This window comes from Sphaerotilus natans (assembly GCF_900156335.1).
In the GTDB taxonomy this organism is placed as follows: Bacteria; Pseudomonadota; Gammaproteobacteria; order Burkholderiales; family Burkholderiaceae_C; genus Sphaerotilus; species Sphaerotilus natans.
Genome location: NZ_FTMZ01000001.1, coordinates 57,346 through 112,469, shown reverse-complemented (window position 1 = coordinate 112,469; position 55,124 = coordinate 57,346). Strand labels below are relative to the sequence as shown.

General features: G+C 71.4%; 56 protein-coding genes, 1 tRNA gene and 1 other RNA gene (2 of these 58 only partly in view). 21 read left to right on the top strand and 37 right to left on the bottom strand.

Annotated elements, in window-relative coordinates; translation table 11 throughout:
- On the top strand, positions 1–741 hold the 3' portion of the coding sequence (locus tag BW996_RS21965; RefSeq protein ID WP_241461858.1) for an NAD-dependent epimerase/dehydratase family protein. The gene continues 195 nt to the left of window position 1, outside the view; only the last 741 of its 936 coding nucleotides appear in the window; the start codon falls outside the window, past its left edge; its stop codon occupies positions 739–741.
- Positions 742–758: 17 nt separating this feature from the next.
- Here BW996_RS21965 and BW996_RS00520 read toward each other — a convergent pair whose 3' ends face one another.
- Positions 759–1,376, bottom strand: a complete 618-nt coding sequence (locus tag BW996_RS00520; protein ID WP_037479340.1) for a rhomboid family intramembrane serine protease — start codon at positions 1,374–1,376, stop codon at positions 759–761.
- Between the two features lie 33 nt (positions 1,377–1,409).
- Positions 1,410–1,496 (bottom strand) — tRNA-Leu (locus tag BW996_RS00515).
- A 116-nt stretch (positions 1,497–1,612) separates the two neighbouring features.
- On the opposite strand from BW996_RS00515, the gene cysM reads away from it, so the two are divergent.
- The 3 genes from cysM to BW996_RS21555 all read left to right on the top strand — a co-directional run bounded on the left by cysM (position 1,613) and on the right by BW996_RS21555 (position 4,849).
- A complete protein-coding gene (gene cysM, locus BW996_RS00510) occupies positions 1,613–2,518 on the top strand; it encodes a cysteine synthase CysM (RefSeq protein ID WP_037479341.1) in 906 nt (301 codons plus the stop codon).
- A 302-nt stretch (positions 2,519–2,820) separates the two neighbouring features.
- A complete protein-coding gene (locus BW996_RS00505; RefSeq protein WP_037479343.1) occupies positions 2,821–4,035 on the top strand; it encodes an ammonium transporter in 1,215 nt (404 codons plus the stop codon).
- A 4-nt stretch (positions 4,036–4,039) separates the two neighbouring features.
- Positions 4,040–4,849 (top strand): hypothetical protein, encoded by an 810-nt coding sequence (locus BW996_RS21555; protein WP_037479345.1) that lies wholly within the window; start codon positions 4,040–4,042, stop codon positions 4,847–4,849.
- A gap of 23 nt (positions 4,850–4,872) precedes the next feature.
- On the opposite strand, the gene BW996_RS00495 is transcribed toward BW996_RS21555, so the two are convergent.
- The 9 genes from BW996_RS00495 to BW996_RS00455 form a co-directional block, all read right to left on the bottom strand.
- Positions 4,873–6,033, bottom strand: coding sequence for a FimV/HubP family polar landmark protein (locus BW996_RS00495; protein WP_037479347.1), 1,161 nt, complete (start codon positions 6,031–6,033; stop codon positions 4,873–4,875).
- Positions 6,034–6,040: 7 nt separating this feature from the next.
- Entirely contained in the window at positions 6,041–6,811 is a 771-nt protein-coding gene (locus BW996_RS00490; RefSeq protein WP_241461865.1) for a phosphate/phosphite/phosphonate ABC transporter substrate-binding protein, read from the bottom strand.
- A complete protein-coding gene (locus BW996_RS00485) occupies positions 6,808–7,299 on the bottom strand; it encodes a PAS domain-containing protein (RefSeq protein ID WP_206539495.1) in 492 nt (163 codons plus the stop codon). The genes BW996_RS00490 and BW996_RS00485 overlap by 4 nt, the downstream gene beginning before the upstream one ends.
- Before the next feature lie 32 nt (positions 7,300–7,331).
- Positions 7,332–7,694: a roadblock/LC7 domain-containing protein gene (locus BW996_RS00480; protein ID WP_037479351.1), complete on the bottom strand. Its 363-nt coding sequence runs from the start codon at positions 7,692–7,694 to the stop codon at positions 7,332–7,334.
- Between the two features lie 135 nt (positions 7,695–7,829).
- Entirely contained in the window at positions 7,830–8,471 is a 642-nt protein-coding gene (locus BW996_RS00475) for a hypothetical protein (RefSeq protein ID WP_076458453.1), read from the bottom strand.
- A 17-nt stretch (positions 8,472–8,488) separates the two neighbouring features.
- Entirely contained in the window at positions 8,489–9,025 is a 537-nt protein-coding gene (locus tag BW996_RS00470) for a GTP-binding protein (protein WP_037484112.1), read from the bottom strand.
- A 51-nt stretch (positions 9,026–9,076) separates the two neighbouring features.
- A complete protein-coding gene (locus BW996_RS21550) occupies positions 9,077–10,705 on the bottom strand; it encodes a hypothetical protein (RefSeq protein WP_051632143.1) in 1,629 nt (542 codons plus the stop codon).
- Positions 10,706–10,796: 91 nt separating this feature from the next.
- Positions 10,797–11,474: a hypothetical protein gene (locus BW996_RS00460; RefSeq protein ID WP_037484111.1), complete on the bottom strand. Its 678-nt coding sequence runs from the start codon at positions 11,472–11,474 to the stop codon at positions 10,797–10,799.
- Complete coding sequence (locus tag BW996_RS00455; protein WP_051632142.1) at positions 11,471–11,869, bottom strand: bactofilin family protein; 399 nt, start codon at positions 11,867–11,869, stop codon at positions 11,471–11,473. Before BW996_RS00455 ends, BW996_RS00460 begins: the two co-directional genes overlap by 4 nt.
- Positions 11,870–12,279: 410 nt before the next feature.
- Between BW996_RS00455 and BW996_RS00450 the strand changes: the two genes are divergently transcribed.
- Positions 12,280–12,750: a hypothetical protein gene (locus BW996_RS00450; RefSeq protein ID WP_241462027.1), complete on the top strand. Its 471-nt coding sequence runs from the start codon at positions 12,280–12,282 to the stop codon at positions 12,748–12,750.
- Positions 12,751–12,843: 93 nt separating this feature from the next.
- The gene (gene miaB, locus BW996_RS00445) at positions 12,844–14,214 is read left to right on the top strand and encodes a tRNA (N6-isopentenyl adenosine(37)-C2)-methylthiotransferase MiaB (RefSeq protein WP_051632141.1); all 1,371 of its coding nucleotides are present in this window, start codon (positions 12,844–12,846) and stop codon (positions 14,212–14,214) included.
- Here the strand turns inward: miaB and BW996_RS21545 are convergent, their stop codons facing one another.
- Complete coding sequence (locus BW996_RS21545) at positions 14,215–14,604, bottom strand: DUF2628 domain-containing protein (protein ID WP_037484107.1); 390 nt, start codon at positions 14,602–14,604, stop codon at positions 14,215–14,217. It lies immediately after the preceding gene.
- A 175-nt stretch (positions 14,605–14,779) separates the two neighbouring features.
- Positions 14,780–15,397 (bottom strand): response regulator transcription factor, encoded by a 618-nt coding sequence (locus BW996_RS00435; protein WP_076458450.1) that lies wholly within the window; start codon positions 15,395–15,397, stop codon positions 14,780–14,782.
- Positions 15,398–15,712: 315 nt separating this feature from the next.
- On the opposite strand from BW996_RS00435, the gene BW996_RS00430 reads away from it, so the two are divergent.
- A complete protein-coding gene (locus tag BW996_RS00430) occupies positions 15,713–17,575 on the top strand; it encodes a sensor histidine kinase (protein ID WP_051632139.1) in 1,863 nt (620 codons plus the stop codon).
- Here BW996_RS00430 and BW996_RS00425 read toward each other — a convergent pair.
- Complete coding sequence (locus BW996_RS00425; protein ID WP_051632138.1) at positions 17,553–18,173, bottom strand: response regulator transcription factor; 621 nt, start codon at positions 18,171–18,173, stop codon at positions 17,553–17,555. The two genes, BW996_RS00430 and BW996_RS00425, sit on opposite strands and share 23 nt — an antisense overlap.
- A gap of 33 nt (positions 18,174–18,206) precedes the next feature.
- Between BW996_RS00425 and BW996_RS00420 the strand changes: the two genes are divergently transcribed.
- Together BW996_RS00420 and BW996_RS00415 are read left to right on the top strand one after the other, a co-directional pair.
- The gene (locus BW996_RS00420) at positions 18,207–19,163 is read left to right on the top strand and encodes an MBL fold metallo-hydrolase (RefSeq protein ID WP_037484155.1); all 957 of its coding nucleotides are present in this window, start codon (positions 18,207–18,209) and stop codon (positions 19,161–19,163) included.
- Between the two features lie 11 nt (positions 19,164–19,174).
- Positions 19,175–20,128 carry a LysR family transcriptional regulator gene (locus tag BW996_RS00415; RefSeq protein WP_051632137.1) on the top strand — a complete coding sequence of 318 codons (954 nt, stop codon included), beginning with the start codon at positions 19,175–19,177 and terminating at the stop codon, positions 20,126–20,128.
- A 19-nt stretch (positions 20,129–20,147) separates the two neighbouring features.
- Here the strand turns inward: BW996_RS00415 and BW996_RS00410 are convergent, their stop codons facing one another.
- Entirely contained in the window at positions 20,148–20,453 is a 306-nt protein-coding gene (locus BW996_RS00410; protein WP_037484104.1) for a hypothetical protein, read from the bottom strand.
- Between the two features lie 86 nt (positions 20,454–20,539).
- On the opposite strand from BW996_RS00410, the gene hemA reads away from it, so the two are divergent.
- The 5 genes from hemA (at position 20,540) to BW996_RS00385 (ending at position 24,761) form a co-directional block, all read left to right on the top strand.
- Positions 20,540–21,823: a glutamyl-tRNA reductase gene (gene hemA / locus BW996_RS00405; RefSeq protein ID WP_037484103.1), complete on the top strand. Its 1,284-nt coding sequence runs from the start codon at positions 20,540–20,542 to the stop codon at positions 21,821–21,823.
- The gene (prfA, locus tag BW996_RS00400) at positions 21,820–22,902 is read left to right on the top strand and encodes a peptide chain release factor 1 (protein ID WP_037484100.1); all 1,083 of its coding nucleotides are present in this window, start codon (positions 21,820–21,822) and stop codon (positions 22,900–22,902) included. The genes hemA and prfA overlap by 4 nt, the downstream gene beginning before the upstream one ends.
- Positions 22,899–23,720, top strand: a complete 822-nt coding sequence (gene prmC, locus BW996_RS00395) for a peptide chain release factor N(5)-glutamine methyltransferase (protein WP_037484097.1) — start codon at positions 22,899–22,901, stop codon at positions 23,718–23,720. Before prfA ends, prmC begins: the two co-directional genes overlap by 4 nt.
- A 103-nt stretch (positions 23,721–23,823) precedes the next feature.
- Positions 23,824–24,138 carry a Grx4 family monothiol glutaredoxin gene (gene grxD, locus BW996_RS00390; protein ID WP_037484095.1) on the top strand — a complete coding sequence of 105 codons (315 nt, stop codon included), beginning with the start codon at positions 23,824–23,826 and terminating at the stop codon, positions 24,136–24,138.
- A gap of 11 nt (positions 24,139–24,149) precedes the next feature.
- Positions 24,150–24,761, top strand: a complete 612-nt coding sequence (locus tag BW996_RS00385) for a UbiX family flavin prenyltransferase (RefSeq protein ID WP_037484150.1) — start codon at positions 24,150–24,152, stop codon at positions 24,759–24,761.
- Here the strand turns inward: BW996_RS00385 and BW996_RS00380 are convergent.
- The 12 genes from BW996_RS00380 to BW996_RS00325 form a co-directional block, all read right to left on the bottom strand.
- Positions 24,728–25,477, bottom strand: coding sequence for an SDR family NAD(P)-dependent oxidoreductase (locus tag BW996_RS00380; RefSeq protein ID WP_051632136.1), 750 nt, complete (start codon positions 25,475–25,477; stop codon positions 24,728–24,730). The genes BW996_RS00385 and BW996_RS00380 overlap by 34 nt on opposite strands.
- Positions 25,474–26,124, bottom strand: a complete 651-nt coding sequence (locus tag BW996_RS00375; protein WP_037484093.1) for a PIG-L deacetylase family protein — start codon at positions 26,122–26,124, stop codon at positions 25,474–25,476. Before BW996_RS00375 ends, BW996_RS00380 begins: the two co-directional genes overlap by 4 nt.
- Positions 26,124–26,924: a sugar phosphate nucleotidyltransferase gene (locus tag BW996_RS00370; RefSeq protein WP_037484091.1), complete on the bottom strand. Its 801-nt coding sequence runs from the start codon at positions 26,922–26,924 to the stop codon at positions 26,124–26,126. The genes BW996_RS00375 and BW996_RS00370 overlap by 1 nt, the downstream gene beginning before the upstream one ends.
- Positions 26,921–28,303 (bottom strand): DUF4910 domain-containing protein, encoded by a 1,383-nt coding sequence (locus BW996_RS00365; protein ID WP_076458447.1) that lies wholly within the window; start codon positions 28,301–28,303, stop codon positions 26,921–26,923. The genes BW996_RS00370 and BW996_RS00365 overlap by 4 nt, the downstream gene beginning before the upstream one ends.
- On the bottom strand, positions 28,303–28,893 hold the full coding sequence (locus BW996_RS00360) for a dTDP-4-dehydrorhamnose 3,5-epimerase family protein (RefSeq protein WP_051632135.1): 591 nt from the start codon (positions 28,891–28,893) through the stop codon (positions 28,303–28,305). Before BW996_RS00360 ends, BW996_RS00365 begins: the two co-directional genes overlap by 1 nt.
- On the bottom strand, positions 28,890–29,999 hold the full coding sequence (rfbG, locus tag BW996_RS00355) for a CDP-glucose 4,6-dehydratase (protein ID WP_037484090.1): 1,110 nt from the start codon (positions 29,997–29,999) through the stop codon (positions 28,890–28,892). The genes BW996_RS00360 and rfbG overlap by 4 nt, the downstream gene beginning before the upstream one ends.
- The gene (locus BW996_RS00350) at positions 29,996–31,291 is read right to left on the bottom strand and encodes a class I SAM-dependent methyltransferase (protein ID WP_081838232.1); all 1,296 of its coding nucleotides are present in this window, start codon (positions 31,289–31,291) and stop codon (positions 29,996–29,998) included. Before BW996_RS00350 ends, rfbG begins: the two co-directional genes overlap by 4 nt.
- A 25-nt stretch (positions 31,292–31,316) precedes the next feature.
- Positions 31,317–32,357, bottom strand: a complete 1,041-nt coding sequence (locus BW996_RS00345) for a glycosyltransferase family 2 protein (protein ID WP_051632134.1) — start codon at positions 32,355–32,357, stop codon at positions 31,317–31,319.
- Positions 32,358–32,604: 247 nt separating this feature from the next.
- A complete protein-coding gene (locus BW996_RS00340; RefSeq protein ID WP_037484088.1) occupies positions 32,605–33,300 on the bottom strand; it encodes a Bax inhibitor-1/YccA family protein in 696 nt (231 codons plus the stop codon).
- A gap of 144 nt (positions 33,301–33,444) precedes the next feature.
- On the bottom strand, positions 33,445–33,810 hold the full coding sequence (locus BW996_RS00335; RefSeq protein WP_037484086.1) for a hypothetical protein: 366 nt from the start codon (positions 33,808–33,810) through the stop codon (positions 33,445–33,447).
- 25 nt (positions 33,811–33,835) lie between these two features.
- Complete coding sequence (locus tag BW996_RS00330; RefSeq protein WP_051632133.1) at positions 33,836–34,507, bottom strand: lytic transglycosylase domain-containing protein; 672 nt, start codon at positions 34,505–34,507, stop codon at positions 33,836–33,838.
- Entirely contained in the window at positions 34,504–36,249 is a 1,746-nt protein-coding gene (locus tag BW996_RS00325; protein WP_037484084.1) for a proline--tRNA ligase, read from the bottom strand. The genes BW996_RS00330 and BW996_RS00325 overlap by 4 nt, the downstream gene beginning before the upstream one ends.
- Positions 36,250–36,392: 143 nt before the next feature.
- On the opposite strand from BW996_RS00325, the gene BW996_RS00320 reads away from it, so the two are divergent.
- Positions 36,393–37,016: an RNA pyrophosphohydrolase gene (locus tag BW996_RS00320; RefSeq protein ID WP_051632132.1), complete on the top strand. Its 624-nt coding sequence runs from the start codon at positions 36,393–36,395 to the stop codon at positions 37,014–37,016.
- On the opposite strand, the gene BW996_RS00315 is transcribed toward BW996_RS00320, so the two are convergent.
- The 8 genes from BW996_RS00315 to BW996_RS00280 form a co-directional block, all read right to left on the bottom strand.
- The gene (locus BW996_RS00315) at positions 36,997–37,908 is read right to left on the bottom strand and encodes a DMT family transporter (RefSeq protein WP_037484083.1); all 912 of its coding nucleotides are present in this window, start codon (positions 37,906–37,908) and stop codon (positions 36,997–36,999) included. The two genes, BW996_RS00320 and BW996_RS00315, sit on opposite strands and share 20 nt — an antisense overlap.
- A gap of 37 nt (positions 37,909–37,945) precedes the next feature.
- An RNA gene (gene rnpB / locus BW996_RS00310) (RNase P RNA component class A) lies at positions 37,946–38,262 on the bottom strand.
- Between the two features lie 48 nt (positions 38,263–38,310).
- Positions 38,311–38,607 carry an Rz1-like lysis system protein LysC gene (gene lysC / locus BW996_RS00305; protein ID WP_037484081.1) on the bottom strand — a complete coding sequence of 99 codons (297 nt, stop codon included), beginning with the start codon at positions 38,605–38,607 and terminating at the stop codon, positions 38,311–38,313.
- Between the two features lies 1 nt (position 38,608).
- A complete protein-coding gene (locus BW996_RS00300; protein WP_037484079.1) occupies positions 38,609–39,151 on the bottom strand; it encodes a hypothetical protein in 543 nt (180 codons plus the stop codon).
- Positions 39,152–39,282: 131 nt separating this feature from the next.
- Positions 39,283–40,266, bottom strand: a complete 984-nt coding sequence (locus BW996_RS00295; RefSeq protein WP_037484131.1) for an ABC transporter permease — start codon at positions 40,264–40,266, stop codon at positions 39,283–39,285.
- Positions 40,263–41,411, bottom strand: coding sequence for an ABC transporter permease (locus tag BW996_RS00290; RefSeq protein ID WP_037484077.1), 1,149 nt, complete (start codon positions 41,409–41,411; stop codon positions 40,263–40,265). Before BW996_RS00290 ends, BW996_RS00295 begins: the two co-directional genes overlap by 4 nt.
- Positions 41,408–42,940, bottom strand: a complete 1,533-nt coding sequence (locus tag BW996_RS00285) for an ABC transporter ATP-binding protein (protein WP_037484075.1) — start codon at positions 42,938–42,940, stop codon at positions 41,408–41,410. The genes BW996_RS00290 and BW996_RS00285 overlap by 4 nt, the downstream gene beginning before the upstream one ends.
- 32 nt (positions 42,941–42,972) lie before the next feature.
- Entirely contained in the window at positions 42,973–43,998 is a 1,026-nt protein-coding gene (locus BW996_RS00280) for a BMP family lipoprotein (RefSeq protein WP_051632131.1), read from the bottom strand.
- 240 nt (positions 43,999–44,238) lie between these two features.
- Between BW996_RS00280 and fabI the strand changes: the two genes are divergently transcribed.
- The 5 genes from fabI (at position 44,239) to BW996_RS00255 (ending at position 50,117) form a co-directional block, all read left to right on the top strand.
- A complete protein-coding gene (gene fabI / locus BW996_RS00275; RefSeq protein ID WP_037484127.1) occupies positions 44,239–45,030 on the top strand; it encodes an enoyl-ACP reductase FabI in 792 nt (263 codons plus the stop codon).
- Positions 45,031–45,073: 43 nt separating this feature from the next.
- Complete coding sequence (locus BW996_RS00270; RefSeq protein WP_037484125.1) at positions 45,074–46,495, top strand: bifunctional enoyl-CoA hydratase/phosphate acetyltransferase; 1,422 nt, start codon at positions 45,074–45,076, stop codon at positions 46,493–46,495.
- Positions 46,492–47,793 (top strand): acetate/propionate family kinase, encoded by a 1,302-nt coding sequence (locus BW996_RS00265; protein WP_076458441.1) that lies wholly within the window; start codon positions 46,492–46,494, stop codon positions 47,791–47,793. The genes BW996_RS00270 and BW996_RS00265 overlap by 4 nt, the downstream gene beginning before the upstream one ends.
- A gap of 18 nt (positions 47,794–47,811) precedes the next feature.
- Positions 47,812–49,581, top strand: coding sequence for a PHA/PHB synthase family protein (locus tag BW996_RS00260; RefSeq protein ID WP_037484073.1), 1,770 nt, complete (start codon positions 47,812–47,814; stop codon positions 49,579–49,581).
- 89 nt (positions 49,582–49,670) lie between these two features.
- A complete protein-coding gene (locus BW996_RS00255; protein WP_037484072.1) occupies positions 49,671–50,117 on the top strand; it encodes a hypothetical protein in 447 nt (148 codons plus the stop codon).
- Here the strand turns inward: BW996_RS00255 and BW996_RS00250 are convergent.
- Together BW996_RS00250 and BW996_RS00245 are read right to left on the bottom strand one after the other, a co-directional pair.
- Positions 50,104–51,750 (bottom strand): substrate-binding domain-containing protein, encoded by a 1,647-nt coding sequence (locus BW996_RS00250; RefSeq protein WP_139330674.1) that lies wholly within the window; start codon positions 51,748–51,750, stop codon positions 50,104–50,106. The two genes, BW996_RS00255 and BW996_RS00250, sit on opposite strands and share 14 nt — an antisense overlap.
- Positions 51,747–53,996, bottom strand: coding sequence for a hypothetical protein (locus BW996_RS00245; protein WP_139330673.1), 2,250 nt, complete (start codon positions 53,994–53,996; stop codon positions 51,747–51,749). Before BW996_RS00245 ends, BW996_RS00250 begins: the two co-directional genes overlap by 4 nt.
- A gap of 464 nt (positions 53,997–54,460) precedes the next feature.
- Between BW996_RS00245 and BW996_RS00240 the strand changes: the two genes are divergently transcribed.
- Positions 54,461–55,124 carry the 5' end (the start) of a carboxylate--amine ligase gene (locus BW996_RS00240; protein ID WP_037484068.1) on the top strand. Its footprint extends 665 nt past the window's final position, so 664 of the gene's 1,329 nt are visible here — the first part of the coding sequence; its start codon is at positions 54,461–54,463; the stop codon falls past the right edge of the window.

Genomic DNA, 55,124 nt, shown 5'->3' with positions numbered 1-55,124 from the left:
CGGCCGCTCGTCGGCAATCTTGACCGGCCCGACACGCTGCGCCGGCTGGGCGCGCTGGCGCCCCGGGTGCTGCACCTGGCGCCGCCGCCGGGCCAGGGCGCGGACGACCCGCGCACCGCCCACCTGCTGCAGGCGCTGGCCCGCCACGCGCCGCCGGGCGGGCACCGGCTGGTCTACGGCAGCACCACCGGCGTCTATGGCGACTGCGCCGGCGCCCGTTTCGACGAGACGCGCCCGGTCGCGCCCGCCAGCGACCGGGCCCATCGGCGCGTCGCCGCCGAGCGACGCGTGCGCGAAGCAGGCCGCGGCGGCCGGCTGAAGGCGACGATCCTGCGCATTCCCGGCATCTACGCCGGCGACCGCCCCGGCGGCCACCCGCGCGAGCGGCTGCAGCGCGGCACGCCGGTGCTGCGCGCCGAGGACGATGTGCACACCAACCACATCCACGCCGACGATCTGGCGCGCGCCTGCGTCGCCGCGCTGCTGCGCGGGCGGGCGCAGCGGGTGATCCACGCCTGCGACGGCACCGAGCTGAAAATGGGCGACTACTTCGATCTGGCCGCCGACCTGTGCGGGCTGCCGCGGCCGCCGCGCATCAGCCGCGCCGAGGCGCAGCAGCGGCTCTCGCCGATGCAGATGAGCTTCCTGTCGGAGTCGCGCCGGCTGATCAACCGGCGCCTGAAAGACGAGCTGCGGCTCGCCCTGCGCCACCCGAGCGTGGCGACCGGGCTGCTGGCCTGAGGCCCTGGGCGCTCAGCTCAGCGCCGACGCTGACGCGGCGGGAACGGCGGCAGGCCGCGCCAGTAGCGCATCATCAGCCAGCCGCCCAGCATGCCGCCGAGGTGGGCGAAGTGGGCCACGCCGTTGCTGCCCATCAGGCCGAACAGCAGCTCGATGCCGCCGAAGACCATCACGAAGATCTTGGCCTTCATCGGGATGGGCGGGAACAGCGGCATGATGGTGCGGTCCGGGAACATCATCCCGAAAGCCATCAGCAGGCCGAACAGCGCGCCCGAGGCGCCCAGCGTCGGGCCGCCGCCGCTCGCGCCCAGGCTGACCACGATCAGCTGGATCACGCCGCCAGCCAGCGCGCTGGCGCCCAGGAACTGCAGATAGCGCTGCCGGCCCCAGATCGACTCCAGCTCCGAGCCGAACATCCACAGGCCGAGCATGTTGAAGAACAGATGCCCCATGCTGCCGTGCAGGAAGGCATAGGTGATCAGCTGCCACGGCATGAAGGAGCCGCCGCCCAGGCCACCGCCAAGCGGCCAGAGCGCGAACAGCGCCTCGACCCAGAAACCGAACAGCAGCTGCACGCAGAACAGCGCGGTGCAGATCAGCATCAGGGCCTTGGTGACGGGCGGGATCTGGGGCATGTCGGCGGAGGTTGCGGGGATCCGCGAGGGATCTGGTGCCGGAGGCCGGACTCGAACCGGCACGCCTGTGAGGGCGGTGGATTTTGAATCCACTGCGTCTACCGATTTCGCCACTCCGGCAGGAGAAAGAGGATGCGTCGGTCGCGCGGCGGCGATTATGGCATGGCCCCACGCCGCGCCGCCCTTGCTGCCACAATCGCCCCGATCCGCGACCCCGAGGACCCCAAGGAGAGAAGATGCCTGACTACAAGACCGTCGAGGATGTCATCGGCGCGACCCCGCTGGTGCGGCTGCAGCGCCTGGCCGGCGAGGAGGCCGCGCGACACGGCAACGTGATCCTCGCCAAGCTCGAAGGCAACAACCCGGCCGGCTCGGTCAAGGACCGCCCGGCCATCAGCATGATCCGCCGCGCCGAGGAACGCGGCGACATCCGCCCCGGCGACACGCTGATCGAGGCCACCAGCGGCAACACCGGCATCGCGCTGGCGATGGCCGCGGCCGTGCGCGGCTACCGCATGGTGCTGATCATGCCGGAGGACCTGTCGATCGAGCGCGCGCAGACCATGAAGGCCTTCGGCGCCGAGCTGATCCTGACGCCGAAGGCCGGCGGCATGGAATACGCCCGCGACCTGGCCGAGCAGATGCAGCGCGACGGCAAGGGCCGCGTGCTCGACCAGTTCGCCAACCTCGACAATCCGCGCATCCACTACGAGACCACCGGCCCGGAGATCTGGAACGACACGCAAGGCCGCGTCACCCACTTCGTCAGCGCGATGGGCACCACCGGCACCATCACCGGCACCTCGCAGTACTTGAAGGAGATGAACCCGCAGGTGCGCATCGTCGGCGCGCAGCCCTCCGAGGGCTCGCGCATTCCCGGCATCCGCAAGTGGCCCGAGGCCTACCTGCCGAAGATCTACGATCCGACGCAGGTCGACGAGATGCTGCTGGTCTCGCAGGCCGACGCCGAGGACATGGCCCGGCGCCTGGCGCGCGAGGAAGGCCTGTTCGCCGGCATCTCGGCCGCCGGCGCCTGCTGGGCGGCGCTGCAGGTCTCGGCCCGGGTCGAGAACGCCACCATCGTCTTCATCGTCTGCGACCGCGGCGACCGCTATCTCTCCACCGGCGTCTTCCCGGCCTGAGTTCTTCGGGCTGCCAATCCATCATGGTGCGCAATGCACCATGATCCAACAATCGGCAGCAGGCTCGCCCCATAACAGGGAATCCATGCGCCAGCATGGCGCCCGGGCAACCGGCCCTGATTCAAAAAAACATTCGATGTGCCCTTGGAACCCTCCCGTTTCCAGGGGGCCATCGGTCGAAATCCCGACAAGAAAGGCTAGTGACCTGAGCCATGCTTGGCATCGCAATTGCGATCTGTCAGGTTCCGATCGTGCGCACCACCGAAGTGCGCACGCCCTCCTGACTGCGGGTGAACCTCGAAATGAACGAAATGATCAACATGACCTGGGTGGCGATCTGCACCGCCCTGGTCTTCTTCATGCAGGCCGGCTTCGCGCTGGTCGAGGGCGGCCTGTCGCGGGCCAAGAACTCGATCAACGTGATCATGAAGATCTACCTCGGCACCTGCCTGGTCGGGGTGGGCTTCTGGGCGGCGGGCTACGGCCTGGCCTTCGGCAGCAGCCAGGGCGGCCTGATCGGCACGAGCCTATTCGCGCCCGAGGGCCTGAAGGCCTTCGATGCGGTCGGCCTGCTCTACCAGATGATGTTCGCGACCACCGCGGTCAGCATCGTCTCCGGCGCGGTGGCCGAGCGCATGCGCTACGGCGCCTACCTGGCCTTCGCGCTGCTGATGTCGCTGCTGATCTACCCGGCCTACGCGCACTGGACCTGGAACCCGTCGGGCTGGCTGAAGACGATGGGCTTCGTCGATCTGGCCGGCGGCGGCGCGGTGCACGCGGTCGGCGCCTGGTGCGCGCTGGCGGGCCTGCTGGTGCTGGGCCCCCGCCTGGGCCGCTTCGGCCGCAACGGCGAGGTGCGCGACATTCCCGGCCACAACCTGCCGATGGTGGCGCTGGGCGGCTTCATCCTGTGGATGGGCTGGTTCGGCTTCAACGGCGGCTCGATCGGCAGCCTCGAAGGCGGCCAGCTCGGCACGGTGCTGCTGTCGACCTACCTGGGCGGCTGCGCGGGCGGCATCGGCGCGCTGACCTTCATGCGCCTGAGCAGCCGGCCGGTGCTGATGAGCGCCTCGGTCAACGGCAGCCTGTGCGGCCTGGCCTCGCTGACGGCCGGCGCCGCGACGATGAGCCCGGTCTTCGCGATCCTGACCGGCCTGATCGCCGGCGCGGCCTGCACCTGGGGCGCCGAGGCGCTGCGCCGGCTGCGCATCGATGACGCGGTCGACGCGATCGCGGTGCACGGCATCGGCGGCGTCTGGGGCCTGCTGGCCGCCGGCCTGTTCTACCAGGGCGACCTGTTCGACGGCGCCCGGGTGATGGTCCAGCTGCTGGGCGCGCTGGCCACCTTCGCCTGGGCCTTCCCGGTCGCCTGGCTGCTGTTCAAGCTCGTCGACCGTCTGATCGGCCTGCGCGCGCCCACGCTCAACGAGCAGCGCGGCCTCGACGCCACCGAGCATCACGAGATCGGCTACCCCGAGTTCCAGGATTCGCCGGGACAGCTGCACAAGGAAACCTGATTCGATGGCCACAGAAGCCCTGTCCCTGCGCCGCCGCGCCGCCTGCGCGGCGCTGTCTCCCGTGCTCGACGAGGAGGCGCTGCTCGATGCGCTGCGCCTGCAGCATCAGTCGATGCGCGGCGACGCGGTCGCGGACATCATCCGCTACATCGATCAGGTCGCGCAGCAGCATCACATCGAGGCGCCGCTGCGCAAGAAGCTCTACGAGACCTTCTACAAGGCGCTGCGCCTGCCCGAGGACCAGCTGCCGATGGACCCGTGGCCGATGATGTATCCGCAGGCGCCCGCGACATCGGCACCCGCTGCGCCCGCCACCACCGCGCCGGTCACGGCACCGCCGGTGGCGGCCGCCGCAGCGATCCATCCGGTGGCCTCGGCGATGCAGGCGGCCGGCATCGCGCCGGGGCCGGCACCGATGGCGACACCGACCGCACCGGCGCCGGCCACGGCCGCAGCGCTGCCGCCCGAGCAGGCGGTCTGCGCCGACCTGATGCGCAGCGCGCTGGCCGAAGTGCAGCGCTTCCATCCCGGCGCCCTGCAGGACCTGGGCGACAGCGCGCTCAATCTGATCGACACGCTGAAGGTGCCGCTGTCGCTGCGGCGCGCGCTGCGCGAGCTGTGGACACGGCCGCTGCAGGCGCACTGGGTGCTGGACCTGCCGGCGGCCGAGCTGTCGCAGGTGGTGCACCTGCTCTACATGGCGCTGTGCGAGGCGCTCGGCCCGGTCGAGGCCGACCAGGTGCTGACCCGCGCGGTACGCGCCGCCGAGCAGGGCCCGCTGGCGCGGCAGTTCTCGCCACGCCGGCTGCTCTGAGCGCAGGACCGGATCCCGCCGGATCAGGCCGCGGCCGACCCCATCCGGGCCAGCATGTCGGCGGCAGCCGCCTGATGGCGACCGCTGTCCTCGCGCAGCACCACCTCGAGCAGATCGCGCGCAGCCGCCTCGCGGCCGATCTCGAGACAGGTGCGCGCCATCTCGACACGCAGGGCGCCGCGCAGCTCCGGATCGATCGATCCCGCCAGCGGAGCCGCAGGCACGGACGCCGACGACGAGGCCTCCTCGCCTTCGGCGGCCACCGGGCGGACCAGCTCGGTCACCAGCGGCGCGGCCTCGACGGTGCGGGCCATGTCGGCCGCTGCGGTCGACACGTCGAAGTTGCGCGGCGCCGAGGCGCGCAGGGTCTCGACCGGCGAGGCGGACGGCAGCGCCGCCTCCTGCAGGCCGGGGCGACGGCGCCACAGGATCACGCCGCCGGCCAGAACGCCCGCACCCAGCAGCCAGGGCAGCCAGCGCAGCGCGGAAGCCGGGGCGGCCGCTTCATCGCCCTCTCGGGCGTCAGGACGGGCGACATCGGCCGCCGGACGGGCGGCCGGGCTCGCAGGGGAGATCGTCGCCGAGGCCGGCGCTTCGGCCGGCACTTCAGCGGAGGCGGACGCCGCCGCCTCAGGCGCGATCGATGCGGCCGGCGCAGGAGCCTGGACCCCCGAAGCAGCCGGGACCGGGGCTGGAGCGCTCGCTGGCGCTGGCGCTGGCGCCGGCACCGGCGCCGAAGCCGGCGCCTGCAGCGGCGGCACCACCGCAGCGACCGGCTCGCCCGCCGCCGGCAGCGCGGGCAGCGTTGCGCCCGACTTCAGCGCCGCGAGATGCGCCTCCACCAGCGCCAACGATGCCGCGCGATCCTCCGCCTTCAGCTCGCCCAGCGAGGGCAGCACCAGCGGCACGCCCTGGCGCAGCCGGTGGATGTTGCCCTTGACGAAGGCATCCGGATTGCGACGCAGCACGGCCACCATGACCTGCTGGCGCCCGACACCGGCCTGCCGGGCCACCTTGCCGGCGATGTCCCACAGATTGTCCTGCGCGACGGTCGTGCGGAAAGGCCGGGCCGTCTCGCCGACGATCGGCTCCGTCGCCGGCTGGGCCGACGCCACGGGCAGCAGCGCCAGCGGTGCACAGGCCAGCGCGAGATGGAGCAGTCGGCGCTTCAGAGGAGGCAGCATGGGGTGTTCACACCATCAAGGTGTCCATCAGGTCGATCATGAACTCGGTGTCCTCCTGGTCCTGCTTCTCCCAGCCGCTCAGGCCCAGCGCCTCGAGCGTGCGACGCCCGTCGGAGGCCGGATCGTCCATCGACAGCAGCAGCTGCTGCAGCGACTCGCGCAGATGCGCGGCGCGCGGGCCCACCAGCAGCACATGCCGCACCAGGCTGATCTCGCTGGTCATCAGCGGTCGCAGCTGGCGACGGATCGGCGCGCTCAGGTCGTCGAAGGCCTCCTTCAGGAAGAAGCCGCAGTCGGCCTTGCCCTGAAGCAGGGTTCGCGCCAGGACCACGTAAGTCGACACCGAGGCGGTGGACACGTTGTCACGGTTCAGGTCGGCCGACTCCAGCAGGATCATGCCGATCAGGTTGACGTCCGGGTCGCGGGTCACGGCCAGACGCGTGCCCGGCAGCAGGTCCTCGACCGACTGTGCCGGCGAGTCCGCAGGCACGGCGATGACCACCTCGTCCGGGCAGTCGCGCGGCGCGGCGATGGCGACGAAGCCCTTCTCGCGCACCAGCATGGCCGCGTCGTAGGGATTGGCGTAGATCAGGTCGACCTTGTCGGCGGCAATGGCCTGGCGCTGCGCGGCGAAGTCCTCGTACAGCTCCAGGTGGATGCGCTCGCCGAGCCGGCGCTGCAGCCAGGTGTTGAACACATACCAGCCGGCGATGTGCTCGGGCGAGAAGTCGGGGCTGACCGTCAGCTCCAGCGGCGTGGTCGCGGCGTTCTCGCTCACTTCAGTTCCTCCGCCCGCATCCGGGCATAGAGCGCGATGCACTCGTTGACCTTGCTGCGCGAAGGCTTGCGGCGCACCGAGGTGTAGCCCACGACCCGGCCGTCACGCACGTTCGGGATCGCGGTGGCGAACACCCAGTAGTGCGCGCCGTCCTTGCGCAGGTTCTTCACATAGCCCTGCCACTTCTCTCCGCGCCCGACGGTGTCCCACAGGTCCTTGAAGGCGGCCGCCGGCATGTCCGGGTGGCGCAGGATGCAGTGGTTCTCGCCGATCAGCTCGTCGCGCTCGTAGCCGGACATGTCGACGAAGGCCTGGTTGGCGTGGGTGATCACGCCGGCGGTGTCGGTGCGCGACACGATCAGCTTGCCGTCCGGATACGGCACCTCATGGTCCACGACCAGCACCCGACGGGTGCGCCCGTCGTGGTAGCTCATCGTCAGCTCGCGCCGTTCCCCCGGCACCAGATCGGACTCGTTCATGTCGGTCATCATCGGATTCCCTCGATCACGAAGCGGACCGATCAGATGACCTTGCTGATGGCGTCGGCCGCACGCTTGACGTCGAGGAAGATCAGGCCCAGGCGCGAGTTCGGCTTGCACAGCGCGGTCAGCACCGAGTCGGGGCCGGCGTGCGTCATCAGCACATAGCCCTTGGCGCCCTTGACCAGCACCTGCTCGAGCTCGCCGCGGGCCAGCTCGCGCGAGGTGCGATCGCCCAGCGACAGCATCGCGGCGCTCATCGCGCCGACGCGGTCCTCGTCCATGCCGGCCGGCAGCATCGAGGCCATCATCAGGCCGTCGGTGGACAGCACGGCCGAGGCCTCGATGTCGGCGGTCGAGCCGTTCAGTTCGCTCAGGATCGAGTTCAGCAGGTCTTCACGCATGGGCGTTTCCTTCGGGAAAAGTGGTGGTTGGGTGGTCGAGGGGAGAGGGAGGCCATCCGGGCGTCCGGCGCGGCCCCCCCGCCACGCCGGATCACCCGCAGATCAGTCGATCAATCGATCAGGCGATCATCGCGTTCAGATCGACGTGCGGCCATAGCGCACGCCCAGCGCCCACACCAGCGTGGTGAACGCCTCCTGGTTGAAGCGCGGCATGCCGCTGACGATCAGGATGAAGTAGTCGTCGCCGAAGTACAGCGGCCAGAAGCCGACCTCGCTGCAGCCGGCGGCATTGACCATGCCCCAGCCGTCGCTGCGCAGGCGCATGTTGCCGTGCAGCAGCCGCGAGTGGCGCTCGTGCACGCTGGCGATGTCGCCGCCCAGCGCGGCGAGCTCCTCCGAGGTCTCGTGCGCGAAGCCGGCGGTGCCCAGGTACAGGCCGCGCTTGTCGGCCAGGATGGCCTTGCCCTCGTCGGAGAGCTGGGTCAGCAGCGGCGGCAGCATCGCCTCGATCGAGTCGGGCGGCACCTCGACCTGCATCGGCAGGCCCTGCACGAAGCCGGAGGACTGCAGCCGGTAGACGAACTCGAGCGCATCCTGCTGGTTCATGCCCATCCAGTCCTGCACCAGATCGGCGCTCAGGCGCGGCGTCTCCGGCTCGCTGAGCAGGCGCTGCAGGAAGGTGCGCGCCGGCTCGCGGGTCGGCCGGCTCGCGGCGTAATAGGCGCCCGCCGGGGTCGGGTGCAGGTAGAACTCGCCGGTGAGCGTGTAGTGATCCATGGCGCGGGCGTTGGCAGTCAGAGGGTCGGATCGATCTGCAGCAGCAGCGCCTCGATCAGCACCGAGACATCGCCGCGCTGACGCGCATCGACCTCGAAGATCGGCGCGCTCACCTCCAGCTCGGCGAGCTGGCGGGCGTAGTCGTCGATCGTCGGGGTGGCGCGTGCGTCCATCTGCGTCACGCCGATGACCAGGCGCGTGCTGTCGATGAATTCCTTGAAGGACTTGATGTAGAAGCGCATGTCCTCGAAGGGCGTCGGCCGGGTGTTGTCGAGCAGCAGCACCAGCCCGATCCCGCCCTTGGTGAGGATGTCCCACATGAAGTCGAAGCGCTCCTGGCCGGGCGTGCCGTACAGGTGGACCTTCTCCTTCGGGCCGAGGCGAATCATGCCGTAGTCCATCGCCACCGTCGTGTTGGACTTGCGCTTCTGCGTCATGTCCGAGGCATGCTCGTCGGTGCGGATCGGCTCGATGTCGCTGATCGAGGCGATCGCCGTGGTCTTGCCGGCACCGACGGGGCCGGTGAAGATGATCTTGTGGTCGGTATGGGCCATGAGAATGTGTCCGGGGCGTCCTGGGGGCGTCGTGAGGAAGGACGTCTTCGATTACTTGTGCAGCCAGCCGAACAGGCGGGTCAGCAGACCACGGTTGTCCTTGGCCTTGCCGCGCTGCGACCTGCGGATCTGGCCGCCATCGTCGGTGATCAGGTCCAGCGCGAGCGCCGCGTTGTAGAACGCGAACACATGGCGCTGGGCGATCTTCAGGGACTGGGCTGTCTCCAGCAACGAGGCGCCGCGCGTGGCCCACAGCGCGGCGATGCGCAGCGCGTGCGGGGTGCGGTGCAGCCGGGTCAGGTTCGGCCAGCTCTTCAGGTAGACGGTTGCAGCCGGATCGACACCGGCCGGCAGCCGGCCCGCCGAGGTCTCCAGCGCCGCCTGCCAGAGCACCTGGTCGAGCCGGCGCACCAGCGCGGTCCGGGTCAGCGTGTCCTGCAGATCGGCGAACTCCTGACGGCTGAAGGCGCGGGTCTTCGGACGCTTGTCCACCGGCGCGCTCACCAGCTCGGCGAAGCGTTCGGCCGAGAACTCGCAGTAGATCAGGTTGGTGGTGCCGTCGACGGTGATGCGACCGGCCGCGCTCTCCAGATGCGCGGGCACCTGCCACTTGCCGCTGACCTGGAAAGCGTCCTTCAGCACCCCGACCAGATGCTGGGCCGGGTCGAAGCGCAGCGTGGTGTCGGCCGCCAGCGCCGCGGCGTCCAGATCGGAGCGGGTGCCGCAGTAGCGCGCCTCGTCGACCAGCTCCTCCGGGCGACAGCGGCGCAGCCCCTGGGCATCGAAGGCCGACGAGGCCAGCGCGGGCGCCACCTCGGCAGGCGCTGCGGCGCGGGGCGCCTCCTTGGGTGGGTCTTTCGGACGATCGTCACGAACGGGGGTGGCAGCGGGCGCACGGACAGCCTGCGGCGCAGCGGCCGGACGCACTGCAGACGCGGCCACGGCCGCCTCCAGCACCGGCTCGGCCGCCGGCGCGGTCACCACCGGAGCCGGCGCAGGCGCCGCCACCGGCACGGGTGCGGGCGCCGAGGCGGATGTCGCTGGCCGCACCGGGGCCGGCGCAGGCGTGCTCGGCCTGACAGGTGCCGGCGCCGGGGCCGGTGGGGTGTCACGGCCGAACAGCCGGCGCAGCAGCCCCCCGAAGCCGCCCGGACGCGCCGGCGCCGGTGCCACCACCGGCGCAGCAGCGACGGGCATCGGTTCAGGCGCAGGCGGGCTTTCAGGTGCGGGCGCTGCCACGGGCACGGGCTCCGGCGCGGGCTCAGGGGCTGGCGTGACGTCCTGCCACTGCGACGCCGGCCCGGTGTCGGCGACCGGCTGAGCCGCCGCTGGGGCGGCATCCGGCGCCTCGGCCGCCTCAGGGATCACCACCGGCGCACCCAGGCGACCGGCGCGCAGGTCGGCCGCCGCCGCCAGCAGCGAAGCGGGCGTCACTGGCTTGTGCACCCAGACGGCGCCCTCGACCTGCTGGGGCTGGGTCGACAGCGCGATGCCGGGCCGACCACTGCGAGCCCGGAAGGCCTCCCAGTGCAGGCGCGACTCGAGCGTGTCGAAGTCGAAGATGGCCACATCGGCCACCTCCTCGCCACTCGGCGCAAAACTGCTGCGTCCGGAGCTCGAGAAGAAGAAATCCAGCACCGCCTGCGTGCGCGGCGGCAGGGACAGAAGGGCAACCTTCAATCGGGTTTGCAGCTTGGAGGCTTCCACTGACTACAGGCTCAAGGTCGTAGGGAATCGATCGTGGATCTGGAGTCGTCGCGCCAACGGCGTCTCAGACCCAGCCCGCAGGCACTGCACCGTGGCGCGCGACCAGCCGCTCGGCCATCGCGGCCTTCGCGGCGTCGTCGCGGCTGTGGCGATAGATCGCCAGCAGCTCGCGCAGGACCTCGTCGTCCTGCGGCGCATCGAGAAGTGCTTCCTCAAGCATGCCACGGGCACCTTCCAGGTCACCGTATTCGAGTAACGACATCGCCTGCTGGAAAGGCGTCTCCCGCGCCACCTCGCGACGCTGCAGTTCCACCATCGCCGAGGCACCGAGCACCGCGCTGTCGAACAGCGACCAGTCCTGAGCGGGCAGACGGGTACCGCGCGGCAGACCGCTGTCCAGATGCACCCGCAGCAGATGCGCATCCTGCGGATCGAGCCAGGGCTCGGCCTGGTCGAGCAGCTGGCGGCGCAGGCCGCGCCCCCGGTCGCCCAGGGCCAGGAAAAGATCGACCAGCGCGCCGAAGACCCGCTCGGTCAGCGGCGGCTGGCAGGCCAGCAGCACCCGGCGCACATGCGCCTCGACATCCAGCGCATCGCGCGCCACCTGACCGGAGAGATGCCGCCATGCGGCCAGGGGATCGACCCCGGGCGGACAGTCGAGCCGACCGGCCCGCACATAGGCGAACACCGGATCGATCGACCCCTGGATCGACCCCTGGAAGATCTGCTCGACTGCGCTCATTGCCACCCGTTCGCCCGGCCAACACACCGGATCATGTGCCCTTCGATCACTGCACCCTGGTGCATCTCGATCGCCCCGTAATGGACATCGCCGCGAATGCGCGCACCGGCGCGCAGCTCGACGAGACCGCTGGCATGCACCGGCCCCTCGATGCAGCCGTAGACCACCAGATGCGACACCCGCACCTCGCCGGCCACCCGCCCCTGGTCGCCGATCGTCAGCGTGCCCGCGTCGGTGCACGACACCGTGACATCGCCGTCGACCTGCCCGTCGATGCGCAGCCCGCCGGAAAAGATCAGGTCGCCACGGACCTGCGTTCCGGCGCCGAGCAGGCAGTCGATGCGCTCGAGCTTCGGGTCATCCGTCATCTGCCGGGTCGTGCGGAGGAAAGGCATGGCGTGCGGCCCTCGCGGTCGATGGGAAGAGAGGTCGGGACGGTGGTGCATCGGCACATCATCCGCCATGGCTGCAACAGGGTCGAGTCAGCCGGCCGCCGGTGCGGCAGGCCGGCCCCCTGCCCGAGGGGAGCCCCGCAACGGCAAAGCCATGCATCCGCAGCACGGCATGAACCTGTGATAAATGCATCCAAACACCCCGCATATCCCCGATTTGAACACGCCAGGCTCAGACAATGACCTAGGCCGATCTCATCGAAGGAAGCCGGTGCCGATTTTGCTCAAGAACGTCAGTTTTTGGTACCAAAATGACCCCGGATCCAGAGCCACAGCCCATCGGCAACCCGTCGGCAGCAGGTCGGAGGCCGGTTAAGATCCGGCCTCCCTTGCGCAGCCCCTGGATCCACACCATGCCCCGCTGTGATCGCCGCTCCACCGCGATGCCCGAAGGCCATCGCCCCCCCGGCCACCGTCGCCGCCTGCTGCTGAGCCTGCCGCTGCTGACGCTGCTGGCGCAGGCCTCGCCTGACGCGCGCGCGCAGCACCAGGTGCGCCGCGCCTTTCCCGCCGATGCGCTGCGCGGCACGCTGCTGGTGCTCGATGCCCCGGAGGTGCGCCTGAACGGCGAGGCCACGCGCCTGGCCCCGGGCGCGCGCATCCGCGACGAGAACAACCTGCTGGCGATGAGCGCCGCGCTCGCCGGCCGCCGGCTGACGGTGAACTACACCGTCGAAGCCCTGTTCGACGGCTCGGTGCTGCTGCGCGATGTCTGGATCCTGCGCGCCGACGAGATCGCGAACTTCTGGCCGCGCTCGCGCGAGGAAGCCGCGCGCTACCAGCTCGACCCGGTCGCCCAGGTCTGGAGCCGGCGCAGCGCCTGAACCCGGCCGCTCGTCCGACAACCTTTTCCACCGCCCCAGACCGGCCGCGCCTGGCGCCGCGCCGGTTGCCTTTGTTTCGATTTGCTTGCAATCATGAACAACGAACCCTCCGTTCCCACCGATGCGCCGGCGCAGAAGAAGGTCTACATCCGCACCTTCGGCTGCCAGATGAACGAGTACGACTCGGACAAGATGTCCGATGTCATGAAGGCCGCCGAGGGCTACACGCCCACCGATGACCCGGAAGAGGCCGACCTGATCCTGTTCAACACCTGCTCGGTGCGCGAGAAGGCGCAGGAGAAGGTCTTCAGCGACCTCGGGCGCGTCAAGCACCTGAAGAAGAAGGGCGTGCTGATCGGCGTGGGCGGCTGCGTGGCCAGCCAGGAAGGCGCGGCGATCATCGAGCGTGCGCCCTATGTCGACGTGGTCTTCGGCCCGCAGACGCTGCACCGCCTGCCGCAGATGCTCGAAGCCCGCCAGCGCGCCGGCCGTCCGCAGGTCGACATCAGCTTTCCCGAGATCGAGAAGTTCGACCACCTGCCGCCGGCGCGGGTCGAGGGCTCGTCGGCCTTCGTCTCGATCATGGAGGGCTGTTCGAAGTACTGCTCCTACTGCGTCGTGCCCTACACCCGCGGCGAGGAGTTCAGCCGCCCCTTCGAGGAGGTGCTGACCGAGGTGGCGGGCCTGGCCGACCAGGGCGTCAAGGAGATCACGCTGCTGGGCCAGAACGTCAACGCCTACCGCGGCCGCATGGGCGGCACCGACGAGATCGCCGACTTCGCGATGCTGATCGAGTACGTCGCCGAGATCCCCGGCGTCGAGCGCATCCGCTACACCACCAGCCACCCCAACGAGTTCACGCAGCGCCTGATCGACGTCTACGCCCGCGTGCCGCAGCTGGTGAACCACCTGCACCTGCCGGTGCAGCACGGCGCCGACCGCATCCTCTCGGCGATGAAGCGCGGCTACACCACGCTCGAATACAAGAGCACGATCCGCAAGCTGCGCGCGGTGCGCCCGGACATCAGCCTGTCCACCGACTTCATCGTCGGCTTCCCCGGCGAGACGGCCGAGGACCACGCCCGCACCATGAAGCTGATCGAGGACATCGGCTTCGACGCCTCCTTCAGCTTCATCTACAGCGCCCGCCCCGGCACGCCGGCGGCCGCGCTGCCGGACGACACGCCGCAGGAGGTCAAGCTCGCGCGCCTGCAGGAACTGCAGGCGGCCATCGAGGAGAACGTGCGCCGCATCAGCGCCAGCCGTGTCGGCACGCGCCAGCGCATCCTGGTCGAGGGCCCGAGCCGCAAGGACCCGAGCGAGCTGATGGGCCGCACCGAGTGCAACCGCATCGTCAACTTCCCCGGCGGCCCCAACGCGACACGGCTGGTGGGGCAGATGATCGACGTGACCATCACCTCGGCGCTGCCGCACTCGCTGCGCGGCGAGGTGGTGGTGGCCTGATCAGCGCGGGCTGAGCGCGTCGTCCTCGGCCTCCTGCCAGCCGCGGTAGCGGGCGGCCAGCGCCATGGCGCGCTCGGCGTCGGCCGCGGTGACGGTGTCGGCATGGCGGTAGCCGCTGTCGAGCAGATGCTGCATGTGCCAGCGGTTGCCCAGCAGGCCGAAGGCCAGATGGATCAGCAGCAGCACGCCCGAGAAGATCAGCACGCCGACCAGCTCCAGCGGCACCAGCAGGCCTGCCAGCACCAGACTGGCCAGGCCGGCCAGACCGACGCCCCACATCTTCAGCGCCAGCGCCCAGAAGCAGCCCAGGCCGAAGGCAGCCCACGACCAGCCGGGGCGAATGCTCTCCAGCGCACCATCGGGATGCTTGAACACCTTGAACTGCCTCATTTCCAGCTCCTGAACATGGTTTGTGGCCGCCATCCTATGCAGCCCATGGCAGGCGCCCCCTCGTTCAAATGGAGGGGTTCGGACGCCAAGCGAGCACTTGTTCACGGGGCAACACCATGAAAATCCCTGACCCCCCTCATTCAGGGGGTCAAGCCCAACCCCAGCACGGAACGGTTCAGTCGGCCTGCAGCAACAGGCTGCTGCCCGGGTCATGCAGCCCGAGGTGGATCGCCGCCATGACCGCCTGGGTGCGGGTGTTGACCTCGAGCTTGCGGAAGATCGCCTGCACATGGGTCTTGACGGTGGCCTCCGACAGGTCAAGCTCGCGGCAGATGGCCTTGTTCGACTTGCCCTCGATCATGCGCTCGAGCACCTCGCGCTGCCGCGCCGACAGCGGCTCGCGATGATCGGCGGCGACCGCCTCGGGCAGCAGCAGCAAGCGCCGCAGCAGTGCGAGCAGATCCTCCGAGCCGACCTCCTTCGGCAGGAAGGCTCGGGCCCCCAGCCGACGCAGCTCCAGCGCCAGACCGGCCTCGGTCGCACCTGACACCACCACGACCGCGGTGCCCGGGCACACCCGGCGCAGCCGCTCGAGCGTCAGCACGCCACGGCTGTCGCGCAGCATCAGGTCGAGCACGATCAGGTCGATGTCGGGATGGCGCTCGCACTGGCGCAGGGCCAGGTGGAGCGAACCGGCTTCCAGCACCCGCAGGTCGGGCAGGCGCTGACGCAGCATCAGCGCCAGGCTCTCGCGAAACAGCACATGGTCATCGACCAGCAGCACGGTTCTCATGGTGAGGCTCCCCCTGGGCGCAGCCCTGCGGCCCGCCGGCGGATTCCGGCTGGCCGGAACTGCTCATCACGGCTTGATTGTGCAGACGCGCCGGATCAGGCCGGCTTGCGGGCCGTCAAGCTCAGGCCTCAACCCTATGGCTGATCCCCGAGCCGCAGCGGCGCGTGAGCATGCAAGATGGCGTCACCACCTCCCTCCCCGGCCTGTTGCGCCATGCTCAGCCTGCGTCTGCCGTCCGCCCGTGCCCTGTCCGGTCTGTGGAGGCTTCTCCGGTCCGCGCCCGGACACAGGCCGCTTGCGCCCCTGCTGCTGCCGGTGCTGGTACTGCTGATGCTGCTCGTCGGTCCTGCGCGATCCAACCCATCGCCGGAACCTTTTCCGCTGCTGCTGCAGCAGCAGCTTCAGGCCGAGTTCCGCAAGGAAGGCGAGGTGCGCTGGCGCCCGGTCACCCTGCCTGACAGCTGGAAGCGGCGCCAGGAGCCGACTCGCGGCACCGGGCTGTACAGGATCGCGCTGCCGCCGTCCACGGCACCGGCAGGCGCCGATGTGGCGCTCTGGATCGAGCACATTCCCTCACGTCACCGCATCCGGCTCAACGGTCATCTGCTGAGCGACCGGGCTGGACAGACGCGGCATCTGCTGAGCATCGGCACCACCCTGGTGCGGCTGCCGCCGCCTGCGCGGCTGCAAGGCGGCGTCGACCTGCTCGAGATCGAGGTGCAGGGCGACTTTCCGCGCGCCGGTCTGGGCCTGCTGCACATCGGGCCCGAGGACCTGCTGCTGCGCGGACCGGTGTGGGCCTGGCAGCAGCAGCGCCTGGCGGTGCAGCTGGTCAATGCGGCGGCCAGCGGCATCGCGCTGTTCATGCTGCTGCTGTGGGCGGTGCGCCGCCACGAGCGCGCCCTGGGCTGCTTCGGTCTGCTGGCCCTGCTGGCCACGCTGCGCAACCAAGCCTATTTCAGCACAGCCAGCCCGGTGCCCGGCGCGCTCAGCAGCCTGCTCTTCTATCTGCTGCAGCTGCTGACCGTGGTGCTGCTGGGGCATTTCGTGCGTGCCCATGTGCAGCAGGAGGCGCCACGTTTTCGCTGGCTGCTGCATGTGGGCGGCAGCGCGCTGGCGCTGGTCGGCACGATCGGCATCCTGGGCGGCCAGAGCGACGCGGTGCGCCTGCTGGCCTATCCGGTGCTGATCGTCATGGTGCTGTGGTCCCTGGCGCTGATGGTGCGGCATGCGCCCGGCGACCATCCGGCGCAGCGGGCGCTGATGCCCGCCGGCATGCTCGCGGTGCTGGTCGCCGGCGTGCATGACTATCTCTATCAGACCGGTCGCACCACGGTGAGCGATGACTACTGGGCGCCGTTTGCCGTCCCGCTGATCGTGGCCGTCTTCGCGGCGCAGCTGCTGTCTCGGCTGGCCGCGGGCCTGATGCGCGGCGATCGCGACCGCCTCGAGCTGGAGCGCCAGGTCGCGCTGCGCACCGCCGAGCTGAACGAGGCGGTGCAGGCGCGCAGCCGCTTCATCGCCTCGGCCAGCCATGACCTGCGCCAGCCGATGAGCGCCCTGCGCATGCTGGCCGAACTGCTGCACCAGACCCTGCGGGAGCCGCCGGTCGCGCCGGCCCGGACCGGCCAGCGCATCACCGAGCTGGCCAGCCAGATCGATCGCACCAGCCAGACGATGGCCAGCCTGCTCGACGGCCTGCTCGACCTGTCGCGCCTCGAGGGCCGCGGGCAGGCGCCGCGCCCGGCCGCCGTGCCGCTGCAGCCGCTGCTGCGCACCGTGGCGGCCGACTGCGACGCGCTGGCCATGGCGCGCGGCCTGCGGCTGATCGTGCGACCGACCGCGGCGGTGGTCATCGCCGATGCGCTGCTGCTCGAGCAGATCCTGCGCAACCTGGTCGGCAATGCGGTGCAGAACACCCTGCAGGGCGGTGTGCTGGTGGGCGTGCGTCCGCATGGCCGCACGCAGGTGCGGCTGGTGGTGATCGACACCGGCCCCGGCCTCGATCCGGCCCGGCTCGACGACGATGCCCCGGGCGGCGGCCTGGGCCTGGGCATCGTGCGCCGCTGCGCGCGGCTGATGCAGGCCCCGCTGAGCCTGCGCTCGACACCGGGCCGGGGCAGCAGCTTCAGCCTGGTGCTGCCCACCGCCGCACTCAGTCGGACGTCATCGTCCTGAATCGCTCGGCCTCATGCTCGTCGACCAGTCCGAGCCGCACCGCGGCCAGCACCGCCTGCGTGCGATTGCAGACATCGAGCTTGCGGAAGATCGCCTGCAGATGCGTCTTGACCGTCGCCTCGGACAGGTCGAGCTCGCGGCTGATCAGCTTGTTCGACTTGCCCTCGACCAGCAGGCCGAGCACCGCCCGCTGGCGTGGCGACAGCGGTTCGGGCTCGCACCGTGCGGCCGACTGCAGCAGCCGGCGCACCGGCTCGACCAGCGCGTCGACGCCGAGCGACTTCGGCACGAAGCCGGCGGCGCCGCGCTCGATCAGCTCGGCCGCCGGAATGTCATCGACCGATCCCGACAGCACCAGCACCGGCAGCTGCGGACAGGCCTGGCGCAGACGCTCGAAGGTGGCCAGCCCGCGGCTGTCGCGCAGCTCCAGGTCGAGCAGCACCAGATCGACCGGCCGGTCCTGCGCCGCCAGCAGCCTCATGCCCAGGTGCAGCGAACCCGCCTCCAGCAGGCGAATCGGGCCGAGCCGCTGGACCAGCAGCAGGCCCAGTCCCTCCCGGAACATGACATGGTCATCGATCAGCAGCACAGACTTCATGGTGCTTTCCTCCCCTCCGATGAATGTAGCGCCATGACCGACATCAACCCAGAGGCCCTCCCCTTGCCGCCATCGACCACGCCCGGCACGACGACCGTGCTCGAGCGCGGCTGGCTGTCGGCCAACAACATCGTGCTGCACGGCCTGCCCGGCGAGGGCGCGGTGCTGGTCGACACCGGTCACTGCAACCACGCCGGACAGACTCTGGCCCTGCTGCACCACGCCCTGCAGGGCGAGCCGCTGCGGCGGGTGGTCAACACCCATCTGCACTCGGACCACTGCGGCGGAAATGCAACAATCCAGGCCACATTCAGTTCACAGATCCTGGTACCGGCCGGATCGCTTGCGGCGGTCCTAGACTGGGATGAAGACAGGCTGGGCTATCGCCCGACCGGGCAGCGCTGCCCGCGCTTCGTGGCGGCGGGTGCACTGAGCGCCGGGCAGCGGCTGGCGGTCGGAACGCGGCACTGGGAGGTGCTGGCCGCGCCCGGACACGACCCGGACGCGCTGATGCTGCTTGACGCCACCGACGGCGTGCTGATCTCGGCCGATGCGCTGTGGCAGAACGGCTTCGGCGTGGTGTTTCCCGAGCTCGACGGCATCGACGCCTTCGACCGGGTGGCCGAGACGCTGGCGCTGATCAGGCGCATCGCACCGGCACGGGTCATTCCAGGGCATGGCGCGCCATTCGACGATGTACCCGCCGCATTGCAGCGTGCCGGCACACGACTGTCCCGTTTTGTCGCGAATCCGGCACTGCATGCCCGTCATGCCGGCAAGGTTCTGCTGAAATATCACTTGATGGAAGAGCAGCAACAGGCTCTCGATGCGGCCCGTTCCTGGGCCGAGACCACGCCGCTTTTCGAGTCGACCCGAAGCCGATCCGGCTTCGGCGGCTCGCCGGGCGAGTGGTTCCAGGAACTGCTGGCCGAACTGCTGGCTGTCGGCGCTCTGCGACTCGACGACCGGCAGCGGCTTCACGATGTCTAGGGAGTGCACTCATGGATCAGTTGCGCGCGATGCGCGTCTTCGCCCGCGTCATCGACGAGGGCAGCTTCGCCGGTGCCGCACGGGCGCTCGACCTGGCGCCGGCGGTGGTCACCCGGCTGGTGGCCGAGCTGGAAGACCACCTGGGGGCCCGGCTCATCCAGCGCACCACCCGCAGCTTGGCCCTGACCGGCGTGGGCGAGCGCTATCTGGAGCGGGTTCGCGCCATCCTGGCCGACGTGGACGAGGCCGAATCGCTGGTCCAGGCCGCCAGCGAGGAGCCGCACGGCCATCTGCGGGTGATGGTGCCCTCGGCCTTCGCCAGCCATCAGCTCGCGCGCCATCTTCCGGCCTTCCATGCCGAGCATCCGCGCATCACGCTGTCGCTGACCTCGACGGTCGACCTCGCCGGCATCGACGAGCAGCATGACATCACCATCCTGGCGCTGCGCGATCCGCCCGAGGGCGATTTTGTCGCCCGCCAGTTCGCGCGCAGCGAGGTGATCCTGTGCGCATCGCCGGCCTATCTGGCCCGCGCGGGCCGACCGACCGATCCGCTCGAGCTCGAGCAGCACCAGATGCTGCTGCCGCCGACCTCGATGCTGCAGCGCGATGTCAGCTTCCACCATGACGGCGACCAGCGCTCGGTGCGGGTGCCCACGCCGCGCCGGCCGCTGCTGGCCACCGCGCACACCGACACGCTCTACGCGGCGGCGCTGGCCGGCCTGGGCATTGCAGGCCTGACCTCGCTGGTGGTCGAGGAGGCCCTGCGCCGTGGCGCGCTCGAGCGGGTACTGCCCGGCTGGCATGCACTGAGCCTGGGGCTGTGGATGACCATGCCCTCGCGCAAGCATGTGCCGGCGCGCACTCGCGCGTTCTGGAACTTCATGCTGCGCACCTTCGGCGACGCCGACCGCGATCCGTGGCAGACCCACCCGCTGTGCAGCGGCGCCCAGGCGCCCGCCTGAGCACGGGTCGCAGCCCCCTTCAGACCGGGGGCGAGTCGGACCGCCCCGGCGCGCCCGGACCGAAGGCGCGCCACCACAGCGCCAGCGCCACCGCCAGCACCAGCGCCGCATGGCCGAGCATGCTGCCGTCGCGCCCCGCCAGCACCAGCGCACCCGTCTGCGCCAGCAGCGCCGCGATCAGGGCCGGGCGCAGCAGCGCCGGCCAGGACAGGCCGCCGAGCGCTCGGCGCCACAGCACGCGGCAGGCCGCGGTGGTCAGCAGCGCGGTCACCAGCGCCGGCAGCAGGAAATTGCACAGGTGCCAGAAAGCGTCGATCGGGCCCATCGTCGGGAGCTCCCGGGAGGTTCATCAAGCGGAAACATGAGCCTCATCAAGATGAGGAGTCAGGCCAGGGATCTTACAATCGCGGGATGAGCGTCTTCGCCCTCAGCCTGAACCATCACACCGCGCCGGTCGACCTGCGCGGCCGGTTCGCGTTCACGCTGGAGCAGATCCCGGCGGCGCTGCACGGCCTGCGCTCCGGCCTGTCGCGCGTCACCCCGGAGGCGGCGCTGCTGTCGACCTGCAACCGCACCGAGCTCTACATCGCCACCCCGACGCCGCAGAGCCGCACGCTGGTGCGCCCGACGCTGGAGTGGCTGGCCGCGCATGGTGGCGTCAGCGCCGACGAACTGCTGCGCCACACCCATGTGATGGAGCGCCAGGAGGCCGCCCGCCACGCCTTCCGCGTCGCCTCCGGGCTGGACTCGATGGTGCTGGGCGAGGCGCAGATCCTCGGCCAGATGAAGCAGGCGGTGCGCGAGGCCGACGCCGCCGGCATGCTGGGCACGACGCTGCACCAGCTCTTCCAGCGCTCCTTCTCGGTCGCCAAGGAAGTGCGCACCGCCACCGAGATCGGGGCGCACTCGATCAGCATGGCCGCGGCCGCGGTGCGCCTGGCCGGCCAGCTCTTCGAGGACCTGAGCCGCATCCGCATCCTGTTCGTCGGCGCCGGCGAGATGATCGAGCTGGCCGCGACCCACTTCGCCGCCAAGGCGCCGCGCCACATCACCATCGCCAACCGCACGCTCGAGCGTGGCGAGAAGCTCGCCGCGCAGTTCGGCGCCGAGGTGATGCGCCTGGCCGACCTGCCCTCGCGGCTGCACGAGTTCGACGCGGTGGTGTCGTGCACCGCCAGCGCGCTGCCGCTGATCGGCCTCGGAGCCGTCGAGCGTGCGCTGAAGGCACGCCGACGCCGCCCGATGTTCATGGTCGACCTGGCCGTGCCGCGCGACATCGAGCCCGAGATCGCGCAGCTCGAGGACGTCTATCTCTACACCGTCGACGACCTGTCGGCGGTGGTGCAGACCGCCGGCGAGAAGCGCCAGGCGGCCGTCGCCCAGGCCGAGGCCATCATCGAGTCCGGCGTGCAGAACTTCGTGCACTGGCTCGACCAGCGCGCCACCGTGCCGCTGATCCGCTCGCTCAACGCGCAGGCCGAGCAGTGGCGCCAGCACGAGATGGCCCGCGCACGCAAGCTGCTGGCCCGCGGCGACTCGCCCGAGGAGGCGCTGGAGGCGCTGGCGCGCGGCCTGACGCAGAAGATGCTGCACGGCGCGATGGCCGAACTCCACAACGCCGACCCGCAGCAGCGCGCGCAGATGATCGATGCGGTCACGCGGCTGTTCCTGCGCGGCGAGAACCCGACCCGATGACGCCTTTCCTGCGCCAGCAGCTCGACCGCCAGATCCTGCGCCTCGCCGAACTCGACGCCGCCCTGGCCGATCCGCAGGTCATGGCCGACATCGGCCGGCTGCGCACCCTCACCCGCGACCACGCGCGCGTGTCCGAGCTGGCCGGCCGCTGGACGCAGCTGCAGCAGCGCGAGCGCGACCTGCAGGACGCCCGCGCGATGCTGGGCGAGGCCGACCTGGCCGAGATGGCGCGCGAGGAGATCGCGGCCGCCGAGGCCGACATCGCCCGGCTCGACGCCGAGCTGCAGACCGCCCTGCTGCCGCGCGACCCGGACGACGACCGCAACGCCTTCCTGGAGATCCGCGCCGGCACCGGCGGCGACGAGTCGGCGCTCTTTGCCGGCGACCTGCTGCGCATGTACTTGCGCCACGCCGAGCGCCAGGGCTGGCAGGCCGAGATCATGTCGGCGAACGCGTCCGACCTCGGCGGCTACAAGGAAGTCGTCGTGCGCCTGGCCGGCGACGCGGTCTACGAGGCGATGAAGTTCGAGTCCGGCGGCCACCGCGTGCAGCGCGTGCCGGCCACCGAGACGCAGGGCCGCATCCACACCAGCGCCTGCACGGTGGCGGTGCTGCCCGAGCCGGACGAGGCCGAGGAGGTCATGCTCAACCCGGCCGAGCTGCGCATCGACACCTTCCGCGCCAGCGGCGCCGGCGGCCAGCACATCAACAAGACCGACTCGGCGGTGCGCGTCACCCACCTGCCGACCGGGCTGGTCGCCGAATGCCAGGACGACCGCAGCCAGCACCGCAACAAGGCGCGGGCGCTGGCGGTGCTCGCCGCGCGGCTGCGCGACAAGGAACGGCTGGAGCGCCAGGCCCGCGAGGCCGCCACCCGCAAGGGCCTGATCGGCTCGGGCGACCGCTCCGACCGCATCCGCACCTACAACTTTCCGCAGGGCCGCCTGACCGACCACCGCATCAACCTGACGCTCTACAAGCTGGGCAGCATCATGGAAGGCGATCTGGACGAGGTCGTCGCCGCGCTGAAGGCCGCCCGCGCCGCCGAGCTGCTCGCCGAGATGGAGGCGCAGGCATGACGACCGTCGCCGAGGCGCTGCGCCAGGCGCGGGCGCAGGGGCTGGACCGCTCGGACGCGATGGCGCTGCTCGGCGCGCTGCTGGCGTGCTCGCGCACCTGGCTGCTGACGCATGACGATGCGCCGCTCGACGCCGCGCAGCAGGCGCGCTGGCAGGACTGGCTGGCGCGGCGGCAGGACGCGGTGCCGGTGGCCTACCTGACCGGCCAGCACGAGTTCCACGGCCTGATGCTCTCGGTCACGCCCGACGTGCTCGACCCGCGGCCCGACACCGAGACGCTGGTCGACTGGGCGCTCGACGTGCTGGCCACGCTGCCGCCGGGCCGCGCGCTGGCGGATCTGGGCACCGGCAGCGGCGCGATCGCGCTGGCGCTCAAGTCGCGTCGGCCGGACGCGCAGGTCAGCGCGGTCGATCTCAGCCCGGCGGCGCTGGCGGTGGCGCGCGGCAACGGCGAGCGGCTCGGGCTGGCGGTGGACTGGCGGGAAGGCGCGTGGTTCGCGCCGCTGGCCGGACGCCTGTTCGACCTGATCGTCAGCAACCCGCCCTACATCGCCGAGGGCGACGTGCACCTGCCAGCGCTGCGCCACGAGCCGATCTTGGCGCTGACCTCCGGCGCCGACGGCCTGGACGCGATCCGCGCCATCGTCGCGGCCGCGCCAGCGCATCTGGCGCCCGGCGGCTGGCTGCTGCTCGAGCACGGCCATGACCAGGCCGATGCGGTCGCCGCACTGCTGCACGCGGCGGGCTGGCAGGCGGTGTCGCACCGCGAGGACCTGGCCGGCCACCGCCGCTGCACCGGCGCGCACCGTCCGGCCTGAGCAGCATCGGCACGCGCGGTCTCTCGTCGGCGCGACGGCCGCAGCAGCCGCTTTGCCGTATAAATCGGCCCTATCCTTTTCCCTCACCCTCCCGAACCACGCCATGAGCACCAACCAGCAGATCGACGATCTCGTCAAGAACAATCCGGTCGTCCTGTTCATGAAGGGCACCGCCCAGTTCCCGCAGTGCGGCTTCTCCGGCCGCGCGGTGCAGATCCTGAAGGCCTGCGGCGTCAGCCAGATCACGGCCGTCAACGTGCTGGAAGACCCGGCCATCCGCCAGGGCATCAAGGACTACTCGAACTGGCCGACCATCCCGCAGCTCTACGTCAACGGCGAATTCGTCGGCGGCTCGGACATCATGATGGAGATGTACCAGGCCGGCGAGCTGCAACAGCTGCTGGCACCGAAGGCCTGATGCGGGACGCGATGACCACTCCGGCAGCGCCGCCCCGGCTGGTCGTCGGCATCACCGGCGCGTCGGGCGCGGCCTATGGCGTGCGCCTGCTCGAACGGGCGCGCGACCTCGGCGTCGAGACGCACCTGGTGGTCACGCCCTCGGGCGTGCTCAACGTGCATCATGAATGCGGCCTGGACCGGCGCGCGCTGGAGTCGCTCGCCGCGGTCGCGCATGCGCCCGGCGAGATCGGCGCGTGCATCGCCAGCGGCAGCTTCGATACCGCGGCGATGGTGATCGCGCCCTGCACGATGAAGACGCTGGCGGCGGTCGCGCACGGCTTCGGCGACAACCTGCTGACCCGCGCGGCCGACGTGACGCTCAAGGAGCGCCGCCGCCTGATCCTGATGGTGCGCGAGACGCCCTTCAACCTGGCCCACCTGCGCAACATGACCGCCGTCACCGAGATGGGCGGCATCATCTTCCCGCCGCTGCCGGCCTTCTACCACCGGCCGCAGACCGTCGCCGAGCTGGTCGACGAGACGGTCGAGCGGGTGCTGCAGCTCGCCGGCATCGCCACCGCTCGGCCGCAGGCCTGGGCCGGACTCGGTCAGACGACGCCGGCCAGCCCGTCGCGCACATGATGGCGCGCGCCCGGCTTCAGCCCGGGCACGTCCAGCAGCGCGCGCATCCAGGCCGCAACCTCCTCCACCGCCCCGAGCTGGCCGGCCTGCTCGCGCTGGCGACTGCCGGCCGCATCCCGCTGGCGCAGGCGCTGCTGCATCGCGGTGTCCATCGCGCCCGGATCGAGCGCGACCGGGATGAAGGGCTGCGGCTGCAGCGCCTCGTCGACCGCCAGCCCGCGGATGAAGTGATCGAGCCCGGCCTTGGCCGCGCCGTAGACCGTCAGCCCGGCGTGGCTGCGCAGCGCCGCGCCCGAGCTGACCTGCGCGACGATCTTGCGCCCCGGGCTGGCGCGGAAATGCGCCATCGCGGTGGCCAGCAGCAAGACGCCAGCCACCAGCCCGACCTGCAGCCCGGCGGCCAGCGCCTCGGGCGCGGCCTGCTCGATCGGGCCGAGCGGCTCCAGCGTCGCGGCGTTGTGCAGCACGATCAGCGCCGCCACGCCGGCCGGATCGATGCCGGCCAGCCCGGCGGACAGCGCCGCGGCGGCCGCGACCGGATCGGCCAGATCGGCGCGGATCCAGTCGCCGGGCGGCGTGTCGGGCGGCTCGGTGCGCGACAGCGTCAGCACCCGCCAGCCCTCGCCGCGCCAGCCCGCCGCCAGCGCCGCGCCCAGCCCGCGCGAGCCGCCGCTGAGCAGCACCAGCCGCTGCGGCGACAGCTCGCCCGCGCTCACAGCACCACCTTGCGCGCGTGCAGCGCCTCGGCCTGGCCGTCGGGCGCGCGGCACTCGATGCCGCGCAGCGCCATCAGGCCGCGAAAGGTCGCCTCCGAGAACCAGCCCTTCGAGCGCTGGCTGCCGAAGTGGCGCATCAGGTGGCGGATCTTGCGCCGGGCCTGCTCGGCCGTCAGCGGCACATAGACATTGGGCTGGCCGAGATCGCCCTCGTACTTCGGGATCTCGTACTCGAGGATCAGGTGGTCTCGCCAGGTCTGCCAGGTCAGCTCGGCCACCGTGCGGTGGTCCTGGTGGCGGTCCTCCAGCCGGTGCGTCAGCACCAGATCGGGCGACACCCGCCGGCCCAGATCGGCCAGGAAGGCCTTCAGCCGCGGCAGCTCGGCCGGGAACTGCGCGTCCGCGAAGTCGCCGATGACGATCTCCAGCCCGGCCGCGCCCTTCATCAGCGCGCGGGCGCTGCGCCGCGCCTCCTGGGCACGCTCGCCCGGCGCGCTCAGCACCACCCAGGTCAGGTGCAGCTCGGGCACCTCGGCCAGCCAGCGCAGCAGCGCACCACCGCAGCCGATCTCCAGATCATCGCTGTGCGCGCCCAGGCACAGCAGATGCAGCCGCTGGCGCCCGGCGGCCGGATCGAGCCGCAGCATCACGCCGCCCCCTGCACGCGCTCATCCTTCCAGACCATCCACGGGCACTCGCCGCGGCCCTCCATGCGGTCGTAGGTGATCTTGTCCTTGAAGGTGTCCATCGCCTGCCAGAAGCCGCGGTAGCGGAACACGCCCAGGCGGCGCTGCGCGATCAGGCGCTGGAACGGCGCCTCCACCAGCTCGTCGCCCTCCTCGATCAGGTCGAAGATCTCGCGGCGCAGGCAGAAGAAGCCGGCGTTGATCCAGAACGGGCTGGCCTCGCTCATCGGGCCGAAGGACGTCACCAGGCCGTCCTCGTCGCCGTGCAGCGTGTGGAAGCTCTGCGGCGAGGGCACCGCGACGAAGCTGGCGGTGGCACCGCGCGCACGGAACTCGGCGATGTGGCGGTCCAGCGGCAGGTCGCTCAGGCCGTCGGCGTAGTTGGCGAGGAACTCCTCGTCGTCGCCGAGGTGCTGGCGCACCCGCAGCAGGCGCTGGCCGATGTTGGCGTGCAGGCCGGTGTCGACGAAGGTGATCTTCCAGTCCTGCAGGTCGCTGCGCATCAGCTCGATGCGCCGGCCGCCCTCGCTGAGCACGAAGTCGTTCGACAGGCACTCGTTGTAGTTCAGGAAGTAGTCGCGGATCAGGTCGCCGCGGTAGCCCAGGCAGAGGATGAACTCCTTGTGGCCGAAGTGCGCGTAGTAGCGCATCAGGTGCCACAGGATCGGCCGCACGCCGATGTTGACCAGCGGCTTCGGGATGGTGTCGGAATGCTCGCGCAGCCGCGTGCCGAGTCCGCCGCAGAACAGGACGACTTTCATGTCGGGGTGCCTTTCGGGGTCTGGGGGCCAGGGATCGTGAAGGCCGGGGCCGGCTCGCCGGGTGCGAGATCGCGCAGCAGCCCGGCCTGCTGCAGGGCCTCGGCGGCCGTCTCGATCGTCTCGAAGGGCAGCCGCGAGCGCTCGGCGATGGCCAGCAGGTCGTGCACGCCGTCGGACTGGCTCAGCACCCACAGCAGCGCGTGCTCGAAGGCGCCCGGCGCGTGGCCGCCGGTGCTGCGGTAGAGCCCGCGCTTGCCCAAGCGGGGCTCGCCGAAGGGGCTGAGGTTGAGCAGGCGACGGTTGCCGTCGAGCACCTGTGCCAGCCGTGCCAGCGCCTGCAGCGCGCCGGCCAGCGCCTGCGGGCGCAGCAGCGTCATGTCGTCGGCGCTGCAGTGGTATTCGGGGTAGCCGCCGTTGACCGAGCGGGTCAGCCGCCCCACCGGCAGATCGAAGCCGGGCGCGCCGTACTGGCGCTCGTCGTAGCCGTAGGGCTCGAAGTCGAGCAGGCGCGCGCCCTCGATGCCGGCCAGCACATGGGCGGCAGCGCGGTCGGTCAGCGTGTCGCCGCGGCGGCTGCGCTTGTACTGCAGCGGCGCGCCGTCGCCCAGCAGGCCCAGCACCAGGCCCGCGCGCACCCGCGGCAGCACCTCGGGGCGCAGCGCCAGCCAGGTCAGCGAGCCGATCGTGCCGGGCGCGAAGATGAAGCGCCAGGTGTGGCGCGGCCGGCTGCGGCCCAGCGCCCGCGCCAGCTCGACCGCCACCGCGATGCCGGCCAGGTTGTCGTTGGCCAGCGAGGGATGGCAGACATGGGTGTGGACCAGGATCTCGTCGTCGCTCTGGCCGGGCACGACGCACTCGGCCAGCGTCAGGTGGCCCGGCGCCAGCGTGCTGTCGACCACCACCTCGTAGGGGCCCGGGCCCAGACGCTCGCGGTCGCGGTGGCGCAGGCAGAAGGCCCAGTGCTCGCGGTAGTAGCTGGTGCGGTAGGGAATGTCGTCGGGCCGCTCGGGCAGCGAGTGCAGGTGCGGCTGCAGCTCCTCCAGCGTCATCTGCCGGCGCACCGGCACCGAGTAGCTCATCAGGTGCAGGTTGTGGGCGCGGAAGTCGACGACGCGCCGGCCGGCGGCATCGGCGATCCAGGCGTCGCGCACGCTCCACTCGAGCGGCACTTCCCAGTCGTGCACCGGCGTGCCGCTGGGCACCTCGGTGCGCTGCAGCGGCAGGCCGCCCTGCGTCTCGATCAGGTCGAGCGTGGCGCGCACGCCCGCACCCGTCAGGCTGCGGCACAGCGGATACATCGCCTCGGCCAGATGCCAGGCGCGCGCGCCGGCCTCGGCGGCGCCATCGGCCGAGCGCAGCTCGTCGAGCAGCAGCGCCATCAGCGGCCCTCCACGCCGGCCGACCAGCGCCGGCGGTGCGCGTCGGCGTCGAAGTCGGGCGCGTCGCGGTCGCGCTCGGAGATCGCCGCGACCGGCAGCGGCCAGGCCACGCCGAAGGCCGGATCGTCCGGCCGCACGCCGGCGGCGCAGTCCGGCCGCCAGGCCTCGTTCATCATGTAGTGGACCTCGGTGTCGTCGACCAGGGTCTGGAAGCCGTGCGCGACGCCGGCCGGCACCACCAGCGACTGGCGCGTCCCGGCATCCAGCTCGACCGCGACATGGCGCAGCCAGGTCGGCGAGCCCGGGCGCAGGTCGAGCAGCACGTCGAGCATGCGCCCGCGCGCGCAGCGCACCACCTTGGCCTCCTGCGCCGGCGGCCACGCGAAATGCAGGCCGCGCAGCGTGCCGGCGCGGCGGTTGAAGGACGCGCTGGTCTGCATCACCGCCAGCCGCGCAGCGTCCAGGCCGGCCGCGCGCAGCGTGTCGCGGCACCACAGCCGCGCGAAGCCGCCGCGCTCGTCCTCCACCGGCTGCGGCTCGAGCCGGAAGGCGCCCTCGATCGCCAGCGCGACGCAGCGCAGCGTGCTCATCGCGGCGCCTCCAGCCCGAGGTGCGCGAGAAAGGCGTCGATCTGGTCCAGACAGATCTGGCGTGCGCCCTCGCCCGCCTGATGGCGCAGATGCCACTGCGCGACCCAGTCCAGCGCCTGCGGCGTCGCCAGCCGGCAGCGCCAGCCCAGCAGACGCGCGGCCTTGCTGCAGTCCAGGCGCAGCTCGGGCTCCTCGGGCGGACGCTCGCCCGGCGCCGGGGTCCAGGCCGGCGACAGCGCCCAGTGGCGGGCGACGCCCTCGGCCACCTGCGCGACGGTGACCACCTCGTCGGAGGGTGGCCCGAAGTTCCAGTCGCCGGCCGCCTGCTGCGGCTCGCGCACCAGCCGCTCGGCCAGGCCGAGGTAGCCGTGCAGGCAGTCGAGCACATGCTGCCAGGGCCGCACGCCGGCCGGGTTGCGCAGCGCCACCGGCTGCCCGGCCTGCGCCGCGGCGATGATGGCCGGCACCAGCTGGTGCGGCGTCCAGTCGCCGCCGCCGATGACGTTGCCGGCGCGCGCCGACGCCACCGCGACCCCGTGCTCGGCGCGCCGCTCCGGCGGGAAGAAGGAGGCGACGAAGGACTGCGTCACCAGCTCCGAGCAGGCCTTGCTGTTCGAGTAGGGATCGCGCCCGCCCAGCGCCTCGTTCTCGCGGTAGCTCCAGAGCCAGCGCTGGTTGTGATAGACCTTGTCGGTGGTGACGTTGACCAGCGCCAGCGGCCGCGTCAGGCCGGCGCGGCGCACCGCCTCGAGCAGGTTCGCGGTGCCCATCACGTTGGTCGAGTAGGTGCCCAGCGGATCGGCATACGAGTCCAGCACCACCGACTGCGCGGCCATGTGCAGCAGCACCTCGGGCGCGAAGTCGCGCACCGCCGCCGCCAGCGCCGCGGCGTCGCGCACGTCGCCGGTGACGGTGCGCAGGTCGGCGCCGACGCCGGCCAGATCGAACAGGCTCGGCGTGGTCGGCGGCGGCAGCGAGAAGCCCAGCACCTCGGCGCCGAGCCGGTGCAGCAGCAGCCCCAGCCAGGCGCCCTTGAAGCCAGTGTGGCCGGTCAGCATCACCCGGCGGCCGCGCCAGAAAGCAGGATCGATGACGGCAGTGTTCATGGCGTGATCACCTCGAGCTGCGGGATCGGCACGATGAAGCGCCCGCCCCACTCGCGGATGTAGCCGTGCTGCGCGACGATCTCGTCCTTCAGGTTCCACGGCAGGATCAGCACCTCGTCGGGCCGCGCCTGGCGCAGCGCCTCGGGCGCGAGGATCGGGATGCGGGTGCCGGGCGTGTACTTGCCCTGCTTGTAGGGATTGGTGTCGACGGTGAAGTCGAGAAAGTCGCTGCGGATGCCGCAGTAGTTCAGCAGCGTGTTGCCCTTGCCCGGCGCGCCGTAGCCGACCACCTTGCGCCCGGCCGCCTTGGCCTCGATCAGGTGGGCCAGCAGCCGGTGCTTGACCTGCCGGACCTGCTCGCCGAAGCCGAGGTAGCGCTCGATCGCGTGGTAGCCCAGCGCCCGCTCGCGCTCGCGCATCTCGGCGACGCGCCCGCCCACCGGCAGCGCCGCGTTGGCAGCGTGGCGCGCGTGGATGCGGATCGAGCCGCCGTGGGTGGGCAGTTCCTCCACGTCGTGCAGCACCAGGCCGTGCGCGGCGAAGATGCGCTCCACCGTCGAGAACGACAGGTAGCTGAAGTGCTCGTGGTAGATGGTGTCGAACTGCCTGCGCTCGATCAGCCGCATCAGGTGCGGGAACTCCATCGTGATGACGCCTGCAGGTGCCAGCAGCGCGCGCAGCCCGCGCACGAAGTCGTTGATGTCGGGCACATGGGCCAGCACGTTGTTGCCCAGCACCAGGTCGGCAGCGCCGAACTCGGCCGCGATCGCCTGGCCGGTGGCCTCGCCCAGGAAGTCCACCCGGGTCGGCACGCCGCGGGCCTCGGCGGCGCGCGCGACATTGGCCGCCGGCTCGATGCCCAGCACCGGTACGCCGGCGGCGACGAAATGCTGCAGCAGGTAGCCGTCGTTGCTGGCGACCTCGACGACGCGGCTGTGCGCGCCGAGCCGGTAGCGCTCGGTCACCTGCGCGGTGTAGCGGCGCGCATGCTCGACCCAGCTCGACGAGAAGGACGAGAAGTAGGCGTACTCGCCGAAGATCTCGTCCGGCGCGACGAAGGCCGGCAGCTGCACCAGGAAGCACTGCTCGCACACACGCGCATGCAGCGGATAGAAGCGCTCCATCTCGCCGAGCTGATGCGCCTCGATGTGGGTCTGGCACAGCGGGCTCAGGCCCAGGTCGACGAAGCTGGTTCGCAGCGGCGTGCCGCAGAAGCGGCAGGCCGGCAGCAGGCGATCAGCCCGCGTCAGGTCGTTCACGTCGTCGTTCACGTCGTTCGCATCGTCGTTCATGGCGGACTTCTTCTCGGCAATCGGATCAGGAAATGGAGCGGCGACGCCAGCGGCCCAGCGCCTCGCGCAGCGGCTGCGCACCGTTCATCACCGCGCCGGCCATCGGCGCGGGCAGGAAAAGCGCACCCGCGGCCCAGGCCAGCAGCGCCGCGCGCTGCGCCTCGCCATAGCCGGGACAGTGCTGCAGCGACGCGCGCATCAGCGCCCACAGGCTCTCGGCGCTGTCCTCGGGAAAGGGGTGGGCCGCGCGCGCCCAGCGCCACGAGGTGATGCGGTGGCGCACATGCGTGGGCAGCATCAGCGCCGGCGGATCGATGTGAAAGCCCGATCGCTGGCGCAGCAGCTCGAGCGTGCGCTCGCGGCTGTCGACCACCAGCCGCACCTCTTGGCCGACGCTGCCGCTGTAGTTGCCGCGGTAGCCCGGCGCGTCGCGGTCGGCCGGCTTGCGGTGCAGCCGGTAGCTGCCCAGCGGGCGCTCGACAGGGACGACACGGCCGTGGAAGGGCGCGGTCAGGAAGGGCACGGTATCGGTGCAGATCGGCCAGTCCTCGGGCGCGACCGGGAAATAGGGCGCGACCGCGCGCAGCCGGTAGAGGTTGCCGCTGCCCGGCGGGCCGGCGTAGTGGCCGAGCCGGCGAATGATCGGCACCACGTCGCCGTGGTGGCTGAGATAGGGCATGAGGCCGCCGAGCGGCCGGCCCTCGGCATCGATCAGGCGCAGCGCGTACTGGACCTTGGCGGTGTGGTCGTCGGCCGCGGCCAGGCAGGTGGAGATCGCGTCCGGATCGAGCAGGTCGTCGGCATCGAGCCAGACGATCCACTCGCCGCGCGCCGCCTCGATGCCCAGGTTGTAGCCCTGGCCCTGGCCGATGTTGACCGGCTGGCGCACCACCCTCACCCGGTCCGCGTAGCGCGCGATCACCTCGGCCGAATCGTCGGTCGAGCCGTTGTCGACGACGATCACCTCGCAGCCCGGCGCGGTCTGCGCCAGCGCGGATTCGATCGCTGCGGCCACGAAGCGGCCGTAGTTGTAGTTCAGGACAACGATCGAAGCGGAAATGGACATCGGGGACCCTCTGATGACACCAATGGTAACCATGTGTTACTCATGAATCATTATCCTCAGAGACTGTCGGCAGAAAAGTCATCTCGCGACAGAGTCCCCCAGTTGACGGGGCGATGGGACCGCCGGAAGTCCAGAAAACAGCAGGGCGCCCGACCGCGTCAGCAGTCGGGCGCCCTGCCCAGGAGATCAGATCAGACCGGGAGCGCCACGCCGGTCAGGCCGGCGCGGCGATCTGGCCGTCCGGCACTCAGTCGTCGTTGCCGCCGAAGATGCCCAGCAGCGCCAGCAGCGACTGGAACACGTTGTACAGGCTCAGGTAGATGCCCAGCGTGGCGGTGATGTAGTTGGTCTCCTCGCCGTTCTCGATGCGCTTGAGGTCATAGAGGATGAAGGCCGAGAAGATGCCGATCGTCAGCACCGACAGCGTGATCATCAGCGCGCTCGACTGCAGGAAGATGTTGGCGATGCCGGCCACCAGCACCATGATCATGCCGATGAACAGGAACTTGCCCATCGACGACAGGTCGCGCTTGATCACCGCCGACAGCGTGGCCATGCCGAAGAAGATCAGGCCGGTTCCGGTGAAGGCGGTCATGATCAGGCCGGCGCCGTTCGACAGGCCCAGCACCGTGCCGATCAGGCGCGACAGCATCAGTCCCATGAAGAAGGTGAAGGCCAGCAGGATCGGCACGCCGGCGGCCGAGTTCTTGGTCTTCTCGATCGCGAACATGAAGCCGAACGCGCCGGCCATGAACACGATCAGGCCGACGATCGGCGACATCGCGCGGGTCAGGCCGGTGGCCACACCCAGCCAGGCGCCCAGCACGGTCGGGATCATCGACAGCGCGAGCAGCATGTAGGTGTTGCGCATCACGCGGTTGCGCTCGGCGGCGCTGGGCATCGCGACAGATGCAAAGCCGTGGTTCTGGAACAGGTCGGACATGACAGGAGCTCCTTCGGAGACAGCGGAAAGACGGGAACGGATCACGACGGATCAGTGGATGCAGAGACGCCCCGGAGGGATGACGGACCCCGGGCGGTCACGGCGATCGGCGGCCGGGCGCGCAGCGCACCGGTGGATCGCGGCTCAGGCGAGCTGGCGTGGCGGACGCAAGGGTCCGTCGAGATAGGGCGAAGCCTGGGGCCTTCCCTCGGCCGGGTGCAGCGCCCGCTGCAGTCCGCGGCAATGCGGCTGCGGCAGCAGCCCCGGCAGCGGCGGGACATCGGCCAGTTCGGCCACCGGGTCGGACTCCTGGGCCGGATCGGTGCGATCCGGCAGCGCGGCCGGCGGCGTGCCCTCGTCGGCCCGCAGAGGGCGGTCGGCTTCGGCACGGCAGTCGGCATCGGCCTGGGCGACCAGCGTGACGGTCGCGACTGCAGCCTGTGCCCCGCCAAGCAGGCCGGCGCACAGCAGCATCAGCACAGCGAACAGGGACATCAGTCGACGGAACATGGGATCAAGTGTAGCGGAGCCGCGCTCACCGTGTCGGCGCCGGGGCTGCAGCCAGCACCGGAGAAGCGGTCGCCGCGTCCGGGTGTTCCCAGCGACGGCGCGCGGCCATCACCATGTTCGGATAAGGCGCCTTGCCCCGGCTGCCGTTGTAGCGCCCCAGCGCCATGAAGAGATCGCCCCGCTCGCGATCGAGGTAGTGGCGCAGGATCACGCAGCCGAAGCGCAGATTGGTCTGCATGTGGAACAGCCGCGAGGCGTCGCCGTCGCCGATCGTGCGCGCCCAGAAGGGCATGACCTGCATGTAGCTGCGCGCGCCAACCACCGAGATCGCGTACTTGCGGAATCCGCTCTCCACCTCGATCAGCCCGAGCACCAGCGCGGTATCGAGGCCGGCGCGCCGGCTCTCGTACCAGACCGTCTCGAGGAATTCGCGGCGGACGTTGAAGTCGGGCTTGCGCCGCGCCAGCCGCTCGCTCATGGCGCCCAGCCAGCGCAGATGCGCCAGCCGTGCCTCGGTCGAGACGAACTCGAGCCGGGGCGGTGCGCCGTTGCCGGCCACCGCCGCCGCCAGCGCGGTGCGCACCGAATCGGCCAGCGGCTCCTCGAGCTGGCCGCCAGCCTGCGCGGCCGGGCTGATGCCCAGCCCGGCCAGCGCCGGTCCGGCACCGATCAGCCAGGCGCGGCGGCGACAGCTCATGCCTTCAGGCGACCCTTCACGAAGGCGACGACCTCGGCGGCCGCCACCTTGGTCGCGGCCTCGTCGCGCCGGCCCTGGTACTCGACCTGGCCTTCCTTCAGGCCCCGGTCGGACAGCACCACGCGGTGCGGCACGCCGATCAGCTCCCAGTCGGCGAACATCGCGCCCGGGCGCTCGCCGCGGTCGTCGAGGATCGCGTCGATGCCGGCGGCCAGCAGTTCGTCGTGCAGCGCGTCGGCGGCGGCCTTGACGTCGGCCGAGCGGTCGTAGCCGATCGGGCAGATCGCCACGGTGAACGGCGCGATCGCGTCCGGCCAGATGATGCCGCGCGCGTCATGGCCCTGCTCGATCGCCGCACCCAGGATGCGGGTCACGCCGATGCCGTAGCAGCCCATCTCCATCAGCGCCGGCTTGCCGGTCTCGTCCAGGAAGGTCGCGTTCATCGCCTTCGAGTACTTGGTGCCGAGGTAGAAGACATGGCCGACCTCGATGCCGCGCTCGATCGCCAGCACGCCCCGGCCGTCCGGCGACGGATCGCCCTCGACGACGTTGCGCAGGTCGGCCACCAGATCGGGCTCGGGCAGGTCGCGGCCCCAGTTCACGCCGGTCAGGTGGTAGTCCTCCTCGTTGGCGCCGCAGCAGAAGTCGCTCATCGCGGCCACCGAGCGGTCGGCGATGATCTTCACCGGCTTTTTCAGACCGACCGGGCCCAGGTAGCCCGGCTTGCAGCCGAAGTGCTCGTCGATCTCGGCCAACGTGGCGAAGCGGAAGCCGTTCTTCAGGCCCTCGATCTTGCCGACCTTGACCTCGTTCATCTCGTGGTCGCCGCGCAGCAGCAGCAGCCAGACGGTCGAGCCGACGATGTCGCCCTGCTCGTTGCGCGTGTCGGTGGCCAGCACCAGGCTCTTGAGCGACTTCGTCAGCGGCAGGCCCAGGAAGGCGGCGACATCCGCGCAGGTGCTCTTGCCCGGCGTCAGCGTCTTGACCATCGCGGCGGACGGCTCGGCGCGCGGCGCGGCCGGTGCCACGGCCTCGGCCAGCTCGATGTTGGCGGCGTAGTCGCTGGTCGGGCAGTAGATGATCGCGTCCTCGCCGGTCTGGGCGATGACCTGGAACTCGTGGCTGAGGTCGCCGCCGATGGCGCCGGTGTCGGCCGCCACCGCGCGGTAGGTCAGGCCGAAGCGATCGAAGATGCGCTTGTAGGCGGCGAACATCGTCTCGTAGCTCTTGGCCGCGGCCTCGGGGCTGCGGTCGAAGGAGTACGCGTCCTTCATCGTGAACTCGCGCCCGCGCATGATGCCGAAGCGCGGCCGGCGCTCGTCGCGGAACTTCGTCTGGATGTGATAGAAATTCTTCGGCAGCTGCTTGTAGCTGCGCAGCTCTTGGCGCGCGATGTCGGTCACCACCTCTTCGCTGGTCGGCTGGATGATGAAGTCGCGGTCATGCCGATCCTTCACCCGCATCATCTCCGGGCCCATCTTGTCGAAGCGGCCGGTCTCCTGCCACAGCTCGGCCGGCTGCACCACCGGCATCAAGAGCTCGACGGCGCCGGCGCGGTTCATCTCCTCGCGGATGATGCCCTCGACCTTGCGGATCACCCGCAGCCCCATCGGCATGTAGTTGTAGATGCCCGCGCCCAGGCGCTTGATCATGCCGGCTCGCATCATCAGCTTGTGGCTGATCACCTCGGCATCGGCGGGCGCTTCCTTCAGGGTGGCGATGAAGAACTGGGAGGCTTTCATGGGGTGGTCGGTACGCGGACGGGTACTGAGTGGAACCTCTGGACGGGCGACAGGAGCCCTTGTCCCTGCTCGGGTGATCCGCGGGCTTGCGCCAATCGGACCCGGTGCAATAATGGGTTCAACGTGAAAATTGGGGTCTGATTATGCTCGACCGAGAAGGCTTCCGGCCCAACGTCGGCATCATCCTGCTCAACCAGCGGAACCAGGTGTTCTGGGGCAAGCGCATTCGCACCCACTCCTGGCAATTCCCGCAGGGCGGCATCAAGCATGGCGAGACGCCGGAGCAGGCGATGTTCCGAGAGCTCCACGAAGAAGTGGGGCTGCATCCTGAACATGTGCGCATCATCGCGCGCACACGAGACTGGCTGCGCTACGAGGTGCCCGAGCACTACATCCGCCGCGACGCACGCGGTCACTACAAGGGGCAGAAGCAGATCTGGTTCCTGCTGCAGCTCATGGGCCGGGACACCGACATGAACCTGCGCGCCTCCACGCACCCCGAGTTCGATGCCTGGCGCTGGCACGACTACTGGGTGCCGCTGGATGTGGTGATCGAGTTCAAGCGCAATGTCTACCAGATGGCGCTGACCGAGCTGGCGCGCTTCATTCCGGCGCGCCCGAACCATCACAACCGCTATCTGCGCCACGGCATGCGCTCGCTGCGCCGCGAGGACGGCGCAGAGCCCCGCGCCAGCGCGGCCCCGCTGCAAGGCGACGCCGCGATGAGCGATCTGCCGCCGCTCGAGTTCAAGCTGGGGACGTCCTGACCGGCGGGCGCCGGTTCAGCAGCACCAGCCCCAGGCAGATGCCCGCCAGCGCCAGCAGCAAGGCGGGCGTGACCGGCTCGTGCAGCAGCAGCCCGGCACTGAGCGTGCCGAATACCGGCGTGAGCAGCACGAAGGCCTGGACCTGGGTCGCGGGATAGCGGGTCAGCAGCCAGAACCACAGCAGATAGCTGGCGAAGGTCACGATCACGCCCTGATAGACCATCGAGCCGATCGCCAGCGGGCTCCAGGCCTGCGGCCAGGCGTCGCCATGGACCCAGGCCGCCAGCGGCGACAGCAGCGCTGCCACGCCGAGCTGCCAGGCCAGCGTGACCTCGGAAGGCGCGCTGCGCAGCACCGACAGCCGGATCGTCACCGTGGTCAGCCCCCACAGCACCGCGGCCACCAGGATCATCAGGTCGCCACGCCAGGTGGTGCCGGCTGCGGTGAGCGAAAAACCCTCGCCAAACGCCGCCGCCAGCGCGGCAAAGGCGATCAGCAGCCCGACGGACTGCAGCGGCATCAGCCGCTCGCCCCGATGCAGCGCCGCCAGCACCAGCGCGACGACAAAGGGCGAGGTGTTGATGAAGACCACGCCGCGCGCGGCGGTGGTGTGCTGCAGGCCGACAAAGGCCAGCGCGAACTCGGTGGCGAACAGGAAACCGGCCAGCAGCCCCGGCAGCAGGCTCGGGCCTCGCCAGTCCCAGCGCAGGCCGCGCCAGCGCATCCAGCCCAGCAGCAGCACGAAGGCGACGATGCTGCGGATCGAGACCTGCACCAGCGCCGGCACCTCCGGCAGCGCCAGCTTGACCGAGACCTGGTTGAGGCCCCACAGCATGCAGCACAGCAGCAGGCTCAGGACGGCGGCAAGATCGAGATGGGAGCGTGCGGACATCGGCAAGGCGTGGGAGCGCACGCGCAGTGGCTGAAAAGTGTGGAGTCAGCCGATAGGCCGGATTCTGTGCGGCGGGTTGCCCCGCCGTGACCGCCATTCCTCTGGGCCGCCCGTCGCCGGAACGGCTCGATGCCACCTACCCGCCAGCTCAGCGGGCCACGTCATAGCTGGCCTATTTGGTGTTGCTGCGCGCAGAGATTGCCCGTTTCACCCGGACCGAACCGGCTCGTCTCTGTTGCTCTGATCCTCACCTCGCGGTGGAGAGGTATTACCTCCTGCGCTGCCCTGTGCAGTCCGGACCTTCCTCCAGTGCGACCTTTCGATCCTTGCACCAGCGGCGGTCTGGCTGACTCCACGGGCGGGATTGTCCCACAACAGGAACCCTGCCCCCCGGCGCGGCGCTCAGCGCGGGCGCGACAGTGCGTCGATGCGAGCGCTGCAGGCCGCGACGACACGGCGCAGCTCCTCGTGCTGTGCCGCGCAGCGCTGCAGCTGCTGGCGATCGGCCAGATGCACCTCGAGCAGCTCGCGGTAGGTCAGGCCGGCCTTGAGCGGCTGCGGCGTCGGGCAGGCGCTGTCGACACCGGCCGGCAGCACGCACTTCAGTGCGACCGGCGCGGGCGGCACCGGCGGAGGCGAGGCACAGCCGCCCAGCACCAGGGCGGTCGACAGCAGGAGCGGCGACAGGGCGGCCCTCATGTCAGCGCCCCCGGGCGCCGTTGCCGGCCACGCGGTTGAGCGTGCGCAGCGCCTCCGGCGGCACCGGCGCCGACAGGCAGCTCATGCCGGCCGCGTTCTGGCGCAGCTGGCCCTGCAGCAGCACCAGCTGCAGCTCGCGCTCGCGCAGCTCGTCGCGCAGGCGGCCGGGACTGCCGCCGCCGGCCGCCGCCAGCGCCTTGCGCACCCGCAGCAGCTCGGCATCGGTGTCACGGCGACGCTGGGCCAGATCGGCCAGCTGGGTCTGGCTGTCGTCGAGCGCCTCGATCATCTCGACCTTCTGCTCGTCGAAGGAGGTCTGCAGCTCGCGCAGGCGCACCTCGAAGGCGGCTTCGCGCGAGCGCAGCTCCTCGGCCAGCGCGATCTGCGCCTGGCGGTGCCGCGCCTCGCTGTCGCGCATCTGCGTCTCAAGCCGGGCGGCGCGGTGCTCGGCCGCTTGTCCGTCGGAGGAACCGATGCCATGGCCGATCCAGCCGGACACCAGCAGGGCCGCGGTCGTCGCGATCAGGCGCAGCTTGTCGGGCATCGATGGACTCCAGAAAAATGATTTTGCATTTCAGGTCGGATTGTCATCCCGGCCGACGGCTGCGCATGGTAGGCAAGACCCGGAACCGCAACGGTGACGATTCGTGAGAGGCCCGCCGTTCAGCGCGCCTCTCAGCGCTCCTTCGTGAACGACTGCCCAAGCGCTGCCGGCGCCTGCGCGCGGCCGAAGAAGCCCGCCAGCAGCACCACGGTGAACAGATAGGGCAGCGCCTGAATCAGCTCGACCGGCACCGCGCCCAGGCCCGGCAGCACCGTGCCCTGCAGTCGGATCGCCACCGCGTCGAGCAGGCCGAACAGCAGACAGGCCCACAGCGCACGCACCGGATGCCAGTGGCCGAAGACCATCGCCGCCAGCGCCATGAAGCCGCGGCCGGCGCTCATGCCCGGCGTGAAGCTGGCGTTCTGCGCCAGCGTCAGGAAGGCCCCGGCGATGCCGCACAGCACGCCGGCCAGCAGCACCGCGCGCCAGCGCAGCCCGGCCACCGAGATGCCGGCGGCATCCACCATCGCCGGGTTCTCGCCGACCGCGCGCAGCCGCAGCCCGAAGCGGGTGCGGTAGAGCAGCCACCACACCGCCGGCACCAGCGCGAAGGCCAGCCAGGTCAGCAGCGTGTGGCGCAGCAGCGCCTCGGCCAGCAGCGGTCCGAGCAGCGGCCAGTCCTGCACCGCACGCGCCGCCGCGTCGAACAGCACGCCGAAGCGACCTTCAGGCGGCACGTCGGGCGTGCGTCCGCCGCGCTGGAACAGGTGCAGGCCGATGACCGCGGTCAGCCCGAGCGCCAGGATGTTGATCGCCACGCCGGAGACGATCTGGTCGCCGCGAAAGCGGATGCAGGCCAGCCCGTGCACCGCCGACAGCGCCATGCCGGTCGCGACCGCCGCCAGCAGCGCCGCCCCGGCCGGCCAGCCGAAGGCACCCGCCACCGCCGCGGCGAAGGCCGCCGCCAGCAGCTTGCCCTCCAGGCCGATGTCGATGACGCCGGCGCGCTCGCTCAGCACCCCGGCCAGCGCGCACAGCACCAGCGGCACGCTGATGCGCAGCGTCGCGCCCAGCACCGAGGCGACGACGGTCGCCAGCTCCTGCAGCTCGCTCATGCGCCCTCCCCGGCCGGCGCGGCACGCAGCGCCCGCCGCGTCCACAAGGTCCACAGGCGCGCCACCAGCGGCCGCAGCATCAGCGCCAGCGCGCCGCAGAACAGCACCACCAGGCCCTGCACCGCCGTCACCATGTCGCGCGAGAAGGTCGGGATCTCGAAGGCCAGCTCGGAGCCACCCTGCACCAGCGCGCCGAACAGCAGCGCCGCCAGCACGATGCCAGCCGGGTGATTGCGCCCCATCAGCGCCACCGCGATGCCGGTGAAGCCCGCGCCGGCGACGAAGTCCAGCAGCAGCCGGTGATGCACGCCCAGCACCTCGTTGATGCCGACGCCGCCGGCCAGCGCACCCGAGCTCATCAGCGCGATCAGCGTCAGCCGCACCGACGACAGCCCGGCGTAGTGCGCCGCGCCCGGCGCGTGGCCGAGCGTGCGCAGCGCGAACCCCAGCCGGGTGTGCCACAGCACGACCCACAGCCCGGCCGCGCACAGCAGCGCCAGCACCAGGGCCGCGTTCAGCGGCGTGGCCGGCGCCTGCACGCCGACCGCGGCCAGCAGCGCCTGCGCCGTCGGCAGCCCGACGCCCTCGGCCAGCGCCCGGCTCTCCACCGACGGATTGCCCGGCACCGCCAGCACATTGACCAGCAGCCAGACCAGCAGCGCCGAGGCCAGGAAATTGAACATGATCGTCGTGATGACGATGTGGCTGCCGCGGCGCGCCTGCAGCCAGGCCGGCACCGCCGCCCAGGCCGCGCCGCCCACCGCCGCTGCCGGCATCGCCAGCAGCACCACCGCCCAGCCCGGCAACCAGCGGTCCAGCGCCAGCGCGACGACGCAGGCCAGCAGCCCGCCGACCGAGGCCTGCCCCTCGGCGCCGATGTTGAACAGGCCGGCGTGCGCGGCCAGCGCCACCGCCAGGCCCGTGAAGATGAAGTTGGTCGTGTAGTGCAGCGTGTAGCCCCAGGCCAGCCCGGAGCCGAAGGCGCCCTCGACCAGCAGCCGCATCGCCTGCGCCGGGCTGTGGCCGAGCAGCGCCACCAGCGCGCCCGCCACCGTCAGCGCCATCAGCACGTTGAGCAGCGGCAGCACGCCGAAGTCGATCCAGCGCGGCAGCGGCGCCCCGTGTCCTGCGGTCGCTGCGCTCATGCCGCGGCCCCTCCCTGGCCCATGCAGCGGCCGATCGTCACCTCGTCGGCGTCGTCGCGCATCATCTCGCCGGTGATGCGGCCCTGCGACATCACGACGATGCGATCGGCCAGCGCCAGGATCTCGTCGAGCTCGGTCGACACCAGCAGCACCGCGCAGCCGGCATCGCGCAGCCGGCGCAGCGCGCGGTGAATCGTCTCGATCGCGCCGATATCGACGCCGCGCGTGGGCTGGCCGATCAGCAGCAGGCGCGGCGCGCGGCGCAGCTCGCGCGCGATGACCAGCTTCTGCTGGTTGCCGCCGGAGAACTTCGCCGAGCGCCAGGCCGGATCGGGCGGGCGCACGTCGAAGGCGGCCATCATCTCGGCGCACTGCGCGCGCATCGCGCCGTGGTCGAGCAGGCCCAGCGCGGCCGGGCCGCGGGTGATGGCCGCATCGTCGGTGTAGCCGAGCGCGGCCGACTCCCAGGCCTCGAACGCCAGGACCAGGCCCAGGCGATGGCGATCCTCCGGCACATGCGCCACGCCGAGCTGGCGCAGCCGGTGCGGATCGAGCGGCCAGACCGCGCGCTGGTGCACCGCATCGGCCGCCAGCGCGATCTCGCCGGTCTGCAGCGGCCGCAGCCCGGCCAGCAGCTCCAGCAGCTCGCTCTGGCCGTTGCCCGAGACGCCCGCCACGCCGACAATCTCGCCCGCGCGCAGGCTCAGGTCGATGTCCGACAGCCGCACCACGCCCTGCGCGTCGCGCCAGCCCAGGCCGCGCGCCGTCAGCACCGCCGCGCCCGCCACCGCCGCCGGCCCCTCGCGGCCGAGCCGCACCTTGCGCCCGACCATCAGCTCGGCCAGCTCGGCCTCGGTGGTGGCGGCCGTCTCGCGGGTGGCGACCACCTCGCCGGCGCGCATCACCGTGACCCGGTCGCTCACCGCCAGCACCTCGCGCAGCTTGTGCGTGATCAGCAGCACCGTGGTGCCGCGGCTTTTCAGCTGGCGCAGCATGCGCATGAGCTGGTCGGCCTCCTGCGGCGTGAGCACGCCGGTCGGCTCGTCGAGGATCAGCACCTTGGCGCCGCGGTACAGCGCCTTCAGGATCTCGACGCGCTGCAGCACGCCCACCGGCAGCTCAGCCGCCACCGCGTCCGGGTCGACCTCGAGGCCGAACTCCGCCGCCAGCCGCAGCACCTCGCGCCGCGCCGCCGCCAGGCTCGGGCCCAGCACGAAGCCCTGCTCGGCGCCAAGCACGATGTTCTCCAGCACCGTGAAGCGCTCCACCAGCATGAAATGCTGATGCACCATGCCGATGCCGGCGGCGATCGCGTCGCGGGCGCTGCCCGGTTTCAGGGCGCGCCCGGCCACCTCGATGGTGCCCTCGTCGGGCGGGTGCAGGCCGTAGAGAACGGCCATCAGCGTCGACTTGCCGGCACCGTTCTCGCCGATCAGGGCGTGGATCGAGCCAGGCGCCACCTCCAGCGTGACGCCGCGGTTGGCGTGCACGCTGCCGAAGCGCTTGTGGATGCCGCGCAGCGCGATCATGCGACCAGGGAGCGAGCCATTCGCTTCAGGCTTCAGTAGCGGCAGGCGTTGTCGGCCATGTAGTCGGCGACCTTGATGCGGCCGGCGACGATGTCGGCCTGCGCCGCATCGAGCTTCTTCTTCATCTCCGGCGTGATCAGCTTCGCGTTGTGCTCGTCCATCGCCAGCGCCACGCCGTTCTCCTTCAGGCCAAGCACCTGCACGCCCGACTTCCAGCTGCTGTCCTTGACCGATCGGGCGATCTGGAAGACCGCCACGTCCACGCGCTTGACCATCGAGCTCAGCATCGTGCCCGGATGCAGGTGGTTCTGGTTGCTGTCGACGCCGATGGCCAGGCGGCCCTGGTCCTTGGCCGCCTGGTAGACGCCCACGCCGGTGCCGCCGGCGGCGGCGAAGATCACGTCGACGCCGCGCGAGAACTGGTTGCGCGCCAGCTCGCCGCCGCGGGTCGGATCGCTCCAGGCCGCCGGGGTGGTGCCCGTCATGTTGGCCAGCGTCTCGGCCTTCGGGTTGGCGTATTTGGCGCCCTGCTCGTAGCCGCACTGGAAGCGGCGGATCAGCGGCACGTCCATGCCGCCGATGAAGCCGACCTTGCCCGACTTGCTCGCCATCGCCGCGGCCATGCCGGCCAGGAAGGAGCCCTCCTGCTCCTTGAAGACCACCGACTGCACATTGGGCAGGTTGACCACCATGTCGACGATGGCGAACTTGAGCTGCGGGAACTCCTTGGCCACCTTCTCCAGCGCCGAGGCCTGGGTGAAGCCGATGGCGATGATCGGGTTGGCGCCCTTCTGCGCCATGCGCCGGAAGGCCTGCTCGCGCTGGGTGTCGTTGGCGATCTCGAACTCGAGGTAGCCGCCGCCGGTCTCCTTCTTGTAGCGCTCCATGCCGTTGTACGCGGCCTCGTTGAAGGACTTGTCGAACTTGCCGCCGGCGTCGTAGACGACGGCCGGCTGGGCCTGGGCGCGGGCGATCGGTGCCGCCAGCAGCAGCGCCCCGGCCAGGGCCGTGGCCAGAAAGACCGGATTCAGGCGAAACAAAAGGGTGTCTGCAGGCATGGGCGTCTCCTCTCGGCACGGTGACAGGCGGGCGGATTGCGTGACGGATTCTGCAATAGCCATACCCGATCGTCTCCCCGGGGCTTGCCGGAGAGACAAGGCCGCAGGAGCGGCCAGCCGGACCCGCCGGAATTGACATGCATCAACGGTGCTGCACCGCAGCATCAAGCTGACATCTTGGGCGGGGAAGCTGCTGGCATGCTGCAGCACAGCACTCACCGAACCTTGCCGAGGATGCGCATGAACCCTTCCCCGACCCCTGACTCCGTCTCCCTGCCGCTGGCGGGCCGCCGCGGCCTGATCCTGGGCGTGGCCAACGAGCACAGCATCGCCTGGGGCTGCGCGCAGGTGGCGCGCGCGCAGGGCGCCTCGCTGGTGCTGTCGTGCCTGAACGAGAAGGCGCGCAGTTTCGTGCAGCCGCTGGCCGATGCGGTCCAGGCGCCACTCGTCGACTGCAACGTCGAGACCGAGGGCGACCTGGAGCGGCTGGTGCAGGCCGCGGTCGATCATCTGGGCGGCCTCGACTTCGTCATCCACTCGATCGCCTGGGCGCCGCTGGCCGAGCTGCGCGGACGCGTCATCGACAGCTCGGCGGCCGGCTTCGCGCGGGCGATGACGGTGTCGTGCCACTCCTTCGCCGCGCTGGCCAAGGCCTGCGAGCCGCACCTGTCGGACGACGCCGCGCTGATGACGATGAGCTACCTCGGCGCCGACGAGGCCATCCCGCACTACGGCCTGATGGGCCCGGTCAAGGCGGCGCTGGAATCGCTGGTGCGCTACCTGGCCGCCGAGCTGGGCCCGCAGGGCGTGCGGGTGCACGCGATCTCGCCGGGACCGATGCCCACCCGTGCGGCCTCCGGCCTGCAGGACTTCGAGGCGCTGATGGCCACCGCCCGCGCCGAGGCGCCGCTGCGCCGGCTGGTCACGCTCGAGGAGGTCGGCGCGCTGGCGGCCTTCCTGGCCGGACCGGGCGGGCGCGGCATGAGCGGCCAGACCCTCTTCGTCGATGCCGGCTTCCATGTCGTGCGCTGACCCTGTCGTGCGCTGATTCCTGCGACCTGTCCCGATGACCGCCATGAACCCGACCCCGTCTACCGAACCGATCACCAACCTCACCTTCGACGAGCTGCCGCTGGGCGCGCGCGCCCGGGTCAGCCGCACGCTGACGCAGGACGACATCGTCGCCTTCGCGCTGGTCTCGGGCGATGTCAACCCGGCCCATGTCGACCCGGAGTACGCCAACGCGACCCGTTTCCACGGCACCATCGCGCACGGCATGTGGGCCGGCGCGATGATCTCCTCGCTGCTGGGCACCGAGTTTCCCGGCCCCGGCACGATCTACGAAGGCCAGACGCTGCGCTTTCACCTGCCGGTGCGCGCTGGCGACACGCTGACGGCCGAGGTCATCGTCACCGCCCGCGACACCGAGCGCCACCGCCTGACGCTGGACTGCCAGGTCACCAACCAGACGGGCGCCACCGTCGTCAGCGGCGAGGCGCTGGTGCGCGCGCCGATGCAGAAGGTCAGCCGAGCGCGCGCGGCGCTGCCGCAGATGCACCTGTTCGACCCCGACGCCCGGCTGGCGCGCTGGATCGACGGCTGGGCGGCCGATCTGGCCGGGCAGCCGCCGGTGCAGTGCGGCGTGGTCCATCCCTGCGACGCCACCTCGCTGGCCGGCGCGCTGGCGGCAGCGCGGCGCGGCCTGATCGTGCCGTGGCTGATCGGCCCGGAGGCGAAGATCCGCGCGGTGGCCGAGCAGGCCGGGCTGGACCTGGGCGACGCGCGCATCGAGGCGGTCGAGCACAGCCACGCCGCCGCCGCACGCGCCGCCGAGCTGGCCGCCTCCGGCCAGGTCGAGGTGCTGATGAAGGGCAGCCTGCACACCGACGAGCTGATGCACGCGGTGATCGCCACGCCGCAGCTGCGCACCAAGCGGCGCATCTCGCATGTCTTCCGCTTCGATATTCCGACCTACCCGAAGCCGATCCTGATCACCGACGCGGCGATCAACATCGCGCCGACGCTGGAGGACAAGGCCGACATCGTCGCCAGCGCGATCGACCTGGCGCGGGTGCTGGGCGTGGCGCGGCCGAAGGTCGCCATCCTGGCGGCGGTCGAGACGGTCAACCCGAAGATGGTCTCGACGCTGGACGCCGCGGCGCTGTGCAAGATGGCCGACCGCGGCCAGATCACTGGCGGCCTGCTCGACGGCCCGCTGGCCTTCGACAACGCGATCTCGGCCGAGGCGGCGCGCATCAAGGGCATCCGCTCGGAGGTGGCCGGCGACGCCGACATCCTGCTGGTGCCGGACCTGGAGTCCGGCAACATGCTGGCCAAGCAGCTCGAGTACCTGGCGGGCGCGGCCGGCTGCGGCATCGTGCTGGGCGCACGCGTGCCGATCGCGCTGACCAGCCGCGCCGACGGCGAGGCCTCGCGGCTGGCCTCGGCGGCGCTGGCCGCGCGCCTGGCGCTGGCCTGGCGGGAGCAGCGGCCGTGAACGCCGTCGCTGCGACCGCGACGGAGGCGGCGGTCCTGGTCGTCAACGCCGGCTCCTCGACGCTGAAGTTCGCGCTCTACCCGCGCAGCGACGACTCGGCGGCGGCGTTCGCCGCGCACCCGTCCTTCGCCAGCGGCCAGCTCGACGGGCTGCAGCCCGGCGGCACGCTGCGGCTCTGCCCGAGCGGCGAGGTGCCGACCGAGCTGCCCTCGCCGGTCGACGAGCAGGCACGCTTCGCGGTGGCGCTGCAGGCGCTGCAGCGCCATGTGGCCGAGCGCGCGCCGCAGGCGCAGATCGTCGCGGTGGCGCACCGCATCGTGCACGGCGGCGGGCAGTTCGTCGCGCCGGTCGTGCTGGATGACGCGGCGCTGGCGCAGCTCGCCGGGCTCTCGCCGCTGGCGCCGCTGCACCAGCCGCACAACCTCGCCGGCGTGGCCGCGCTGCGCGAGGCCTTTCCGGCGCTGCCGCAGGTCGGCTGCTTCGACACCGCCTTTCACGCCAGCCTGCCCGATCTGGAAACCCGCTTCGCGCTGCCGCAGGCGCTGCATGACGAGGGCATTCGCCGCTACGGCTTTCATGGCCTGTCCTACCAGTACCTGATGCAGGTGCTGCCGGCCTTCAGCGCGCGCGCTGGCGGCCGGGTGCTGATGGCGCATCTGGGCAGCGGCGCGAGCCTGTGCGGCGCGATCGACGGGCGCAGCGCCGCCACGACCATGGGCTTCTCGGCGCTCGACGGCCTGATGATGGGCAGCCGCAGCGGCGCGCTCGACCCCGGCGTGGTGCTGCACCTGTGGCGCCAGGGCTGGACCGAGGCCCAGGTCGAGAAGCTGCTCTACAAGGACAGCGGCCTGCTGGGCGTGTCGGGCCTGAGCGCGGACATGCGGCTGCTGCGCCGCCTGGCCGGCCAGGGCCAGACGCGCGCGCAGCGGGCGATCGACCTGTTCATACACCGGCTGCGCCGCGAGAGCGGCGCGCTGGCGGCGGTGCTCGGCGGGCTGGACGTGCTGGTGTGCACCGGCGGCATCGGCGAGCATGACGCCGCCACCCGCGCGGCGATGGCCGAGGCGCTGCATTTCCTCGGCGTCTCGATCGACCCGCAGGCCAACGCCGCCGCCACCGGCGACACGGTCCGCGCCATTCACGCCGCCGATAGCGCGGTCGAGGTCTGGGTGGTGCCGACCGACGAGGGCCGGATCGCCGCGCAGGCGGCCTGGGCGCTGCTGGACGCGCCGCATGAACCGGCCCCATCCGCACCCGCACCCGGCACGCCCCCTGCCCGCGCATCGCTGGCCGCCTGATCACGACGGAGATCCACCGTGCACGCCGCTTCCCCGCATCTTTCCCAGAACCCCTCCCCTGATCCGGACACCGCCGCTGCCGCGCTGGACCGGGTGCTGATGGCCCGCTCGGCGCCGCTGACCTCCGGCCTGTCGCCGATCTCGCTGTCGCTGGCCTGGCAGGACTGGGCCCAGCATCTGGCCAGCCAGCCCGGCCAGGCGCTGCGGCTGGCCGCGCTGGCCCAGGCCGGCGCGGTGGAATGGGCCGGGCACTGCGCCAGCGGCCTGTGCAGCGACGACGAGACGGTGCAGCGCGATCCGCGCTTCGCCAGCGAGGACTGGCGCGCCTGGCCCTGGAGCGGCCTGGCCCATGCCTACAAGCGCAGCGAGCGCTGGTGGGACGAGGCGATGCGCCTGGACGGCCTCACCCGCCACCACGCCGAGGTGGTGCGCACCTTCGCGCACCAGTGGCTGGACCTGCTCAGCCCGAGCAACCTGCCCTTCAACCCCGAGGTGCTGCGCCGCACCCGCGAGACCGCCGGCGCCAACCTGGTCCAGGGCGCGCAGCACGCGTTCGACGACTGGCGCCGCGACCACGGCCTGGCGCCGCTGCAGCCGCCCGAGCGCGAGTTCCGCCCCGGCATCGAGGTCGCGACCACGCCCGGCGCGGTGGTGATGCGCAACCGCCTGGTCGAGCTGATCCAGTACGCGCCCACCACCGCCACCGTGCAGGCCGAGCCGGTGCTGATCGTGCCGTCGTGGATCATGAAGTACTACATCCTCGACCTGAGCCCGCACAACTCGATGGTGCGCTGGCTGACCGAGCAGGGCCACACCGTCTTCATCCTGAGCTGGAAGAACCCCGACGCGGGCGACGCCCAGCTCGGCATGGACGACTACCTGCGCCTGGGCGTCTTCGACAGCCTGGCGCGCATCGCCGAGCTCGTGCCGGGCGAGCCGGTGCATGCCTGCGGCTACTGCCTGGGCGGCACGCTGCTGTCGATCGGCGCGGCCGCGCTGGCGCGCCCGGGTCAGGTCGCGGGTGCCGAGCGCATGGCGCCGCTGGCCTCGGTCTCGCTGCTGGCGGCCGAGACCGACTTCAGCGAACCCGGCGAGCTGGGCGTGCTGATCGACGAGGCGCAGGTGCAGCTGCTCGAGGCGGTGATGGCCGAGCGCGGCTTCCTGAGCGGGCGGCAGATGGCCGGCTCCTTCCAGTTCCTGCACTCGCGCGATCTGGTCTGGTCGACGCGGATGCAGGAATACCTGCTCGGCCAGCGCAGCCAGCCCAGCGACCTGATGGCCTGGAACGCCGACGTCACCCGCATGCCCGCGCGCATGCACGGCGAGTACCTGCGGCGCTGCTACCTGCACAACGATCTGGCCGAGGACCGCTATCCGGTCGAGGGCCGGCCGGTGTCGCTGTCGGACATCCGCCAGCCGATGTTCGTCGTCGGCACCGAGAAGGACCATGTCTCGCCGTGGCGCTCGGTCTACAAGGTGCTGCGCCTGACCGAGACTGCGCTCACCTTCGTGCTGACCAGCGGCGGCCACAACGCCGGCATCGTCAGCGAGCCCGGCCACCCCAGGCGCCACTACGCGCTGCTGGCCTGTGGCGCCGAGGATCCGTGGATGAGCCCGGACGACTGGCAGCAGGCCGCGCCGCGCCATGAGGGCTCGTGGTGGACGGCCTGGCATGACTGGCTGCTGGCGCACGGCAGCGGCCGCCAGGTGCCGGCACGCACGATCGCGCCCGAGGCGGCGCTGATGCCGGCGCCGGGCGCGCATGTGATGGTGCGCTACCCGGACTGAGCGTCCCGAAGATGAAGCGCAGATGAAGCCCGGGTGAAGGTCCGGGCGACGGCGTCAACGCCGCGGATCGGCCTGCCGTTGAGCGCGCCATGAACACCGCCCGCCCCGCCCGTCCGTCCCTCCCGCGCGCCGCGCGCCTCGTGCTGCTGGCCGCGCTCTCGGCCGGCGCGCTCGGCCTGTCGGGCTGCGGCGGTGGGGTGTCGGTCGGGGTGGGCATCGAGGCGGGCTACGGCAGCAGCCACGACGCGCCGCCCACCGTCTCGATGAGCCTGAGCACCGCCAGCGGCGCCGGCGGCACCACGGTGCGGCTGAGCGCTTCGCCGCGCGACGACTACGCCATCACCCAGGTCGACTTCGAGATGGTCTACCCGGGCGGGGCGGTGCAGCACCTCGGCAGCGTGCGCCGTCCGCCCTGGGTGCTCGACATCTCGCTGCCCTACGGCACCGGCGGCAGCGTGCTGAGCCTGCGCGCCCGCGCCTGGGACGACGCGGGCCAGTCCGGGCTGAGCGGATGGAGCGGCATCAGCGTGTACTGAGCGCGGCCTGGCCGCAGGCGAAGGGCTGCACCGGCGTGGCCGGCGGCTTGTCCAGCAGCCAGACCTCGACGCGGCGATTGCGCTCGCGCCCGGCCTCGGTGTCGTTCGAGGCCACCGCCGCGGCCGGGCCATAGCCCTGCACCACCGCCGGGCGCACGCCGTAGGTCGACAGATCCGCCGCCACCGCGCGGGCCCGCTGCTGCGACAGGCCGATGTTGGCGCAGCGGTCGCCGCGATCGTCCGAGAAGCCCAGCAGCATCAGCTGGCGCGAGCCGGCGCCATCACGCTCGAGCAGCCGGGTGATGCGCCCGACATCGCGCAGCGCCTTGTTGTCGAGCTGATCGGAGCCGGGCCGGAAGCGCAGGTTGACCGCCAGCCGCTGCGCGCCGGTGGTCAGGCGGCGGTATTCGGCCGGCACATCGGTGGGCACCGCCGCGGTACCGGGATCGGCCTCGGGCGCCTGTCCGATGAAGCCGACCGTCTGCGCCACCTTCTGGCCCTCGTCCGAGACCGCGAAGTCGGCCAGCCGGCGTACCAGCGGCTGCGCATCGCGGGCGACATAGAAATACAGCCGGCGCGCCAGCGCATAGTCCTCGGTGGCCACGGTGAAGCGGCTCGGGCGCAGCGCCGCGCCCTGACCGTCGGCCAGCGCCAGCGTCTTGGCCGCCTCGGCATAGGGCAGACCGACAAAGCCGATCGCCATCGGATCGGCCGCTACCGCCGCGGCCAGCGCGCGGCTGTCCTCGTGCCGGGTGGTGCCAGCGGCCAGCGCCTGCTTGTCCAGCACCAGCGCGCGGAAGGTGTCCCAGGTGCCGGACTTCTCGTCGCGGGCATGCAGGCGCACCGCACCGGCCGGCGCCCCCAGTGCCGACCAGTCGCCGGTGCGGCCGGTGAACAGGTCACGCAGCTGCGCCAGCGTCAGCTGCTTGAGCGGATTGCTCGGGTGCACGATCACCGCCACGCCGTCGAGCGCGACGATGTATTCGCTGCCCTCGGCCGACAGATCGCCGAGCGCCTTCGTGGCCTCGCGCTCCTTGGCCTGGATCGGCCGCGAGGCCATGCCCAGCTCGGCCTGGCCCGCCGCCAGCGAGGCAAAGGCGGTCGAGGTGCCATGCGAGGCCAGCGCGACCGCCAGCCGCGCGCCGTCGGACGGACGGCGCGCCTCGATGCGCAGTTCCTCCGGCGCGGTCGGGGTGGCGGACAGCTCGGTGTAGCCCTCGCGGGCCAGGAAGGCCTTGACCAGCGCCGGCGCCAGCGCGGCGCCGACCGTGTTGGAGCCGTGCAGGCGCAGCAGCGGTGCCGACGCCCCGGCCGCGGCCAAGGGCGGCGAGGGCTCGGCCGGCGCCACACGGCTGCTCGTGCCGCGCTGCAGCAGCCAGCCGACCAGCGCGGCCAGCACCAGCAGCAGGGCCAGCACCGGCAGCAGCCAGCGCCGTGCCCCCGGGGGCGCTGCCGCCGCGGGCGCGGCCGGCAGCATCAGCGCAGAGCCGCATTCGCTGCAGCGGCCCGCGCCATCCGTCAGCGGCTGCAGCTGGCGGCGGGCGGCCAGGCCGCAGGCCTCGGGCAACTGGGTGCAGACCCCACGGTCGGGCGGCGTCGCCGGGGGCGTCGTCAGGGGCGTCGTCGAAGTCATGGAGTCATCCCATCCTGTCGGAGAAGTTCGAGAGCGGCCGCAGCCGGGGCGGACCATGCCGGGCCGAGCACGGCGACACGGCGCGCGATCACCTCGCGCAGCCGCGCCGAGGCCGGCACGGCGCCCAGCAGCGGCTGCAGCGCGTCGTCCAGCAGCCGCCGGCGCTCGTCGGCGTCGTCCTGCAGACGTGCCAGCACCGCCGGCCAGTCGGCGCCCAGCGGATGCAGCGCCAGCGCCAGGCCGAAGTCGTCGAGCTCGGCACGCAGCCAGCCCTGCGCGCCACCGTCGCGCAGCAGATCCAGCGCCTCGGCCAGCAGCAGCCGCGCGGCCCAGGGCGGCACGGGGTCAGGCTGCGGCTCGGATTGCGGCTCGGATTGTGGCTCGGGCGGGGGCTCGGGCGGGGGCTCGGGCAGGGGTTCCGGCGGCAGTTCGGGCGGCAGCGCCGGCACCGGCTCGGGCAGCTCGGCCAGCGGCACCGACAGCGCCAGCCAGACCAGCGCGGCCGCACGCGGCCCGAGCGTCGGCAGCAGCGCCGCCGTCGGATCGATCCGGTCACGCAGCGGCGCGGCCAGCGCACGCTGCTGCAGCGCTGCCGGCGCGGCCAGCCGAGGCTGCAGCCGCGCCAGATCCTGACAGCGCAGGGCTTCGTCCGCCCAGCGGCGCTGCAGCCACTGCACCCCCGACTGCGCGACCGACGCCACCACCGGCGCGGCCACCGCGCGGTCGCAGGCCTGGCGCAGCGCCTCGCAGCCGCGGTCCTCGCCGATCTGGTGCGCCAGCGTCTCGAAGCGGGCCGTCTCGCCCAGACGCAGGAACAGATCGGCGCGCAGCCGGCCCAGCATCTGGCGCTGCTCCGGTCCGCTGCTGCCGACCCAGGTGCGCGCCAGCGCCTGCACCAGCTCGGGCCGGTCCAGGCGCTGCGGCCCGGTGGCCGGATCGATCAGCAGGGCCTGCGCCACCGCACGGGCCTCGGCCGCGAGGCTGGCCAGCGCCAGATCGGCCGCCTCGACCGCCTCCAGACAGCGCTGCCATGCCGCCTGCAGCCGCTCGACCTGGCGAAGCTCGCGCCGCGAGCGGGCCGCGGTGGTGCGGGCCTGCGCCCAGGCCTGCAGCGCATGGCTCCAGGCCGACAGATCCGGCGCACGGGCGCCGCCGAGCCAGCGCGACAGGCCGCCAGCCGGCGCCGATGGCTCGTCCAGCGCCGCCTGCAGCCGGTCGGCCAGGGCCTCGTCCTGGCGCAGCTGCCGGGTCGCCGCCTCGCCCGCCTGCAGCAGGTGCTGCCGCACCTGCTGCGCCTGCGCGCGCACGCCCTCCAGCGAGAGCCGCCCGCTGCGCCAGTCCTGCCAGAGCCGGGCCTCGACCGCCTGGCACCAGCCCTCGGCGCGCTGCTGCAGCAGCGCCTCGTCGGCACACATCGCGGCCTCGACGCCGCGGCCGTCGAAGCCCTCGTGCACGCCCAGCGCAAACAGCCGGCGCAGCTCCGCCGCCTGCCGGGCGGGCTCGCACTGCCGCACCAGCCCCTGGTAATGGAGCGCCAGCCGCTGCCACATCGCGCCGGACTGGGCGGCGCCCAGCGTCAGACCGCTCGCATCCGGCAGCATCGGCAGATCAGCCAGCGCCCCGGCTGCCGACGCGGCATCCCCCGGCAGCCCCAGGCGCAACAGCCGCAGCAGTTGCCCCAGAAGCACCTCGGACAAATGCGCGCGCACCGCGGAAAGATCGGCGCGGCACTCGCTCAGCGCCCAGCTGCGCAGCCGCACGCTGGTCGGCTCAGCAGGATCGACCGCATCAGCCGGATCGACCCGGTCGACCAGATCAAGCTGCAGCGCCAGACGCTGCAGCAGCCAGCCTGCCATCGCCTGCGCATCGGCCTGACCGGCCGCAGGCACCCAGCAGACCAGATCACCCGCCAGCGGCAGCCGGTCGACACCGGCGATCCGGTCGAGATGCAGCTCGACCTGCAGCCCGGGCTGGCGCGCCCACAGCTGCCGCAGGCGATCGGCCAGCGCCTGCGGCGACAGCTCCTGCGGCGAGAACACCAGATGCACCCGCTCCGGCGTCTGATCGGCCGGCCACGGCGGCAGCGGCTCCTCGGCATCAAGGCACCACCGCGGCGGCAGCGGCGCCGGCAAGGGCTCGGTCACCGGCAGGCCGGGCACGCGCGCCGGCGCCACCTGGTGACGCCGCTCGAGCGCCTGCAGGATCTGCCGGGCGAACACACCGGTACCAAGGAGGACTTGTCGCATGGACCGCGACTCTCCTGTCACGATGTGTCATGTTCATGACAGCACCTCGCCATTGCTGTCGCGCCCCCGCACATGGGTACGACCCGGCACCGATCGGCGATTTGACGACCTGACCGTACCAGCGCAAGATGAGAAAATCGTAAAAAATTTCACGGATCATTGGCATGATCCCGGCCCATTCTTGTCCGGATCGGCCTTGCTGATCACGCCCGGAATCGGCCTGACGCCCAGCGAAGACTTTTCAGGCAAGCACAAAAGACCCATCACAGGAACCCCCTCGAACCGGTGTACCTAATAGATCAACAATCAACAATCAAACCGCAAAAATAACAAGCGGAAATGATTTAGATCGGATCGATTACGTAACCGAAGCTGGACCGATGCGTTCTTGGACTATTTTTTCTACCTGATCTCGCTGTTCAAAAACCGACAACAAAGGGCACCCGCGCGGGTGCACCCACACCATGCTCCATCGCTTCGATCGCTCGTCCCGGCCTGTCCTGCCCGCGCGGCAGGCGCCTGCCGTCGTGCTGGCCTGCGCCGGCGCGCCTGAAGGCGATCTGAACGCGGTGCGCTCGCTGGGCGAGCGCGGCATCACGGTGATCGTGATCGGCGAGTACGCGCAGCCGCCATCACGCCATTCACGCCACTGCACGGGTTTCCGGCATGTGCCGAACTTCACTCGTCACCCGAAGCGTCTGGCACGTGTGCTGCGCGAGATCGAAGCCGAGCACGGCGCGGCGCCCGTGGTCTTCCCGACCGCGGACCCGGATCTGCAGGCGTTGCTGGAAGTCCTGCCCGACCTGGGCGAGCGCATCCGGCCGGCACTGGCTGCGCCCGACCTGGTGGCGAAACTGGTGGACAAGGCGCGCTTCGACGATCTGGTCCGGCAGCATGATCTGCCGGTGCCGCGCACCCTGCGGATCGAACGCATGGCGCAGATCGAGGACATCATCGCCGGCGAGATCGCCTTCCCGATGATCGTCAAGCCGGCGCAGCCGGTGGCCTGGCAGCACCCGGGCGTGGAGCCGGCGGTGGCACGCGCCAAGGCGGTGGTGGTCGAGACGCCGGAGCGGCTGCGCGAGATCGCGCGCATGCTGGCGCCGCACGGCTTCCACATCATCGCGC

Coding starts and splice junctions, on each gene's coding strand:
- BW996_RS00420 (WP_037484155.1), top strand. CDS start 18,207: ATGACCGACATCAACCCAGAGGCCCTCCCCTTGCCGCCATCGACCACG.
- BW996_RS00345 (WP_051632134.1), bottom strand. CDS start 32,357: ATGTCCATTTCCGCTTCGATCGTTGTCCTGAACTACAACTACGGCCGC.
- BW996_RS00365 (WP_076458447.1), bottom strand. CDS start 28,303: ATGGCGCTGCTGCTCGACGAGCTGCGCTCGGCCGATGGCGCCGCCGAG.
- BW996_RS00495 (WP_037479347.1), bottom strand. CDS start 6,033: ATGCTGCCTCCTCTGAAGCGCCGACTGCTCCATCTCGCGCTGGCCTGT.
- cysM (WP_037479341.1), top strand. CDS start 1,613: ATGCCTGACTACAAGACCGTCGAGGATGTCATCGGCGCGACCCCGCTG.
- BW996_RS00320 (WP_051632132.1), top strand. CDS start 36,393: ATGCTCGACCGAGAAGGCTTCCGGCCCAACGTCGGCATCATCCTGCTC.
- BW996_RS00520 (WP_037479340.1), bottom strand. CDS start 1,376: ATGCCCCAGATCCCGCCCGTCACCAAGGCCCTGATGCTGATCTGCACC.
- BW996_RS00255 (WP_037484072.1), top strand. CDS start 49,671: ATGAACACCGCCCGCCCCGCCCGTCCGTCCCTCCCGCGCGCCGCGCGC.
- BW996_RS00295 (WP_037484131.1), bottom strand. CDS start 40,266: ATGAGCGAGCTGCAGGAGCTGGCGACCGTCGTCGCCTCGGTGCTGGGC.
- BW996_RS00485 (WP_206539495.1), bottom strand. CDS start 7,299: ATGACCGACATGAACGAGTCCGATCTGGTGCCGGGGGAACGGCGCGAG.
- BW996_RS00290 (WP_037484077.1), bottom strand. CDS start 41,411: ATGAGCGCAGCGACCGCAGGACACGGGGCGCCGCTGCCGCGCTGGATC.
- BW996_RS00245 (WP_139330673.1), bottom strand. CDS start 53,996: ATGCGACAAGTCCTCCTTGGTACCGGTGTGTTCGCCCGGCAGATCCTG.
- fabI (WP_037484127.1), top strand. CDS start 44,239: ATGAACCCTTCCCCGACCCCTGACTCCGTCTCCCTGCCGCTGGCGGGC.
- BW996_RS00450 (WP_241462027.1), top strand. CDS start 12,280: ATGCCCCGCTGTGATCGCCGCTCCACCGCGATGCCCGAAGGCCATCGC.
- rfbG (WP_037484090.1), bottom strand. CDS start 29,999: ATGAACACTGCCGTCATCGATCCTGCTTTCTGGCGCGGCCGCCGGGTG.
- hemA (WP_037484103.1), top strand. CDS start 20,540: ATGAGCGTCTTCGCCCTCAGCCTGAACCATCACACCGCGCCGGTCGAC.
- BW996_RS00335 (WP_037484086.1), bottom strand. CDS start 33,810: ATGTTCCGTCGACTGATGTCCCTGTTCGCTGTGCTGATGCTGCTGTGC.
- BW996_RS00300 (WP_037484079.1), bottom strand. CDS start 39,151: ATGCCCGACAAGCTGCGCCTGATCGCGACGACCGCGGCCCTGCTGGTG.
- BW996_RS21555 (WP_037479345.1), top strand. CDS start 4,040: ATGGCCACAGAAGCCCTGTCCCTGCGCCGCCGCGCCGCCTGCGCGGCG.
- BW996_RS00270 (WP_037484125.1), top strand. CDS start 45,074: ATGAACCCGACCCCGTCTACCGAACCGATCACCAACCTCACCTTCGAC.
- BW996_RS00505 (WP_037479343.1), top strand. CDS start 2,821: ATGAACGAAATGATCAACATGACCTGGGTGGCGATCTGCACCGCCCTG.
- BW996_RS00460 (WP_037484111.1), bottom strand. CDS start 11,474: ATGAGCGCAGTCGAGCAGATCTTCCAGGGGTCGATCCAGGGGTCGATC.
- prmC (WP_037484097.1), top strand. CDS start 22,899: ATGACGACCGTCGCCGAGGCGCTGCGCCAGGCGCGGGCGCAGGGGCTG.
- grxD (WP_037484095.1), top strand. CDS start 23,824: ATGAGCACCAACCAGCAGATCGACGATCTCGTCAAGAACAATCCGGTC.
- miaB (WP_051632141.1), top strand. CDS start 12,844: ATGAACAACGAACCCTCCGTTCCCACCGATGCGCCGGCGCAGAAGAAG.
- BW996_RS00315 (WP_037484083.1), bottom strand. CDS start 37,908: ATGTCCGCACGCTCCCATCTCGATCTTGCCGCCGTCCTGAGCCTGCTG.
- BW996_RS00455 (WP_051632142.1), bottom strand. CDS start 11,869: ATGCCTTTCCTCCGCACGACCCGGCAGATGACGGATGACCCGAAGCTC.
- BW996_RS00415 (WP_051632137.1), top strand. CDS start 19,175: ATGGATCAGTTGCGCGCGATGCGCGTCTTCGCCCGCGTCATCGACGAG.
- BW996_RS00280 (WP_051632131.1), bottom strand. CDS start 43,998: ATGCCTGCAGACACCCTTTTGTTTCGCCTGAATCCGGTCTTTCTGGCC.
- BW996_RS00250 (WP_139330674.1), bottom strand. CDS start 51,750: ATGACTTCGACGACGCCCCTGACGACGCCCCCGGCGACGCCGCCCGAC.
- BW996_RS00410 (WP_037484104.1), bottom strand. CDS start 20,453: ATGGGCCCGATCGACGCTTTCTGGCACCTGTGCAATTTCCTGCTGCCG.
- BW996_RS00435 (WP_076458450.1), bottom strand. CDS start 15,397: ATGAGAACCGTGCTGCTGGTCGATGACCATGTGCTGTTTCGCGAGAGC.
- BW996_RS00425 (WP_051632138.1), bottom strand. CDS start 18,173: ATGAAGTCTGTGCTGCTGATCGATGACCATGTCATGTTCCGGGAGGGA.
- BW996_RS00350 (WP_081838232.1), bottom strand. CDS start 31,291: ATGAACGACGATGCGAACGACGTGAACGACGACGTGAACGACCTGACG.
- BW996_RS00340 (WP_037484088.1), bottom strand. CDS start 33,300: ATGTCCGACCTGTTCCAGAACCACGGCTTTGCATCTGTCGCGATGCCC.
- BW996_RS00385 (WP_037484150.1), top strand. CDS start 24,150: ATGACCACTCCGGCAGCGCCGCCCCGGCTGGTCGTCGGCATCACCGGC.
- BW996_RS00470 (WP_037484112.1), bottom strand. CDS start 9,025: ATGGCCCATACCGACCACAAGATCATCTTCACCGGCCCCGTCGGTGCC.
- prfA (WP_037484100.1), top strand. CDS start 21,820: ATGACGCCTTTCCTGCGCCAGCAGCTCGACCGCCAGATCCTGCGCCTC.
- BW996_RS00285 (WP_037484075.1), bottom strand. CDS start 42,940: ATGATCGCGCTGCGCGGCATCCACAAGCGCTTCGGCAGCGTGCACGCC.
- BW996_RS00330 (WP_051632133.1), bottom strand. CDS start 34,507: ATGAGCTGTCGCCGCCGCGCCTGGCTGATCGGTGCCGGACCGGCGCTG.
- BW996_RS21545 (WP_037484107.1), bottom strand. CDS start 14,604: ATGAGGCAGTTCAAGGTGTTCAAGCATCCCGATGGTGCGCTGGAGAGC.
- BW996_RS00475 (WP_076458453.1), bottom strand. CDS start 8,471: ATGGATCACTACACGCTCACCGGCGAGTTCTACCTGCACCCGACCCCG.
- lysC (WP_037484081.1), bottom strand. CDS start 38,607: ATGAGGGCCGCCCTGTCGCCGCTCCTGCTGTCGACCGCCCTGGTGCTG.
- BW996_RS00360 (WP_051632135.1), bottom strand. CDS start 28,893: ATGAGCACGCTGCGCTGCGTCGCGCTGGCGATCGAGGGCGCCTTCCGG.
- BW996_RS00480 (WP_037479351.1), bottom strand. CDS start 7,694: ATGCGTGAAGACCTGCTGAACTCGATCCTGAGCGAACTGAACGGCTCG.
- BW996_RS00370 (WP_037484091.1), bottom strand. CDS start 26,924: ATGAAAGTCGTCCTGTTCTGCGGCGGACTCGGCACGCGGCTGCGCGAG.
- BW996_RS00325 (WP_037484084.1), bottom strand. CDS start 36,249: ATGAAAGCCTCCCAGTTCTTCATCGCCACCCTGAAGGAAGCGCCCGCC.
- BW996_RS00375 (WP_037484093.1), bottom strand. CDS start 26,124: ATGCTGCGGCTCGATCCGGCCGCCGGGCGCCAGCGGCTGCATCTGCTG.